Below are 57,348 nucleotides of genomic sequence, written 5' to 3' on the forward strand. Positions count from 1 at the left end.
CATTCAGTGGTAATAATGGATGGCGCAGGATGGCATACCGATGATATTGCTAACCCATTTGATAATGTCAGTATTATCAAATTGCCGCCATACTCACCAGAGCTTAACCCTATAGAGCAAGTGTGGAGTTGGTTAAGGCAACACTATCTAGCAAACCAAAACTTCATTGATTATAACGATATTGTTTCGAAGGTCTGTAGCGCTTGGAATGGATTTCTTGAGTGCAAAGATCGCGTCACAAAAGTGTGTACAAGAGATTGGATTGACCTGATCAGTTAATTTTCCGGATTGGTATGAGTCTTATTATTCGTCTCAGAGTTTGTAGAGGCGCTTTACGTTGATCACGAGCTCTGATATTCCGACACTTATTATTAAGCTCTGCTCTCTCTAGCAGCGCTTGATTACGTAAGTTTATACTTGTGGCTATTGGTTCGTTGATTAACTTTTCCTGAGCGTCTTGAGAGCTCTATCTCCTACTAATTTGAACTGGCTGATAAAGATGCCTCGTTTCTAATAACAAGGTTTTGTTCGTCGGTAACTCTTGCTATCTCCCTCTACTTAATAGATTAATCTACAGGCAGTTACGTGAACTCCCCGGTTATAACGGTTTATAGTTGGAACGTTGATGGCTATTTAATTGTTAATTCAACGTGACTTTAAGTGGGCATCTGTCTGCGGGTAAATATCTTTAAGCGCCTACTCTCAAGCTGATCTCCATTTGTTCTTGAACTTCAAGGTATCACTTTTCTCTATGACTCCTCTCGAACCTCTTATAAGGACTTGTTTATAAGAATGGTAAAACTACGTACAGACACAACTAAAGTCGTTCTCCGTGTGTTTGAGAAGCCCAGTTGAGCAATTTCATGGTTAGTTGGTATTGGGCAGGTAAGTGTTTGATGAGCTTGGTTTATAGCTATTGTAGAAGTTATCTAGGGTTAAATAGCAGATACAAAAAAGCCGATGCTAGACATCGGCTTAGTTTGAGTCGCTTAGAGTTAAGCGGGTTGAACTAGAGCGAGCGCTTTACGAGAAACCTCGTGAGCTGCTTTCGTTAAGTTTTGCTTCTCTAGTGCGTCAGATAGGTATCCGTAATCTGAAACATTTGAGCGAAGTGCTAGGGCTTTTTCGAAGTGGCTTTGTGCTTCCGCCCACTTCTGCTCTCTTAAGTAGAACTGAGCCAGCGCGCTGTGTGCTTCGGCATTACCACTGTCTTTACTAATTGCACGTTCTAGCATGACCACTACTGGGTGGTGATCGGATAAGTTCAGCTCTGGAAGCAACATGTAGAGTTCATTTGACCCACTCTTTGCAATGTTCTCTTTGATCACAGTGAAGGCTTCTGAGTCAGCTTTGCGAGCGATAAGTTGCTTCACAAAGCAGGATACAAGGTGCGAACTTTGTTTCTGTTTTCTTGAAAGCTTGTTCCAATGGCTGATTAAACCTTCGCTACCTTGCTGTTGTGCCACATCATGAAGTAGCCCACATTGTGCTTTCTGTTCTAATTCACGTTGCTCATCAGCTGTTAGAAGTTTGTTCTTAACTAATTTAGGAGTTAACTCTAGCAATGGCTGCCATAACTTCAGTTGCAAGTAAGTGGCTTTTAACAGGCCAAGTACAGCAGTGTTATTAGGGTATGTGCCTTTTAGGGTCGAAAGTGTATCGAATGCAGCTTCGTAGTTTGACTCGCTGATTTGCTGTTTAGCTTTAGTTAGCTCAACCGCTAGTAGAGAGTCGTCCTGTTGGCTAGCAAGCTCGATGTACTTATCTCGCTCACTTGTATTACCTTGTTCGTGTGCCGCTTGAGAAGCGACTAAATAACAAAGTAGAGGCATGTCGTGATGGTTAGCCCAACGAGTTACTTTCTTCTCAGCGCCTTTCCAGTCACCTTCAAGTAGCTTGATAATGCCTTCATTGGTATAACGACGAGAACGTTTCAGCTTACGAACACTGAACCAGTTCCAAGTTGTCGAGCTTGCGTACATAAGCTTTTTAAATAGGTACTCTAAGCCGAATAGAGCCGCTAGAAGAGCAATGACAAAGATAACCAGTGTTGTCACGCTCATCTCAATAGTCTTATTCGCAATTGAGATCAGAACGTAGCCTTGTTGACCAGAGAACTGAGTACCAACAATTAACCCAGCACCTAGAACGAGAAAAAGAAAAATCCAACGAATCATTATTTTTCCTCCGTGGTCATAACGGTGACTTCACGACGTAGGCGCTCACGTATCACATCTGACAACTCATTTTGAGATTCAAGCTTTACAGGGTATTTCACAGAGATGTTCTGTTCACTTAGCTGTTTAATCGCTTTCTCAAATTCAATCACTGAGTTGTTATCTTGGTTTAGATAAGCTTTCGACCACTCGCTAGCGGTATTAAGAGCTGCGCTATAGAGTTCACCTTGTTCTTTGTAGACGGCGCGAATCGCGGTTTCTAATTTACCTTTGATGTTTTCACGCAGGTAGAAGTGTTGTTCAGGAGAGAGTAGAGGGATAACTTCGCCATCACGACTACGGAAGGTAATGAAGTTTTCTGAGAAGTCTTTCATCGACGTCATCAGGTTGTTCTGCCAATCATTAATATCTTGCGATACCGCTTTTTTCTCAACAACCGCAGCTTCCGGAAGAATCGCATTGGCAAGCGGCAGTGTATCGACTTGCTGTTGCAAGCTTGTGATACGCAGAACTAAGCCGTCACGGTCGATCAGAGGAATAGTGCGAAGCTTGGTAATGTCATTGGTCATTGATTGACGCAGTGACACTAAGCTCGGGTCATTCAGTGCGGCGATACGTTGATCGGCGCTTTCCATTAGTTTGGTTGCACTAACGGCATCATGCTCGAGGAACAGTTTACGTCCTGCTAGTTTCACAAGGTAATCAGCTTCAGCAAGCAACCAGTCATTCGGGCGGCGACCTTTCACGTCAGCCACTGCTAACTGCAGGCTTTGAATGCTCTTCTGCTGTTGAGATTGCACGACCTGAGTTTTCTCCACCGCGTGTGAGGCTTCTTGGATAGTCTCTTGCTTGATGGTTTGTAGGTCTTTATTTACCGCAGATTGGGTATTTTGAAGTTGTGCTTGAAGAGCGGCTATTTGAGCCGAGTATTCAGCGCTCTTTTGCTGCATTTGAAATGCGATACCGCCACTGAAGATAATTGAAATAGCGATCGCAATAGCGCCTAGTTTGACACCGCGCTTACCTTGCTTTTCTGCTTTCTCTATTTGCTCTTTATGCTCAGCTTGAGGCTGCTCATTTTTAGCGGTATTTGAAGCAGAGGCATCAAGCTTCTGTTCAGGTTGTTTTGTCTCTGTAGAGTCAGCTTTTTCGTTTTCAACAACTACTGGCTGAGTATCTTGTTTCTTTTCAGGTTCAATATGCTCATTATTTTTTTTGCTTGTCATGCTTATTTCCTGTTTCTAGCTAGGGCCGGAGAGCAGCCAGTAATATTTGGTTCGTAGCACTGTGAGTATTGGTCACATTCGAGAAGCCGAGTTGTTGTGCTCGTTCTACAATGCGCTGGCTTGGGACAAATAGATGTCTTGTTGAAAGCCAAGCCAAATACTCATCAGGGGTAATTGAGCAGAGATACTCCAATTGTTCCTGACTAGTGATGACAACTTTGGACGTTTTTTTGTTTATCCATGTTTGATAGGTATTGTGGTCGCTAATAGGAATATATTCTCTACGGTAGGTCTCACAATAAGAGACTTGTGCACCTCGATTGAGTAGAGAATCCCTAATGAGCTCACGCCCACCATTGCCACGTAGTATCAAAATGGACTTATTTTCTACGCCATTAAGTTCAGTAAGTTTAAGAAGATGTTCACTATCACTAACTTGAGGATAGTTTACTTTTTGTTTACAGACTTTGCTTAAAACGTGCGCAGTTTTTTGACCAACGCCAAGATAAAGCGGCGAAGTAGGCCAAATGGATGAGGTTTTTGAAAGGATGCTTTGGGCAGCCGCCACGGCGTGGTGACTGACTGCAATAATGATATCGCTGTTATTAAGCTGGGTGCTTAAATCCGCAGAGTTGGGATTATCCACGATACGAATCAGCGGATGATGGATTGCTTGAACCCCTTCATCCGCTAGTTGTTGGCAAAGCGATTGTCCCTCTGAACCGGGACGAGTCACCAACACTGTCATGATTATTCTTGGTCAACGTAGAGCTTGGTTAAGATTTCTCTCGCGCCATCATCCAGCAATTGATTTGCCAGAGTCACGCCAAGTGCTTCTGCATCTTTGCGAGGGCCAGAGATCTCACCACGAACCATCTTAGAACCGTCCGGTTCACCAACTAATGCACGTAGCCAGATGTTTTCGCCATCTAATAATGAGTAGCTGCCGATAGGAACCTGACAGCCACCTTCTAGGGTAAGGTTCATTGCACGTTCGCACAGTACACGATCAGCCGTGTCTTTATGATTCAGTGGTTCAAGGAGTTTAATCAGACGCTCGTCATCAAGGCGACACTCAATACCAACAGCGCCTTGGCCAACAGCAGGGAGAGACTGCTCTGGTTCGATGAAGCTACGAATACGCTCTTCTAGCTCTAGACGTTTAAGACCTGCAGCAGCCAGTACGATCGCATCGTATTGACCATCATCGAGTTTACCTAGACGAGTACCAACGTTGCCGCGCAGCTCTTTGATGAACAGATCTGGGCGGTATTCTAACAGTTGGCATTGGCGACGCAGACTGCACGTACCCACGACAGCACCTTGTGGGAGTTCGTCGATGTTGTTGTAAGTGTTTGATACGAAAGCGTCACGCGGATCTTCGCGCTCACAAATTGTTACCAGACCTAGACCTTCAGGGAAGTCGACAGGTACATCTTTCATTGAGTGAACCGCTAGGTCAGCACGACCTTCTAGCATGGCTACTTCAAGTTCTTTAACGAACAGTCCTTTACCACCCACTTTAGCAAGCGGAGTGTCTAGGATGATGTCACCTTTGGTCACCATAGTTACCAACTCAACCTCTAAACCAGGGTGAGCAGCTTGCAGTGCATCCCTTACAAAGTATGCCTGCCAAAGGGCAAGAGGGCTTTTTCTGGTCGCGATACGGATTGGTGCTGAATTTGTCATGGTGTTTCCGATATAGGTTCTGTAATAGCCTAATCCTACCATTATGAGGCGAGAATTCTTACTGTTTGATCATTCCATACTTTGATAGCTGAGAGATTTTCATGAGTTCACCAAAATAGTGTGATTAGTATCTCATTTGAAACATGGGCTATTATTAGAAATAGTCAATAAAGAGGACACTACGGCGCCGTGAGTTTAACTTTCTGTCATCAAGGAATTGACCAGTATGACGGGTTCCTTTGCTTTACCATTAAGGGTAAAAGTGTTAAATTGATCACGTTTTGTTGCTCCTTTCGTTCAGTAACTAAACAGAACTGCACTTAACCTCAAACCAAGGACTTACCTTGCAGGCTTACACTCAAACTTTGATTCAACGATTAGACAATCTAAATCAGCAGCGCATTGATCGTGCGTTGGCGTTGATGAATGTGCAAGGCCAGCGAGTATTCAACCTTATTCCCGCACTGCTTCACTTCAATCACCCGATGATGCCTGGTTATTATGACCAACAAGTTCCTTTTGGAATTCGTAGCTTCACGCTTAATGAATTCCAAAAGCAATTTGTCTCTGATACCGAATTAACGCTGGGTGGCAAACTCACCGAGACGGATGAACCAGCAATCCTTGGCTTGTACACCATGGGTAGTACTTCTTCTATTGGTCAAAGCACTTCAAGTGATCTTGATATCTGGGTGTGTGTTTCCCCGGATATGGATGGCGCCTCTCGCGATAGCCTAACCAACAAGTGTCTCTTGATTACCGATTGGGCTGAAACCTTGGGAGTAGAAGCGAACTTCTTCTTGATGGATGAAGAGCGTTTCCGTTCGAACCATTCAGAAGAGATGACCGGCGATAACTGTGGTTCTTCACAGCACTTATTATTGCTTGATGAGTTTTATCGCTCTGCGGTTCGTTTGGCTGGTCAGCGTTTGTTGTGGCAAATCATTCCGCCAGAAATGGAAGAGTGTTACGACGAGTATGTTCAAGGTTTGTGTCAGGATGGCTATCTTGATTGCTCGCAGTGGATCGATTTCGGCAAGCTGAATCGCATTCCCGCTGAAGAGTACTTTGGTTCAAACCTGTGGCAGCTCTATAAGAGTATCGACTCACCGTATAAATCGGTTTTGAAGGCGATCCTGTTAGAAGCCTATTCATGGGAATACCCAAACACCCAACTGCTGAGTATTGATACCAAGCGTCGCTTCTTCGCGGATGAACCGGATCTGTATGGCATGGATAGTTACTATCTGATGCTTGAGAAGGTAACGCGCTACCTAGAGCGTATTAACGACCATACTCGATTGGACTTGGTGAGGCGCTGTTTTTATCTTAAGACCCACGAGAAGTTGTCACGAGATGCGGGCATTGGCTCCGTTGCGTGGCGTCGTGAAGCCTTAACCGAGATGACTAAATCTTGGAATTGGGGACATGAAACCATTGCTGAGCTCGATAACCGCCGTAACTGGAAGGTTGAGCAGGTTAAAGTGGTGCACCATGCACTGCTTGATGCCTTGATGCTGAGCTATCGTAATCTGATTCAATTTGCGCGTCGTAACGACATCACTTCGGCAATCAGCCCACAAGATATCAGCATCTTGGCACGTAAGCTTTACGCTGCATTTGAGGTATTGCCAGGTAAAGTGACACTGCTGAACCCACAAATCTCTCCGGATCTGCATGAACCCGACTTGAGCTTCATCGAAGTTCGTCAGGGTCAGTCGAATAAAGCAGGTTGGTACTTGTATAAGCAGCCACTGGTTGCACACCGCATTCTTGGTCAGCCTTCTCTAGAGCACCATGAGTACTTGAGTAAGTTGGTAGCATGGTCGTTTTTTAATGGCTTGATTACCGAGTCGACACGTTTGCACTCTGTGGTACGTGACGCTCACATCGATATCGATAAGTTCTATCAAATGGTGAGCGACCTGCGTAATACGTTTTCTTTGCGTAAGCGTCGCCCAAGTATGCAAGCACTGGCGAGCCCGTGTGAGATAAGCCAGCTAGCGATGTTCATCAACTTTGAAAATGACCCGACGTCTGAATTAAGTGGTCGTGCATTAAAAGTGGACCTCAAGAACGCCGATATCTTCAGCTTTGGTGAGGAAGGTAAGAGCTTAGTCGGCAGTGTCGACTTAGTTTATCGTAACTCTTGGCATGAAGTACGTACGCTGCATTTCCAAGGTGATACGGCAATGCTGGATGCGCTGAAGACGGTGCTTGGCAAAATGCACCAAGATGCTTTACCGCCAGAATCGGTTGATGTGTTCTGTTACAGCAAAAACCTGCGTGGTGTGATGCGTAACATGGTGTATCAACTGCTTGCTGAGTGTATCGATTTACGATTGAAACCGATTGAACCCGAGAAGCGCCGCCGCTTTAAGGCTATTCGTTTAGCTAATAAGATGTTTGGTCTGTTCTTCGAACGTCGTGGTGTGTCGGTACAGATGTTGGAAAACTCGGTCGATTTCTACCGTAGCATCTCAACCAATAAGCTCAAAGGCTCACCTTTACTGATGCTCGATAAAGAGCAAGAGTATCAGCTACCAGAAGTGGTGGATGGTTTTGCGAGTGAGGGCTTGATTCAGTTCTTTTTCGAAGATACCGACAAAGGCTTCAATATTTATGTATTGGACGAGTCGAACCAAGTTGAGGTCTACCACCAGTACAGCGGTGAAAAAGATGAGATGATCGCGAGCGTGAATTCTTTCTACACATCGGTAAAAGATGAGTCGAAGATGTCGTCTAAGTTGATTAACTTTAACCTACCTCAGTACTACCAAATCGTTCATCCTGAAGAAGGCAATTCTTACGTTGTGCCTTATCGTAACGATGCAACTTTAGCTTCTCGGAGCTCAAAGATAGTCAACATCTAGTCTTACTAAGCCCGATTGATATTGAAAAAGGAGTGATTGATTCACTCCTTTTTAGTTTTGCTTACAAATGATTAGACCCAATCGATCGCTTCACCTGCGTGCTTCACGCATTCTTCTTTAACCATCTCAAACAGCTCCATGCCCGTCTTTGAACATGTCCACTTGTCGTCAACTAGCTTGAAGTGAAAGCCACCAGATTTAGACGCTAACCAGATTTCTTTCATTGGTTCTTGGCGGTTAATGATGATTTGGCTGCGGTTCTCAAACTCCAGCGTCATCACGTTACCAGTCACTTCGTAATCAATATCTGCCTCTGATTCATCGATAGCTTCTTCGATGTTTTGCATCTGTATATCGACCAGCTGATGAAATTCAGTCTCGTTCATCCTTTCTATCCTATTGCTTTTCCTGAGTGTGGTGCGATTATAGGGGGCATTGAGTTAATAATCACGATATGCAAAATGAAAAAATTAATTGCTGCTCTATTTATGATGTCCGTTATTGGACTTTCTGGTTGTGGTCAAACGGGTCCTTTGTACGATCCTGATGAAGTTCAGCAAACCGAACAATCACAATAAGTGAAAACACGCAGAAATCGTTATTTATAAGGGATAAGAACTTTGGATTACTTCAACTATCAGGAAGATGGCCAGCTTTGGGCTGAGGACGTCGCACTTTCACAACTAGCAGAGCAATATGGTACACCGCTGTATGTATATTCTCGTGCAACATTAGAACGCCACTGGAATGCGTTTGATTCATCGGTTGGTGAGCATCCGCACTTGGTGTGTTATGCCGTTAAAGCTAACTCAAACCTTGGCGTGTTGAATACTTTGGCTCGTTTGGGCTCTGGCTTCGATATCGTTTCTGGCGGTGAGCTAGAGCGTGTGGTTGCTGCCGGTGGCGATCCAGCAAAAGTTGTATTCTCTGGTGTCGGTAAAACAGCCGCTGAAATGAAGCGTGCGCTTGAGTTGAACATTAAGTGTTTCAACGTAGAGTCTGAACCAGAACTAGAGCGACTGAATAAAGTAGCTGGTGAGCTTGGTGTTAAAGCGCCGATTTCACTGCGTATCAACCCAGACGTTGATGCGAACACTCACCCTTATATCTCTACTGGTCTGCGTGATAACAAGTTTGGTATCGCTTTCGACCGTGCTCCTGCTGTCTATGAGTTTGCAAAAACACTCGATAACTTGTCTATCCATGGTATTGATTGCCACATTGGTTCTCAGTTAACGGATATCGAACCTTTCATCGATGCAACCGATCGCCTACTTGCGCTGATCGACCAGCTACGTGCTAACGGTATCAACATCAAACACCTTGATGTCGGTGGCGGCTTGGGTGTGGTTTATCGTGATGAATTACCACCACAGCCTTCTGACTACGCGAAAGCTTTATTGGCTCGCTTAGACAATCATTCTGATCTAGAGCTGATTTTCGAGCCTGGAAGAGCGATTGCTGCTAACGCTGGTGTATTATTAACGAAAGTCGAGTTCCTCAAGCCAACAGAGCACAAGAACTTTGCCATCATCGATGCAGCAATGAACGATCTAATGCGCCCAGCACTTTACCAAGCTTGGCAGGATATTGTTCCTGTGAGCCCTCGTCAGGGTGAAACTGTGACTTACGATTTGGTTGGCCCAATCTGTGAGACAGGCGATTTCCTAGGTAAAGATCGTGACCTTGTTCTTGAAGAAGGTGATCTGCTAGCAGTTCGTTCAGCGGGTGCTTATGGCTTCGCGATGTCATCTAACTACAACACTCGTTCGCGTGCGGCTGAAGTGATGGTGGATGGCGATAAAACTCACTTGGTTCGTCAGCGTGAAGAGCTTACGAGTCTGTGGGAACTTGAAAACATTCTTCCGGAGTAATTTTAAGCGTTATGCACTTCCACTTTTCTAAAATGCATGGTTTGGGCAATGATTTCATGGTCGTGGACTGCATTACTCAAAATATTTTCTTTTCTCCAGATTTGATCCGTCGTTTGGCGGATCGTCACACTGGTGTGGGCTTTGATCAGCTACTTGTGGTTGAGGCTCCCTATGATCCAGAAACTGATTTCCATTACCGCATATTCAATGCGGATGGCAGTGAAGTGGAGCAGTGTGGCAATGGTGCACGTTGTTTTGCACGATTCGTTCGCATGAAAGGCTTAACGAATAAGTACAGCATCAACGTGAGTACCAAGAAAGGTAAAATGGTTCTCAAGATTGAAGAGAATGACCTGATCACGGTGAACATGGGCATTCCTGAGTTCGAACCCGGCAAGATTCCATTCAAGGCCAAGCAGCCAGAGAAGACGTATATCCTAAGAACGGATGTACACACCTTATTCTGTGGTGCGGTAAGCATGGGTAACCCACATGTGGTTACCGTGGTTGATGACGTCGACACGGCTGATGTGGACACCTTAGGCCCACTACTTGAATCACATGAACGTTTCCCTGAGCGTGTTAATGCTGGCTTTATGCAGGTCGTTAACCGTGAAGAAGTTCGTCTACGTGTTTACGAACGCGGCGCGGGTGAAACTCAGGCATGTGGCAGCGGAGCGTGTGGCGCAGTTGCAGTGGGTGTCACTCAAGGCTTACTGGCTGAGAATGTGAAGGTTCGTCTACCAGGCGGTGACTTACACATTAGCTGGCAAGGCCCGGGTAAACCTCTGTTTATGACCGGCCCTGCAACGCATGTGTTTGATGGTCAACTTTCTTGCTAATAACGACCCAAAACAAATATATTCATAAAAATAAAGGATAGGTTTTGTCTTACGTTGAAGCCGACGCACTCACCGCAGAAGTGGTCGCGGAATATTTACGTGATAACCCAGATTTTTTCCAAGACCGAAAAGATTTGGTTGATCGCCTTGCTATCAATAACGTTGAGCAGGGCGCTGTTTCTCTGGTTGAGGTTCAGCTTAAACGCCAACGTCATCGAATCGAAGAGCTTGAAGAAGAGATCACTGGCTTGATGTCGTTGGCAGCAAATAACGATAAAACCTTCTATGAGTTTATGGATCTGCAAGCGCAAGTGCTGAAATGCAGTGACTTCATGCAGGTGATAAAAGCCGTTGAACAAAAAGCGTTAGATCTTGGGCTTAAGGCTCATGTTCGTATTCTTTCGCAATCTGGCTTTTATCAGTTGAGTGCTGAGGGTTACTCTAAGTTTTCGCTTAACCATTTCAATGGCAAAGATGCTTATCTTGGACGCTTGAGAAAAGCCGACAGACACGATTTGTTTGGTGATTATCCAGTTCCAGAGCTAGGCTCTTATGTAGTACTACCGCTTGCTAAGCAGTCTCCATTGGGTTTGCTCGCCTTTTCTAGTGAAGATGGCGGACATTTCCAACCCCATATGGATACGCTCTTTTTACGCCATTTAGCACTTGTTGTCGCTCATTTGGCGGACACCTTACCTTGGCAGATAAATAATGAGCCTAGAGCCCAAAATACCTCTTCCTAACAGCCTTCAAAAGCCACTTTCTCGCTTCTATGAATATCTCCGAAGCGAGAAGGGACTCAGCCTACACACCCAACGTAATTACAAACAACAACTTGAAACCATGGCCGGTCATTTAGTCACTCTAGGGCTAAAGGATTGGGGTCAAGTCGATGCGGCGTGGGTCAGACAACTGGCCAGTAAAGGCATGCGTGAGGGAATGAAAGCGAGCAGCATTGCAACGCGCTTATCGTCACTGCGCAGCTTCTTTGATTTCCTTGTGTTGCGTGGCGAAATGACCGCCAATCCAGCCAAAGGTGTCTCTGCACCTCGCAAACAACGCCCTTTGCCTAAAAACCTCGATGTTGATGAAGTGGGTCAACTGCTTGATGTGAATGAGGACGATCCATTGTCGATTCGTGATCGAGCGATGATGGAGGTGATGTATGGTGCTGGATTACGACTGGCAGAACTGGTCGGCATCAATCTGAAAGATGTGTTGGGTCGACAAGGCGAAATCCGAGTGATTGGTAAAGGCGACAAAGAACGCAAAGCGCCTTTTTCTGGTTTAGCTAAAGAGTGGGTCGATAAATGGCTCAAAGTTCGTGGTGAATTGGCTTCACCGGGTGAAACCGCGCTGTTTGTCTCTAAGCTCGGGACTCGTATCTCTCATCGCAGTGTGCAAAAGCGCATGGAAGAGTGGGGTAAGAAGCAATCCGTCGCGAGTCATATTAGCCCGCATAAACTGCGTCACTCCTTTGCAACTCACGTGCTTGAATCGAGCCAGAATCTTCGTGCTGTCCAAGAGTTGTTGGGGCATGAAAACATCTCGACAACCCAAATTTATACTCACTTGGACTTCCAACACTTAGCTCAAGCGTACGATGAGGCTCACCCTCGAGCGCGTAAGAAGAATAAAGATTAGATTAAAGGTTTTACTATGCGAATTTATCGAGGGTTGAAGCCCATCAAAGCCATGACCTTTGACTTGGATGACACCCTGTATGACAACTGGCCTGTGATCATGAAGGTAGAAAAAGAGATGGCGCAGTGGCTTTACCAAAAGCACCCAGTGTCGGCTTCTTTATCGCTTGAAGAGTGGCAGGGCATTAAGCAGCAAGTCGCCTCTGAAAACCCAGCTTTAAAGCATGATGTTACCGTTTGGCGTGAAACACAGATTAAGAGTGGCTTACTGCAGTTGGGCTACTCTCAGCAGCAAGCTGAACAGGCGGCTCGTGAGGGGATAGAACATGCTTTGTGGTTGCGCAATCAAGTCGATGTTCCTCAAGAAACGCATCGAGTGATGGCAGAACTTAGCCAACGCATTCCTTTGGTTGCGATTACCAATGGCAATGTCGATCCACATAAAATTGGCTTAGGGCAGTATTTTCAACGAATTCTTAAAGCTGGCCCAAACGGTAGAGCAAAACCCTACCCAGATATGTTTGATAAAGCGCAGCAATACTTAGGTGTTGATGCCATCAACATTCTTCATGTCGGCGATCATCTTAGAACGGATGTTTACGGAGCTAAGCAAAATGGCTTCCAAGCATGCTGGTTTAATGACATTGGTTCCAATTTATACCTCTCTTCGAAGGCGAGTGTGCTGCCTGATGTTGAAATAGAGCAACTTAGCGATCTTATGCGACTAATTTAAAGACTTCTGTAAGCTTATTGTGTCGCATTTATGATATTGAATTGTTACATTAGTCGCAATTAAATGCCTGTTTAGGCTAGGATAATTGGCGACTACTTTTTATCGATTCATTTCAGTCATAGCAGTGGTTGCGGGTTCTTCACTTCACTCTATTTCGATCAAGGGTTGGCATGCAAACATTTACATTTCTCGCAAATACTGAGGAGCTATTTAAATCTCAATTTGATCAGCGAGAGTGGTGTGACAGCAAACAATATCTTATTCAACTTTTCTCTGCCCAATCTTCTGATGTGGCTCGTCGAATCGCGAGTGTTGCTCTCAATCGCCTAAGCAATGCCACCCTAATTGGCCAGAGTGCTCGTCATGTTATCTGTGATAATTGCCTTGAAAGTGCATGCACCTTAGTCATCATCAGTGAGTTCAACGAAACCCATCTAACCTCGGCAGTCCAGCCTTTTACGGGGAATCCAAATCAAGATAGCCAAGACTTAGCTTTGCAACTGCACCTTACCGAAGGCACCAAAACGGTCATCAGTTTGTGCGATCAGGTCGAAGGGCGTGATTACCCTATCTATAGCGCTTTTGAAAACCTGCCTTACGCATTGCCGATTGCTGGTGGACTGTGCCATGAGAATGAATTTGGCCGTTGGGTTATGTATAACGAGCAAACCTACCAGCATGCCTGTGTTGCTGTGGCTCTGACTAACCCAAGATTGAAGGTTTGGTCGGATGCGTACTCTGAGTGGAACCCGATTGGGATGAAACTGCGAGTCACACATGCGGTCGGAAATCGCTTATACGCGTTGAATGACAAGCCGGCGATTGAAGTATTCAAACATTACCTTGCGGATGGCAAAGACCTTCCTTTTAGCCAACTGATGAGCTTTCCACTTTATCGAGAACTTGGCAGAAAGAAGGGTATTTCAACACCTCTACGCATTAATGATGATGGCAGTATCGAGTTTGATAGCCCTTGGCATGTCGGTGAAGAGGCGCAGTTTTGTTATAACCACCCCTCTTTGAGCGCTGAAAAGGTGCGTCACGGTGCCGAGATGCTAGCCATGCATCAGCCTGAGTCGGTGATCATTTATAACTGTGTATCTCGACTTGAGTTTATCGACAGTAAACTTGAGCTTAAGCCATTTGAAGGGATAGTGAATACATGTGGTGCCTACTGCATGGGTGAGCTATACCGCAATGAAGACCGCCAAGAGATACTGCACCACAGCCTGACTTATATCGCTATGCGCGAGTCTGACGAGGTTAAAGAGTTTCGTTGTGAAGATTTTCAGTGTGGCTCAACAGTGTCGCCATTGCTTAACTTGGTCAGAAATGCAGTCGCTGATCTTGACAGTATGAATACCCAGATGGAGAAAAAACTCCATCAACAAGCGCGTCGCTTAACCGAGAGCTATCGCATTGACTCACGCACTGGCTTACCGAACCGTATTGTACTGAAGGAGCGCCTCAATACGATTCTATTTAGTGAACACTTACTCACGTTAAAGCTCACGAATTTCCATCAAGTTAACGAAAAATACGGCTATCAGGTGGGTGACCAGTTACTGCTTGACCTGTCTAATCACTTTATTGAGCGATTGCAGCTTCGTGTCGTGAAGGAGCCTCGCGTGAAGGTTGAGCTGTTCAGTATTGGGGTCGGAGAGTGGGCGATTATCTTTAACGCCAGTGTTGGTAGTACAAAAATAAAAGAAGGTTTCGTTGAGTTTGCCGATGACATCGAACACATAAATTTTGAGCCGTATGGTTTGGCTGATATTGATTACCTGTCAGTTTCTCTGTGTGGCGGCTTTGCTAGTCGTTGTGATTTCTTAACCGACAGCGGTGACGAGATCTTATTGAAAGCGATCGAAGCTCGACGTTATGGGGTGCGGAACAATACCCACATCACCAATGCCAAAGACATTCAGGTGAGCGAAGAGGACCGCAAAGAGCAGCTCGGTTGGTTGAGCTGTGTGAGCCGTGCGATTTTAGATCAGAACATCATTACCTACTCTCAGCCGATTGTGGAATCGGGCACTCACGAAATGATTGGCCAAGAGTGTTTAGTCAGAATCATGGAGTCGGACGGTACTATTGTGGCACCAGGAAAGTTCTTACCTATCATTGCCGACACGCACCTCTACACACGCCTTAGTCGACATATGATTAAGAGCACTATCGGTTATATGGCGGATAAACAGAGTTCGTTCTCTATCAATCTATCCCCACAAGATTTGTTGAGTGACAAGACGCTTGAGGTACTCGAGGCTGCGATCAGTGGTATGAACGATCCCACTCGACTTGGCTTAGAGGTTTTGGAATCTGAGCAAATCAAGGATTATGGCCGCATGATAGAGGTGTGTGATCACTTCCGTGCACTCGGGGCGAGAATCATTGTTGATGATTTTGGCTCTGGTTACTCCAATATTGATGAGATCATTAAGCTTGAGCCACAGATTATTAAGCTCGACGGTAGCTTGATTCGTAATATCGACAAAGACCAAAAACAAAGAAATATCGCTTCTCAGTTGGTTCGCTTATGCCAAGTGTTCAATGCTAAGACGGTTGCTGAATTTGTCCATAACCAACAGGTTTGTGAGATAGCAGAACAAATGGGTGTCGATTATCTGCAGGGTTATTACTTTGGTGAGCCTAAGCGATTGTTTTAGTTATTAAAACTCATGGATTATCATGCCGGCTGGTTTCGAAAATGCTCAATCACCATTGATGTCTGCTTTGTAGTGGAATAAGTGATGTCTAACTAACGTCACATTATTTATAAGACGATTGTAAGTATTCCGTGCAAGCCTTATCTATAATAAGCACAATAATAAATCATTAACCTAGCGATTAATGTGAATATGCAGTCGACTTCTCTCCTGATACAAGACATTGAGCAAACCCAACGTGAATTGGAAAAGATAGATTTTCATCAACACGAAAACCTACTAATTCAGGTGTTTTCGTCTTTCGAGAAAGGTTCTGTTGCGGCTGCCTGCCAAGTGATTCAATCGACTTTCCCCAATGCCAAACTGATTGGTTGCAGTGCTAACCACTACATCAGCCAAGGCGTCATCCTGCACCAAGGTCTTTATCTGATTGTTACCCGCTTTGACGCGACGTCTTACTCTTGTGGTGTTGTCGAATATAGCGAGCAACCATTGGTCGATAGCCACGCTATGTGGCAACAGCTTGAGTGCAATGATAATACTCAAAGCATCATCTGTTTCGCAGACCGCTTGCAGATAAATAACCGAGTTCTATTTTCAGCGTTTGAGCAGTCGAGATATTTATTACCTATCTGTGGCGGTGCATCGACCATCACAGATAATGGACGATGGGTGATGCTCAACGGTATTTGCTATGAAAATGCCTATGTGATGTTGGCGCTGCACAGTGCAGAGCTATCCATCACTAAAGGTTATTTCACTGAATGGAACCCTATTGGCCGGACTTTCAGAGTGACAGGAGCCCAAGATAACTGGTTGGTTGAATTGGATGGTATACCTGTTCGTGAGCTCTACAATCGTTACCTCGCTGATGGCCTTGAATTGCCTTTTGAGCAACTGCATAATTTTCCTTTGATGGTTGGTGATCCGAAAGAGCAAAGGATTCACTTACCGCTCAAGGTGACGGAATATGGAGAGATAGAGTTCAGTGGCCAATTCCAAGTGGGTGATGAGGTCCGGTTTTGTTATGACCATCCCTCATTGACCCTGGAGCAGGTCCGACTGGGGGTTCAACAGCTTGCCTCTCATAAGCCGGAACAGTTTTTTATCTATAACTGTATCTCTCGCATCGACTTTATTGATGGCAACCAAGAGGTTGAGGTTTTCCAGAAGCTGGCCGACAGCTATGGCGTGTACTGCATGGGAGAACTCTATCAAGAGAATGACCAACAGCGAATCTTGCACCATAGCCTTACTTACCTCGCATTAAGAGAAGGCGAGGGTAAGGTAGTATTGCCATTAGATACACAACCCGCGACCAATATATCCCCTCTGTTTTCATTGATCCGAAATGCACTGCTTGATGTCGATGACATGAACAACAGCATGGCGAGTAAGATTCAGCAACAAGCCACCGCGTTAACTGCGAGCTACCGAATTGATCACCGTACTGGCTTGCCTAATCGAAGTGTATTGCGTGAGAAGCTGTCGAAGATGAGCAGTGATAGCCACTTGTTAGCTTTGAAGGTCACGACCTTTGGTCAGATCAATGAAAAGTACGGCTATCGAGTGGGTGACAAGCTTCTGCATGACTTGAGTGAGTATTTTCAAAAGGCGCTGTGGCAGTTCTTTGATGAGGGATGTCAGCTCTACAGTATCGGTATTGGTGAGTGGGCAGTGGTGTTCGATAGCTGGGCGAGCCAAGAACATATTCATCAGCGATTCTCGGAATTTGCCGATCAAACCGAGCATGTGAATTTTGAGCCTACCGGTTTACCCGATATTGATTACTTGTCGGTGTCTATCTGTGCGGGTATCGCCAGCCGTCGAGATTTCCCGACTACCTCTATTGATGACTTATTGTTGAAGGCGATTGATGCGAGGCGCAGCGCTGTCAGCCAGAACAAGCACCTAGTGAGCGCCAAGGCACTCATTCAATTGGAGAAGCATCGCCAAGAGCAACTTGGTTGGCTGTCGTGCGTGAGTCGCGCGGTGCTTAATCAGAATATTGTGGCGTGCTCTCAGCCCATAGTTTCAGCACACAGTCATCAGGTAGAGAGCTACGAGTGTTTGGTTCGAATTGAAGAGGACGGTCAGTTAATTGCACCGGGTAAGTTCTTGCCAATCATTGAAGGAACCCATCTCTATACACGCCTCAGTCGTCAGATGATAACGCGCACCTTCGATTTTATGAGTCAGCGAACCGATTCGTTCTCAATTAATTTAGCGCCACAAGATTTCAGCAATGAGAAAACCATTCTTCACCTTGAACAAGCGATCAAGAAAATCAGTCACCCACAGCGTATTGGCTTGGAGGTGTTAGAAACGGAACAAATTCAGGATTACGGTCGCTTGATTGAGGTGTGTAATCACTTCCGCGATCTTGGTGTGAATATTATTGTTGATGACTTTGGTTCGGGCTATTCGAACATTGATGAGATATTGAAGCTAGAACCACAGGTGATCAAGCTTGATGGCAGTTTGATTCGCAATATTGATAAAGATAAAAAGCAGCGCAAGATCGCTCAGCAGTTGGTGAGCTTATGCCAGATTCTGAATGCTAAGACGGTGGCGGAGTTCGTTCATAATGAGCAGGTGTGCCGTATTGCTGAAGACATGGGGGTCGATTACTTGCAAGGGTATTACTTTGGTCAACCTCAGCGTTTGTTTTGATGGAGCGAGCGTTTCACGTGAAACACTGGTTGGCTCAATAACGAAAATACGATGTAAAAAGGGTGAGCTTATGGCTCACCCTTTTTGTTTTTAGTGTCTGTCTCGTCCCGAAATGTGTTTTTACCTTCCCGCGCGCCTGCTTGGTCTATTTGAGGGCGTGGCCACACTTGTCGGCGTGGAACACTTTTAGATAATGCTGGTAGTAGTCATCAATGAGCTTGGCAGATTCACTTTCACCTAAAGATTTGAGTAACTCAATACCCACTTCACAAGTACACAAGTGGCCACTGTCTTGGTTGCGGCGCAAGGTGTATGAAGATTCGCTGGTAATATCGAGGTGAACTTGCGGAACGGCTTGTAACCACGAGCTCTTGTTAAGCATCTTCTTCGCTTCTTGCCATGTGCCATCCAAGATGATGAATAGCGGCTTACGGCTCTGGGCTTGGGTCATTACAGCTTGCTGGCACTCGACACTTTGATCACTTGGGAATAAAAGAAACGGTTGTCGTGTTTCATCGTCAAGCAGTGCGATGAGCTCCGCTGGTGGTGTTTTCCTTTGCCATACAATGGACTGACACTGATCAAGGGATTGCTGAAGCAGCTTCCCTGTATTGGTATCGCGTGACAGTTCATTCTCATGAGTGAGCAGTACAAGATCGATTTGGCTTGCGACACTAGGTATCAGGTGACAAATACATTGGTGAGTGAAGCTACAACCATGGCAAGCTTGTTGGTTACTCATGTTTACAACTTAACTCCACTTTGTGCGGGTGAGATACCATCAGCAAACAAAACCACGTCGCTGATATCAGCATCATCTGCAACTGGAGCGACACTTGGGTTTAGCGGGTAGCTGACACCAGAGTATGAAAGTGTGTGTTTCGCCGGTGTTGCACCGCCGCCACTGACATTGAAGATCAGATCCTGCCAGCCGTGGTTTTGCGATTTACCTAAGCGTATGTCGCCCTTAACCAGTGTCACTCGGCTATTGAAGCGCCAGTTATCTTGATGGTTTTCGAAAATTAGCAGTGTACAGCCACCAGAACCACACCAATCGAGTTGGGCGAACAGCTCTTCTTTACCGTCGCCGTTGAGGTCGTAGGTTAACCAGCGGTATTTAGTGTCGTCAGGTGAGCTGTTGTTGATCTTAAAGTATTCGCGGATCGCTTGGTCGACTTTTGGATCAAGTTGATCGCTGGAGTTCACCTGCTTTGCGGTTAGATCAACGTTAGTGGTGGTGTTTACTTGTGCTTGCGCACTCTTAGCTTCGAATAGCACCAGACCGCCATTGGCAATCGGATACACCACGTTGCCCACTTTCTCTTTTTCAGCGATTAGCTTGCCATTATCGAGTGTGAAGATGCGCTCGGAGATCAAATATTGTTGCTGGTGGCGAGTCATAACCACTTGTACCTGATTTTGGTTCAGTTGCTGCCAGAAGCCTTGTTCAACAATAGAAGGGTCTCCATTGCTGTATGAATAAGTCGTGATAGCACTGTGGTCATTGTTGAGTTCAAGGTTGATAGAGAACCCTGAGTTTTGCGTTGAGCTAGCGAAGTAGAGTCCGCTCCAGTCCAGCGTTGGATCTTGGTTAGAGACCGTCGCACAGCCATTGTAGTTACTGTCATTGAGGTTAAGCTTGGCATGCCATCCATAGATAGAATCGCTCATGCCGTCGCTACAGCTCTCTTTCGTAAGGTTGAGTTTGCCTTGTGCAGCTTTACCTTCTAATTGGTAGTCACGGCTGCTCGATGTGGTGCGGCTTGATTCAATATCGAGGGTCTGTGGCTGTTCGCCCATCTTGGTGTATTTCAGCTGGTCTTTATCGAAGGTTGCTGACCAGAAGGGTTCATTACCAAATACTCGTGTTGAGCGCAGCGGTTGGACGCAGCGATCTGGGTTCTCTGCGGTTAGGATGTTCACTTGGTCAACCACGAAACGCGCTGTGAAATCTGCGTTATAACCCGTTTGGCTCGGCACGGTTAGGTGACCAATCAGCTCGCCATATAAGGCTTGGTAAGGTCTCGTTGAGAGCCCTTGTGCTTCTAACGCTAACTCTGGAGATAAGTCTAACCAGTATTGTTGTTGGCTACCGCAAGGAGTGAAGGTTCGGCTTTCATGGCCAACCACCACCTGACCACGCATGATGAAGGTTTGCGGTTGAATGCTCAGTGGCTCATCCAAGTTTGCTGGGGGCTGTTCAGGTTGTTGCGGCGTATCAGGTGCCGTAACACAGCCTTGTAGAGCGAACGCGACTAGCCATGTCACTGGGTTTTTCATTACCTTCATGTTATATCTTCCTCGGAGCAACCGTTAATTGGATTTATTATGGCATATTGGTTATTTAAAACAGAACCCGACACCTTCTCTATTCAGACTCTTAGAGTACAAAAAACCTCTTGTTGGGAGGGTGTACGCAACTATCAGGCTCGAAACATGATGCGTGATGACGTCAAGCTTGGCGATCTGGTGATGATATACCACTCATCATGTAAAAAAGTTGGCGTAGCGGGGATCGCTAAAGTAACCAGAGAAGCCTACCCAGACCACTTTCAGTTCGACCCTGAGAGTGATTACTACGATCCTAAGTCTTCACCCGATAACCCACGCTGGATCATGGTGGATGTCGAGTTTGTGCGAGTGACTGAGCGCTTGATTCCTTTGGTTACGCTTAAAGCCATGCCTGAACTCTCCGAAATGCCCTTGGTGAAACGCGGTAATCGCTTATCGATCATGCCGGTTACCGAACAAGAGTGGCAGGCAATCTTAAGCAAAGAAGTGTTAGGTTCTCGATAGCGTTAGAGAGAGCTTTTTACGTAAGGTTCAAAAAAGGCAGCCAGTTGGCTGCCTTTTTATTTATTCAGATCTGTTCAACGAGCGAGATTAGAGCAGATGCTTTTCTAGGTAGTGAGCAACGGCATCGTCTGCGTTACTGCCAATCACTTCATTGTCAGGTAGTGCTTTCATCACTTTCTCATGTGATGTACCCATGATTAGACCTTTACCCGCCATAGCCAGCATTTCAGCGTCGTTCATGCCATCACCAAAGGCAACACAGTTATCCAGAGTCAGGTTTAGTGATTTTGCAACAGCGTCTAGAGCGTGGCCTTTAGAGACTTCAGCTGCCATCACTTCCAGACACCAAGGTGTAGAGAAGGCGATGTTCAGTTTGTCGCCAAAAGCATCTCTTAGCTTTTGTTCAAACGTGACGAGATATTCGTGGTCTTGTTCTGGATGTGTGAAGAAGACTTTCGCGATGCCTTCGCTTGGTGCGTTTTCAGCTTCAAAGCGCTTGTAGCTAAAGCCAGACTCACTGTGGAATTTAGCCAACATTTCATCTTCACGGTCTAGTAACCAATCTTCATTCTGGTACATGTGAATAAAGAGGTTTGGATCTTGGCGCACAATATCAATAACTGGCTGAACGAGTTCCTGAGGTACGTTCTGGCTATACATCAGTTGATCGTTTTGGTCATGCACGCGTGCACCGTTTGAAGTGATCATGTACGCCGGAATACCTGCTATCTGACGAATACCCGCCACATCGACGTGATGGCGACCCGTTGCGAAGATGAAGGTATAACCTTGGTCGTGTAATTTCTTAAGCGTTAGCTTGGTAAAGTCGCTTAGCTGATGGTTGGGAGCCAAAAGCGTACCATCTAAATCAGAAGCAACAATTTTCACGGAATCTTTTAGTGCAGGAATACTCATTTAACCCTCATTGCAAAATGCTTAACCAATATTGACGCTAGCCAGCGCTAGAATCGTTTTAACTACAATATCTCTAGGTAGAAATTGTATGCCAAATTCATGCAAGAAAAGAGGGCAAAGCTCACTTACTTCTCTTCCTCTTTAGCGCTTATTTTCTTGGTAGGTTGCTTAGCCTATTAGCTCTAGGCGAAAAACTGATTGATCGCATCCAGTGTTTGATTGCGATATTCATCCTGCTCAAACAACACCTCATGCCTAGAACCCTCAATCAACTTAAACTGACAATCAGAGTTGGTTTTCTTCAGCTTAGAGATGAACTTTACTTGAGCACTGTTACTGACAATCTTTTCATCCCCAGCTTGAATCAATAGCAGAGGGATCTTGATTTGACGAGTTTGTTGAATTGCTTGCTTGGCGGCCATTAACCCTTGCCACACCCAACGCGTGCTTGGTCCACCCACCTGCAAAGATGGAGACTCGTCATATAAGCGGCGGAACCACTGATAGCGAACCTTACTGTGGCTCAGTAAGTTGTTTTCAAAAGGCTTCGAATAATATGCTTGCTGGCCCGGCGCGTAAGTTGGCTTGGCATAAAAAGCGGTAAGCACTTGTCCAACGATCATCGCGATAGGTTTCAGGTACCACTCGGTATTGATACCAAACATCGGAGCGCACAGAGTCACCTTATCAAACGGGTGGTCTGGATGGGTTTGTAGGTAGCGAGTGGCTATGGTGCTGCCCATTGAGTGTGCGAGCAGGTAGCGATTGGAATACTTACTGAGATCAAAACTGGCAATGACGTCAGACATGTCAGATTCATAATCATCAAACTCATGAATGTGACCAATGTCAGAGTCTGTTACCATACGTTCAGACTGGCCTTGACCTTGGTGGTCAAATGAATAAACGTCATAGCCTTGTTGATAAAAATCATAAAAGATTTCTTGGTATTTTTGGCAGCATTCGATACGGCCATTTGAAATCACAATAGCTTTGCTGTGCTTTTCTGAGGTGAGGCTGCACCAGTACAGTTTCTTTTTACCAGACGATGTTAAAAACCCCTCTTTTCTTTGTTGCCAAAGAGCGTTGATCGGGTGTTTAATCGCATGATCGAACTGAGGTTCTTGAGTGTAAGGGAAGGTGGCTTCGCTGTGGTTTTCCATGGGAAATTACCTGAACTGATGCGTGTGAGAGCTTTATTGCTACTAATGTTGTTAGATTAAAGAACTAGTAAGGAAATGCAAATGGATACTCATGTTTGGCTTGCTTATGTTGTCACAGCGATTTTGTTTAGCTTGGCTCCGGGCTCGGGTACCGTTAACTCAATCAGTAATGGGCTTAGCTATGGCACTAAAAAGTCACTCGCATCAATTGTTGGCTTACAGCTTGGTCTTGCGTTTCACATTATGCTGGTGGGCGCGGGTATCGGTGCACTCGTTGCTAAGTCTGCGTTGGCGTTCACCATCATTAAGTGGGTCGGCGTGGTGTACTTACTTTGGTTAGGTATTCAAAAGTGGCGTGATAGCTCGAGCCTAGTAGCATCTGAAGAAAGCTCTACTCTGTCGAGTGGCAAACTGCTGAGAAACGCTGTGCTTATCAACCTAACTAACCCGAAATCAATCGTGTTTTTGGTGGCTTTGTTTCCTCAGTTTATTGACCCTACACAACCTCAAGCACCTCAGTTATTAGTGCTAGGTGTGACGACAGTATTCATTGATAGCGTTGTTATGTTGGGTTACACCTCATTAGCGTCACAAATGGGACGTTTTATTCGCTCTGATCGCATAATGGGTAAGATAAATAAAATATTTGGTGGTATGTTCATGGGCTGCGGTGCTTTGCTAGCTGCCGCGAAAGCTTAGATTAAGCGACTGAGTTATAGTTAAACCAATCAGAGTTATCAAGAAATGACCGCTACATACGTTGCTCGACAACCTATCTTAAATCGCAAGAGGAATACACTCGGCTATGAGTTGTTATTTCGCGATGGAGAAAAGAATGCGTACCCAGCGCATATTGAGTCTAATCGAGCAACGTATCGTCTGATTGTTGAGAACTTCTTGTCTGTTGGTCTTAACCCTTCTATTCCATCTTCACGCTGCTTTATCAACTTCCCTTATCAAAGTTTGATTCGTCGACTGCCCTTAAGTTTGCCGAAAGATAAGGTGGTGGTAGAGATTCTGGAAACCTGTAAACCAACAGATGAATTGTTGGAAGCGGTTAAAGACCTTTACCAAGCGGGTTACATGATTGCCCTAGATGATTTTACTTCGACCCCAGAATGGGAACGTTTCCTTAAATACACGCATATCGTAAAGCTCGATATTATGCAGATGGGTTTGGATGAAGCGTGTGATTTGGTTAGGGCGCATCAAGGGAAAAAGTTTAGCTTTTTGGCGGAGCGCGTTGAGACCGAACAAGAATTCCAGCAAGCCAAAGAGGCTGGCTTTAAGTTTTTCCAAGGTTACTTTTTCAATAAACCGGAAATCATCAAGAGTAAATACATTAGCCCTGAGCAAGTGATTGCTATGGAGCTGTTTCAAGAAGTGTGTAAGCCCGATGTGGACTTTCAACGGGTGGAGAGCATTGTCGCGAAAGATGTGGCGCTCTCATATAAGCTGCTGCGTTTTGTGAATACTATGTCGCCGCGCCTTGAAGTTACCATCTCTTCTTTTCGTCAGGCTTTGGTATATCTAGGTCAAGAGAAACTGAAAATGTTTGTCTCGTTAGCCGTCGCCTCTTATGTGTCCGATAAAAAGCCTAAAGAGCTGTATGGCTTATCGCTTCAGCGAGCTCAGTTCTGCCAACGTATGTCTCGTTATCAGGCATTTGAAGGGCATGCCGAGCAAGCCTTTATGATTGGTTTGTTCTCGTTGCTTGATGCGCTGCTCGACTTGTCGTTAGAGAATTTAGTTGAGCAACTGCCTTTGTGTAAAAGTATCAAGGTGGCTCTGCTACGTAGAGAAGGGCCATATGGAACCTTGCTGGCCCTTGAAGAGAGCTTTGAACATGCCGATTGGCAGCAGATGGATGAGCACTGTGCTCATTTAGGATTGAGTGTGGAACAGGTTAAAACTGAGCTCACCGAAGCTCGACGCTGGAGTCATAACGTAACCAATCAGCTCTGATTTATCTTCGTTAAACTTTTATGACAATTATAACGCACGCCTTGACGTGCGTTTTTTTATATCTAATATATATGCATATCCATATATGAGTATGTATTTATGCTTCCTCACCAATTTTTTAAATTACTGTCCGATGAAACGCGAGTGCGTTGCTTAATGTTGATAGTTCGCAATGAGTGCTTATCGGTTGGTGAGTTGACTCAGGCATTGCAAGAAAGTCAGCCAAAGGTTTCACGCCATCTTGCGCAGTTGCGTTCAAATGGCATTTTGACTGATGTTCGCCAGGGGCAGTGGGTGTTTTACCGCCTGTCACAAGATTTACCAGGTTGGATGCTAAAGTTAATTGACGACCTTATCGCATCGAACTGTTTGAAAACTGAATACCAGCAAGATATTGAGCGCTTAGAGTCGATGAACTCACGCCCAGTATGTTGCGTTTAAATACATTAAAACTTAATGCCGAAATAGTTGGAGTTGCAGCTAGGCGACAAGTGAACTTATCCCTATGGGCATAGTGGCTCTATGTGATTAGGGAGGCTGGCGATCCGGTAAGTGAACGTAGTCAACAACGCTGCGGCTTCAAATATGAAGGCAATTAACTGAGAGAACAGAAAATGACAGTCAAAGTAGGTATTAATGGTTTTGGTCGTATCGGCCGTCTAGCACTTCGCGCAGCATTCGATTGGGATGAGCTAGAATTTGTTCAAATTAACGATGTTGCTGGCGACACAACAACACTGGCCCACCTTCTAGAATTTGATTCAGTTCAAGGTCGCTTTCACCACGAAGTAACTGCAGAAGGCGATGAGATGATCATTAATGGCCAGCGCATCAAGACCACACAAGAGCGCGACATCGATGCGATCGACTGGTCTGGTTGTGATGTGGTTATCGAAGCGACAGGTGTTCACCGTAAGACCTCTTTCCTAAACAAATACCTAGAGCAGGGCGTGAAACGTGTTGTGGTATCGGCGCCAGTGAAAGAAGAAGGCATCGCAAACATCGTTGTTGGTGTGAATGACAATATCTTCGACCCTGCGGTACACAAAATCGTAACGGCAGCGTCTTGTACAACGAACTGTATCGCGCCAGTGGTTAAGGTGATCAACGAGAAGCTTGGTATCGAGAACGCAGCCTTCACCACTATTCACGATTTAACTAACACGCAAACTATTCTTGATGCGCCGCACAAAGACTTACGCCGCGCACGTGCATGTGGCATGAGTCTTATCCCAACAACGACGGGCAGCGCCAAAGCGATTGTTGAGATCTTCCCTGAGCTAGAAAACCGCATCAACGGCCACGCAGTTCGTGTACCGCTAGCGAACGCTTCTCTGACAGACATCATCTTCGAAGTGAAGCAAGACACCACGGCAGAAGAAGTTAACGCGATGCTGAAAGAAGCGTCTCAGAATGAACTAAAAGGTATTCTTGGCTTTGAAGAGCGTCCACTGGTTTCTATCGATTACAAAGGCGACCAACGCTCAACAATCGTGGATGCACTATCAACGATGTTGGTCGGTAAGCGCATGGTTAAGATCTACGCTTGGTACGACAATGAGATGGGTTACGCAACACGTACCGCTGAGCTTGTTCGTACCGTTGGCCTTGCTTAATAAGAATCTGGAGAAGATATAATGATACATCCAACATGGCAACTAGACCTAGAGCAAGGTGCGCTAGTGCTTACTCCGTGCCCAGGCACAAAAGAAGCAACGCTTGATGCATCACTGGCTCAGCTAAAAGAGCAAGGCGTTGAAGCTATCGTGACAGCACTTGATGACCATGAGCTTGCAAGCAAAGACGTGGCGGCACTTGGTGAAAAAACACGTGCGTTAGGTATGCAATGGTTCCAGATCGAAATTGAAGACGACTGTGCACCGGGTGCTGGTTTTGCTGCGAAGTGGCAAGCAGCTAGCCCTGAGCTACATAACATCGTCGATAACGGCGGCAAGGTTGCAATGCATTGTATGGGCGGCTCTGGTCGCACTGGTTTGTTCGCAGCTCACCTACTGTTAGAAAAAGGCTGGGATTTGAGCAAGGTAGTTCAAGAGGTGCAGGCACTGCGTCCAGGTGCCTTCACTAAACCTATCCAGGTTGAATACATTAATGGCGTAGCGAATAGCTAATAGTCATCAGTGTTAGACAGGGAGCTTTTGGTATCTGGAGTGTTGAACTTATCATGATCCAAAAGCTCTTTTTGTTTAGATTGCAGAGATTGCGTTATGTTTTCAAATCTAAGTAAGAGCGTTCGCCAATACATGTTGGTGACTTTTAACTACTGGAACTTCACCATTACTGATGGTGCACTTCGCATGTTGGTGGTTCTGTATTTTTACGACCTTGGCTACAGTTCGTTAGAAATCGCCTCACTGTTCCTTTTCTATGAATTCTTTGGTGTGGTGACTAACCTAATCGGTGGCTGGTTAGGGGCGCGTCTTGGCCTCAATAAGACCATGAACATTGGGTTAGGCATGCAAGTCGTCGCCTTGGGTATGCTCGCGGTGCCAACGGCAATGCTGACCATTCCTTGGGTCATGGCGGCGCAAGCCTTGTCTGGTATCGCTAAAGACCTCAATAAGATGAGTGCCAAGAGCTCAATTAAGACTCTGGTTCCTGATGAACAACAAGGCGCGCTTTATAAGTGGATTGCGATTCTGACCGGATCTAAGAATGCGCTTAAAGGGGCAGGCTTCTTTATTGGTGGTTTACTGCTTTCAACGATTGGCTTCCAATACGCCGTGCTCGCGATGGCAGCCGTGTTGGCATTGGTCTTCGTTGGCAGTGTGTTGAGCTTAGAAGCGGACATGGGCAAAGCGAAAACCAAGCCTAAGTTCAAACAGATCTTCTCTAAGTCTGAATCCATCAACATCCTATCCGCAGCACGTATGTTCCTGTTTGGCGCTCGTGATGTGTGGTTTGTGATTGCTTTGCCGATTTACCTAGGCAGTGTGTTTGGTTGGGATCACTCATGGGTTGGCGGTTTCTTAGCTGCTTGGACTATCGCTTATGGCTTTGTACAGGGCATAGCGCCGAAGATTACTGGTAAAGCTCAAGGTAAGGTGCCAGATGGCCATGCCGCGCTGTTATGGGCTGGTGCGCTGGCTATAGTGACCGCTGCTATCGCTTATGCGGTACAGATTGGCTGGCAACCCGAGTTAGTTATTATCGGTGGCTTGATGGTGTTTGGTGTCATCTTTGCGGTGAACTCATCACTTCACTCATATTTGATTGTGAGTTATGCGAAAGGCGATGGCGTTTCTCTTGATGTCGGTTTCTACTACATGGCAAACGCGATGGGCCGTTTGATTGGCACGATATTGTCGGGCTTGGTATTCCAAATGGCAGGTTTGTCTGCGTGTCTGTGGGTTTCCTTCGCATTCTTGGCGATAACGACGGTGATCTCTCTGCGTTTACCGAAAGTGCCGCAAATTTCAGCGGCATAAGCTTCAGCCACATGAGCCTCATTTGTGAGAGCTCAAGTCGCAGAAGCTAGAGTCGTATGAGCTAAATTCGCGATAAGTATCTCCTTTAACACTAAGCTGACTTGGTATTTATTCCGGTCAGCTTTTTTATTGCTATAGTAGAATGATTGAATATTAATCAGGCATTTACATGAAGCAGCGAATTCTCTTTTTTGATTTAGCACGATGTGTCGCGGCCGTAGCGGTTATCGCGATTCATGTTTTGGCGCCTTATCGCAATGAGTTGGGCACTATTCCTTTTGGTGAATGGCTTACTGCCATTACGGTAAACGGTTTCAGCCGCTGGGCAGTACCTGTGTTCATTTTGATTACTGGCGCACTGATGCTCAGTGATCAGCGCCCGTTTGACGCCAAATACTACCTCAAGCGTCGTTTGGGCAAGGTACTGATACCTTTCATTGTCTGGTCGCTTTTCTATACCTATCTGTCGGGCTGGTCGGCAATGGGCTTTGATGCCGACGTCAGTTGGGACGTGTTGCTTAATAGCTACCATCATTACACCTATTACCACCTTGGTTTCTTCTATTACTTCATCCCACTCTATTTTGTGATTCCGTTCTTGCAGATCATGGTTAGAAAGTACGGTGATAGATCGGTCTATGCCTTTACGGCGGTATGGTTGTTCACAACATTGCTGTTCTTACTGAAAATCGATGGCCCTTGGAGTCACGAATTGTGGTTGTACACCGGTTACTTACCATTGGGTTACTTGCTGTATAAGATTGTGCCACTTAACAAGATGACCGTTGGCGTGAGTGTGTTACTGGGTGGGCTAGCGTTACTAACCACGGTTTACATGGTGGTTGATGCAAGCTTGGTAGCAGAAGAGTACACGGTAGGGCGCTGGCTATCTTACAAAACGTTGAATACCGTATTAGCCGCGAGCATGGTGTTCATGGTATGCCGTTACTATGGTGAAGGCCTGTCTGAGAAGAGTAACCAAGTGGTTGGCTTTATCAGTAAGCACAGCTTAGGTATTTACCTGCTGCACCCGATTTTCTTGTGGCCGATGAAAGAGTTTGGTTGGTACCAAGGACATCCGGCATGGTTTATTCCATTATGGATTGTGATCAGCGGAGCTGGCGCATTATGGATGAGCTGGTTGGTGTCTAAGTCAGAGAAAACGCGTTGGTTATTGCCTTAGCGGTGATTGCTAAGGCTTTCTGATGGATTGCTTAGGGACGACAGTTGAAGCGGCTGACGTTTAGCGCTTCAACGCAAAGTGTAAGAACTTATCGCCTTGGTAGGTTAAGGTTCCTTTGTCGCCAGGGTTAAGGGCGTGGAAATAGTGGATGCCGACTTGGAATTCTCGCTTCGGACCAACCACACCACGTTGAACATAAATCCAATACTCTTGGTCTTCTTGACCTGGTTCTGCATCAGGAAGGTCGATGGATTGTTTATCTAATACCGTGACGTTCACTTTCTTTTCTGGTGCGTTCTCGCCTTGCATGTGTTTTCGATAGAAACCAATAAATACCCAAGCCGCTAGAGCAGCGAGAGCAAAGATGGCAAAAAAGAGTGAATTAGGCATATAACCTCCATGTAGTCGTGATGGTTATTCTAGTCTTTCAGGCAATAGGGATATGTGTTTAAAGCCGTTATTCGTGAACTGTTGTAAGCCAAGCTGATTATTTTTCGGCAGACATCACATTTAATGGTCAGTTTGGGATAAAGCATTGTTATTTATTGTCTCTTTCTCTCGTAAATAACAGTGATTTTGTATAAGAATAGGGAAATGCTCGACTAGAATTATAGTGTGGAGTGGGAGGGCTAAGATGACCGATATTGAAAAAGTGGTGACAAGAACTCGCAATATAGAGAAATTATTGAGGCTTCAATATCATGCCGAAGGCGAAGGATTGCATGAGCTTGTAACAAGCTGTGAAGAAAGGCTACCGCACGATATGGTGAGCAAGCTGCGCTATATCGCAACGTGTCGTAATAAGGTAGTCAATGAACATGAGGCTAAGTTGGAAGACCAACATAAGTTCATCATGATGTGTAACGACTGTGAGAAGGAGCTGACTCCACGTAGTGGTCGTTTTATCTGGCGAGTTGCGATCTTACTGATGATGGCAATGACTTTAGCTGCCGCAGGTTTCTATTATGCGAACTGGGATGTGCTAACACTGCATCTGTTTTCGAAGTGAAAAAATTGAACAAAAAAAGGGACGCTCATGGCGTCCCTTTTTTTATCTGTAACTTGCTTAGTACATCATCGGTAGTGTCATTAGACCTACAACTACCGCGATCATTACAAGTCCTTGTCTTTGCGAAGATGAAATCATAACACTACTCCTAAATTTGGTTGTCTCTCGCTATGTTTTAAAGAATAGCACTACTTATGGCCTTAGATCAAGAATTACTTTCGAAAGCTTTAAAAGTAGTAGAAAACTATGAGTTTTTGGCTTGTTTGGTAGTGTTTAACTGTGTTTTATGGTGTGTTCTTAATTTGTTCGTTGTGATTTATGTTTGTTCTGATTTGATTTAACTTGTTGTTTTGTAATGGTTGTTTTGTGTAATTTATATTGTTAAAGGTTGTTAAACTGTATTAATAGAGGTTGGTGGTGGCTAGGTTGGTTTTGGTTGGTTTTTTAAGTTTTCGGCTTGGTTTTTGTGGCGATTTTTACCGGAGGCTTGAAATAACCTGACAAAACTGGGCATTAAAAAAGAAAACTGGCTACTTTACAAGTCTAGGCTTGGTTGGCGTTTTTATTTTCCTATTAATCTTGAGTTTGTTTATTTAAGTTATTGTTATTATTTACTTTAAATGTGGTTATTTTAATTTTTTAAGTGTGGTATTTGACGGAATTAGGCCGGTTTTGGTGGGGTCGATAGGTTAGAATTGGCCAAAATTCAAGTATGGCGACTCTAATGCCAGTTTGAATGGGTTTTATGATGATTCGTTCTAGTTTTAAACGAATGGCCATTGTCATGGTGGTAATTGTTACGACTTCAATCTAAAGAGACTCTTTTTAGTGGAAGCGTAATCAAGATCCAATTTTGAGGGGCTGAGGCTTTACATCAACACTCGTGTGCCTAGACTGGCGACGATTTAAAGCAATAGGGCAAGTGGTATGTGGAGTTGGTTAGCGGTTTCCTTATCTGGTATCGGAGCAATAGCAGGAACGAAACATGGACATATCGGTCAGGCCTTATCGTATAAGGTATTTACCTTTGTATTATTAGCGACAATTGCTTTAACTCAGTCGGTTGTGGCTGACTTTACCTATTGGATAGTTGCGGGGTTGGCTATCTCTGCGATCGCAGATGTGCTTCATACTCTCACTCAAAAACGCCCTCTGCATTTTGTCTGCTTCTTATTGGCTCAACTCTGTTACAGCAAAGCTTTTTGGTTACAGCTATCAGGTGAAATGGTTTGGTGGTTGTTCGCGCTGTTATTGGCAGCTTGCGTTGTTGCTTTCTTTTTACTGCTGCCACGCTTAGACAAACTCGTTTTTCCCGTGGTCATCATGGGCATTGTGCTTATTCAGTTAGCATGGGCTTCTGGTGAGGTTTGGCTGCTGGATCCTCAGTTATCACACGCGGTCGGTTTTGCTGGCTGTAGCGTGCTGCTCCTTTCGGCCTTAGCTTATGCGCTAAACAGTTACCGCAGCCCAATCAAGGGCGCTTACTTTTGGGTAACGGGCAGTTACTTTCTCGCACACGCATTCATCGTCGCATCGATTACTATTTAGGGTAGAGCTCTCTCAAGCCTGAGCTACATCAAAACGGCGTTGCTAAAACTCGGTACTCTACGTGTAATTCATTAAACATGAGATTGAGTTATGACGACTGAAATTCACGCACACAACGTTTTAAACCTGCTTAGTGAAAAGCCACTGACTCGCGAAGAGCTAACATTAGCGCTTGCTCAAACCTATGGCGAAGAAGCTCGCTTCTATACTTGTAAGCTCAATGGTCTGGATTTAGATAGCCTGTTGAAGTTTTTCTTGAAGATGGAAAAGGTTGTCGTTGTCGATGATAAGCTTTGCACTAACCGCGAACGTGTGTGTAATCACTAATTCTTAGTGGCTTGTTTTATTCGTGAATAAAGAGTGGGTGCATGTTTCGGCTCCACTCTTTTCATTACCTTTCAATCTGCTTTCGCTAATTTGCCTTCTTATAGCATCCCCTTTTAAAAGCATCAGTTAACCCGCTTATCACTGCGTTCGAAAATCAATGTTGAGGCTGCTATACTCCGCGCACTTACGCTTTTCGAGACAAACTTATGGAAATCTTATCTGCAGCAACCATGCTGTTTCTTATCATGGACCCGCTTGGCAACTTGCCAATCGTGCTCTCTATCCTTAAGCATATTGACCCGAAGCGTCGCCGTATTGTTCTGATTCGTGAGCTGATGTTCGCACTGGTTATCTTGCTGCTGTTCTTATTTGCGGGTCAAAGCATCATGAACTTCCTGCACGTACAGCCTGAAACCTTGAGTATTTCTGGCGGTATCATTCTATTTATCATCGCGATTAAGATGATTTTCCCAAGCGCAGGCAGCATTACTGGCCTTGCGGCGGGTGAAGAGCCGTTTATTGTGCCGATGGCGATTCCTATGATTGCAGGTCCGTCAGTGATTGCTGCACTGATTCTGCTGTCGACCCAGCATCCAGACAACATGTTAGAGCTTTCAGCGGCTGTGATGCTGGCTTGGGGCGCTACCTTCTTCATTCTGATGTTTAATGGCTTCTTCCTACGAGTACTAGGTGAGAGAGGGCTTAAAGCCATCGAGCGCTTGATGGGCTTGTTACTTGTGATGCTATCGACTCAAATGTTCTTGGATGGCGTGAAGGGCTACATGGGCTAGTGTTGCTACCATTACTCAATAAAAAAACGCCGCTCTACTGAGCGGCGTTTTTGTATCTGTTTCTTCGGTTTTTATTTCGATTACATCATGTGCTTACGACGGATATCGAGTAGGGCAAAGACTCCGAAAATCAATATTGACCACTTCTCCCAACGTGACATCTCGATCTTGTCGCCGAAAGCACCGATGAAAATCAGCATCTGCAGGCCGTGCATGAAGAACAAGAATGCTGTCATGATATAAAGCGCAATCGCAGCATTACCCGGGAACGGGTAGAAAATATTTACGATCAAGATAAACCAAACAAAGGCGATGGCTGCTTTTGCTAGTGGAAGCAAGAACTTCATTCAATAACTCCTATTCTTCAGTAATTCGATTGAACAGTCGGTAGCTTGACTGTCCGGTGGTCTTATCGCGATGCAATTCCCAGTTCTCTGGCATAGCTTCGAGTTTCAGTTCTTTCTCTGTCTCGACGTAAATGATGGCATTGTCTGCAAGCCAACCGTTACTCTCAAGCAGTTGTACTGTTTCTGCCAGTAAGCCTTTGCGAAATGGTGGATCAAGGAAAACCATATCGTAAGGAGTGCCTGGTTTCTTAAGGAAAGAGATAGCATCAGTATTCACGACATTAATGTTGTCTGCCTTGAGCTCTTTCGCGTTATCAGAAAGCTGTTTAGCCGCCTTTTGATTCATTTCGAGCAGTGTCACCATTTTGGCTTGGCGAGAAGCTGCTTCAAAACCTAGACCGCCAGAACCGGCAAATACATCCAAGCAAGTTGAATGTGGGATATCTTGAGCCACCCAGTTAAAGAGTGTTTCTTTTACTCGGTCAATGGTTGGACGTAATCCTTCTAAATCATGAACAGGCAGCTTTCTACCTCTCCATGAGCCACTAATAATTCGAACAAAGCCTCCGGATGGCTTTTTTTGTGATGTGTTTTGCTGGCGACGTCTTACCATAGATTTTTTGACCGCTAATAAAGTGATACTATACCGAGCCCAATTTAAGTGGGTTCGTGTATTAAATAAATTTGCAATGACAAAGTGTATCAAGCTAAAAGCAAACTTATCACTGCTTTGTCATTTTTCTTTACTATTCGTTTGTACAAGCTTGTATTGTATAACAATAGCAAAGAGTCGACGTGTATTAAGTCAATACAGCTAATTAGTAGATCTAGGAAACTCCTCTGATGACGGAAAAAAAGAAGCGCGGATTATTATCGTGGCTTGGTTTTGGTGAAGAAGAACAAAGCCCAAAAACTCAGAATGAAGCGAACGTAGAAAGCGTTGAAGATCAAACTGAAGTTGAATCACAAGTTGAGGCTGAACAGGTCGCGCCTGAAGCTGAACAAGTTAAGCCAACTGAATCTGAGCAAGCGCTTGAAGAAGCTCAACAAGAGCAGCAACCTGTCGCAGCAGAAGCAGAAGCAGAAGCAGAAGCAGAAGCAGAGGCAGAAGCAGAGGCAGAAGCAGAAGCAGAAGCAGAACAGGAAGAAGTGGCAGTTCCTCAAGCTAAGGTTGAAGAAGTACAAGAGAAGCCGACAGAAAGCTTCTTTGCTCGTCTTAAGCGCAGCCTAAGCCGCACTAAAGCAAACATCGGTGCTGGTTTCTTTGGTCTGTTCAAAGGCAAGCAAATCGATGAAGACCTGTTTGAAGAGCTAGAAGAGCAACTTCTGATTGCTGACGTGGGTATGAATACCACGGTTAAAATCATTGAAAACCTGACAGAAAAAGCATCTCGCAATGACCTAAAAGACGGTGAAGCGCTTTATGGTCTGCTCAAAGAAGAGATGGCAGACATCTTAAGCCAAGTGGAACAGCCACTGGTTGTTGATACCACTAAAACACCTTACGTTATCTTAATGGTGGGTGTGAACGGTGTAGGTAAGACAACTACGATCGGTAAGCTGGCGAAACAATTCCAAAATGAAGGCAAGAAAGTGATGCTAGCAGCGGGTGATACCTTCCGTGCTGCAGCCGTTGAACAGCTTCAGGTTTGGGGTCAGCGTAACGATGTGCCAGTTATCGCTCAACACACTGGTGCGGACAGTGCGTCTGTTATCTACGATGCGATTGAAGCAGCGAAGGCTCGTGGTGTTGATGTTGTGATTGCTGATACAGCCGGTCGTTTGCAGAACAAGAGCAACCTGATGGAAGAGCTACGCAAGATCGTTCGTGTAATGAAGAAGATTGATGACTCTGCGCCACACGAAATCATGCTAACGCTCGATGCAGGTACAGGTCAGAACGCTATCAGCCAAGCGAAGTTGTTCAGTGAAGTGGCTCCAGTTACGGGTATTACACTGACTAAGCTAGATGGTACGGCGAAAGGTGGTGTAATTTTCTCAATTGCTGACCAGTTCCAGATTCCAATCCGCTACATTGGTGTGGGTGAAGGTATTGATGACCTGCGTCCATTTGAATCTAAAGACTTCATTGAAGCACTATTTAGCCGCGAAGAGTAACGCGAGTAGCAAAGTGGTTTATCCTTAATCTGCTACCGTTTTTAAATTTGATATTAGTGATCGTAAGAGGAATTTTCGGTGATCAAATTTCAGCAAGTGAGTAAAGCCTACCGAGGTGGAAGACAAGCGCTCCAAAAAGTGGACTTTCACCTGAAACGTGGAGAGATGGCTTTTTTGGGTGGGCACTCTGGGGCTGGTAAAAGTACCTTGCTGAAGTTGATCTGCGCGATAGAGCGTCCAACTGATGGACGTGTCTGGTTCAACGATCACGATATCACTCGTATCCCAGCCAAAGACATTCCTTTCTTACGCCGTAATATTGGGATTGTTTTTCAAGACCATCGCCTGCTGATGGACCGTTCGATTTTCGATAACGTCGCTCTGCCTATGCGTATTGAATCTATTTCTGAAAACGAAATAAAACGCCGAGTCAGTGCTGCGTTGGATAAAACCGGTTTATTAGATAAAGCCCGTTGTTTGCCAAGCCAACTTTCTGGTGGTGAACAACAACGCGTGGGTATTGCTCGCGCCGTGGTTAACCGTCCAACTCTGCTTTTAGCCGATGAGCCTACCGGTAATCTAGACCCTGAATTATCTAACCGTGTGTTGCGATTATTTGAAGAATTCAACCGCGCAGGTGTGACGATCATCCTAGCGACGCACGATATCGGGTTAGTGAACACTCGCCCTCAGTACCGCCATCTTGAATTAAACCAAGGATTTTTGAGTGAGGTTGAAGACTATGGCCGCGAATAAGCGCATCAAAAAACCTCAATCTAATCGAGCAGCAAGCCGCGCTTCAAGCGACGGCTTCTTTGTTGTTCACTGGAAACAAGCCAAGTCATCGTTCTCGCAAATGTGGCAGCGTCCGTTAGGCAACTTGCTGACCCTTGCGGTGATCTCTATGGCGTTGGCGATGCCTGCTTGTTTGTACCTATTGGGTAAAAATGTGGGTGAAGTAGCGCAAGATGTCACTAGCCCGTCACAAATAAGTGCTTATGTAGAGGATGGTATTCCTGAGCCACGAGTAATGGTGCTTAAGGATGAAATCGAAAGTTGGGATCAAGTTGAGCTGGTGGAGTACATTTCTCCGCAGCAAGGGCTTGCAGACCTCAGCCAGTATTCTGGTTTTGAAGACGCCCTAACCATTCTCGACGATTATTCACTGCCAGGTGTGCTGGTGATTACGCCAAGCGTACACAGCGATCCCTTAATTAAAGAGCTGGCAGGCACAGTTAAACAACAAGAATTAGTGACCGATGTTCGCCTAGACGAAGATTGGTTAGCGCGATTAGATGCGATCAAAGCATTAGCGGCTGTCATCGTGATTACCTTAACGGTATTGATGCTGGGCGCGGTATTTCTGATCATCGGCAATACACTACGATTTAATGTGTTGGCGCATAAAGAAGAGATTCAAACCATGAAGCTGATTGGTGCGACCGACAGCTACATTCTTCGACCATACCTTTATGCTGGGATGTGGTTTGGCGTTTTAGGTTCGATTAGCGCTTGGGTAATGACGGCATTGATTACCGTATTGCTGAACAGCGCGGTGGATGACTTGGCTCAGCTATACGACAGCCACTTCCGTTTAATTGGCCTGAGTTGGGATGAATCTTTACTGCTTTTGATCGTCGGAACTCTGCTTGGTAGTGTGGCTGCAAAGCTTTCTGCACAGCGTCACCTAAAAGAAATTGAACCAGTTTAGGTGAATAGAGTCATATTTAGACGAAAAATAGGCACTTCTTAACCAGTTTTTGCCTTGTATAGACGAATTGATTATGCATAATTACTTCCCCCTCCTTGAAACCTGTTCATTTTAGGTTCAAGATTGTAGGGTTTTAATAGATGTATTACTCCAGATCAGAGATTGATGAGGAACCGAATGGCAAACCAAGCGTATCAAATGGCTTTAGTCACACAAGATAGTTTAGATAGCTATATCCGCTCAGCGAACAGCTACCCTATGCTGACTCCTGAAGAGGAACGTGGACTTGCAGAGCGATTACATTACAAAGGTGAGATCGACGCTGCGAAAGGCTTGATCCTTTCCCACCTAAGATTCGTGGTGCACGTTGCAAGAGGCTACTCTGGCTACGGGCTACCAATGGCTGATCTCGTCCAAGAAGGTAACATCGGCTTGATGAAGGCTGTTAAGCGCTTCAATCCAGAAGTTGGTGTTCGTCTCGTCTCGTTTGCTGTTCACTGGATCAAAGCTGAAATCCATGAATACGTTCTACGTAACTGGCGTATCGTTAAAATTGCGACCACTAAGGCACAGCGTAAACTGTTCTTTAACCTTCGTAAGTCTAAAAAGCGTTTGGGTTGGTTCAATAACGGTGAAGTTGAGACGGTTGCTCGTGAACTGGGTGTTGAGCCTTCAGAAGTTCGTGAGATGGAATCTCGCTTAGCAGCACAAGATGCGACGTTTGAAGCGCCTATGGACGATGACGATGGCGGTTCTGCTTACACTGCTCCAGTTTACTACCTAGAAGACAAGGCGTCAGACGTTGCTGAGACGGTTGAAGCGGCTAACTGGGAGTCACACACCAATAATCGCCTAGGGCTAGCACTAGCAAGCTTAGACGAGCGTAGCCAACACATTGTTCGCTCACGTTGGTTAGACGACAACAAGGCAACCCTGCAAGACTTAGCGGATACCTACAGTATCTCAGCTGAGCGTGTTCGCCAGTTAGAAAAGAATGCGATGAAGAAATTGAAACAAGCCGTTGGTGATTTCTATTAGCTTCTACTTTCTAGTAGAGCTAACAAATAGCTGAATTTTGAAAAGGCCGAGATCGAGAGATCTCGGCCTTTTTGTTTTGGATCGATTTCTCAACTTTTGCGATCGAAATTTGCAAAATGATTTTGTGGATAACTCTGTGAGAAGTTTATTCGTCAGCTATCTAAAAGCAGTGTGTAGTAAGGCTTTGACGGGGTTTTTCGAGTGGGGATATGTTTCAGTTAACCCACAGTTAGATCAGGATCATTACTACATGTTGTGGATCTATTTTTGAAAAGACACTTTATTCACGCAATTCACAGATTTATCCACAAATGGTGTAAAAGTGATCGCTGGTGGATAACCTTATTAAGTGGATGTGAATGTTAGCCTTGGGATAGGTTACAATGGCAGCAAAGTAAATCAGTATAAAAAGAGAAAGTCATGGACCAGTTTAAACATATCGATGTTAAAGGCGCTCAAGCCCTCATCGAACAAGGCGAAGCTCGACTTGTCGATATACGTGACCCGCAGTCTTTTGCGGTTGCCCACCCAAAAACAGCCTACCACCTGACTAACGATACGATGGTGTCATTCATGGATGAGGTTGAGTTCGAACAACCTATCTTAGTGATGTGCTACCACGGCATCAGTAGCCAAGGTGCGGCACAATATTTAGTGAACCAAGGCTTTGAAGAGGTATATAGTGTTGATGGTGGTTTCGAAGCTTGGCATCGTGCTGAACTTCCAGTGATCGCAGGTTAATGACTTTCATCACCTGAACCGCCTCAAGCATCCCTCATAGAATGAATAGGAAGTAACAATGATTAGATTGATGGTGTTAGACAATCCACGTCTTGCTCAAGCATTTATTGATTATATGGCCTCTCGTCAGATCCCTATTCAGATGTCTCCAGAGGGAGAAGGGCGTTTTGCTCTTTGGCTTCTTGATGGCCAATTTCAGGTTGAAACCGAAGCTGAGCTGAATCGTTTTCTGGCTGAGCCCAATCATAAGCGCTATCAAGCTGCATCTTGGGACATGGCAGAGACCAGAAAGAGCAACTTCCATTACCACACGCCAAGCTTCATGGGCATGATCAAAGCCAAAGCAGGCCCTGTGACACTAAGCCTGATGTTGGTGTGTGTGGTGATTTTTGCGCTGCAACAGATCGGTTTTGGCCAAGCTATTTTCAATGCCCTACATTTCCCAGCGGTGGATGGACAGCAATGGCAGCTGTGGCGTTGGTTGAGTCATGCCGTTCTACATTTCTCTGTTATGCACATCGCATTTAATATTTTGTGGTGGTGGCAGCTAGGTGGAGACATTGAGAAGAAACTTGGCAGCCTCAAGCTACTTCAGATCTTTGCTGTCTCTTCTGCGCTTTCAGGTGCTGGGCAGTATTGGGTTGAAGGGGCGAACTTCGGTGGTTTGTCTGGTGTTGTGTATGCCTTGGTTGGTTACTTATGGGTGGTTGGTGCGAAGGCGCCACAACTTGGTTTAGGTATCCCAAGACAGATTGTCGGCTTTATGTTGGTGTGGTTGGTGCTTGGGTACATGCAGCCATTTATGGCTATCGCCAATACGGCGCATTTAGCTGGTCTAGCCGCTGGTGTGATTATTGGCTTTATCGATGCGATGAAAGCACCAAGCTCGGCAAGAAGCTAATTCATATCTTCTAATGAGTAGCCAAACGATAGAGACAAAAAAAGCGGCCAGATGAGCCGCTTTTTTATTGGGATTCGTTTTACATCATTACTGATAAAGGTATTTGGTAAACAGTAAGTCAGCAATCAGGGTTTTACCTGTCTCTGGAAGCAAAATCTTGTTGAGGTGTTCAACTAAGGATTTTCTTAAGTCTTCACGGCCAGATAGAGATTTAATGGTTTCTTCGTTTTGTTTGCCAAGCAATTCAATCACCGCATCGCGAATCAGTGGTTGGTGATGCTCAATAGCGGCCAAGTCGCTACTATTTGCCACCATGATGTCGAGGCGAACCTGAATGTAGCCCAGTTTTTTACCTTTAGTGTAAAAATTGGTGGTCAGGTCTGGCTCTAGCGTGAAGTAGGCGAGTTTAGCTGCCGACTCCTCTTCCGCGAAACTTGATGCTGAAAAGAGTAGGGTAATCGCAAGAAATATTTGGGCTACATAACGTTTGTGCATATTTGTGACTTTTCTTTAGTTTATTCGCGATATTCGAAACGCATTAGTCTTGTTACAATGAGCGGTCTAAATCTAAATACGTTTACAATTCGAAGAACGCTTTAATTTTGTTCGAAAGTTGAAGCTTTATTGTACGTGTAAAGTCACCTATTGAATACTAGTATGAATCAGCCAATATCGCTGTATCTTAATTCGTTAATGAATGTAGATTGGCAAAGTACAGAAACATTTGATTTTCCTAATGAAACCACCAAAGAGTGGCTGATGGAGCAAGGTTCTCTTTCCCGCAAGTTGGGGAAGTGCTGTCAGCACCTGTCTGTTGAGTTGCTTCATAATCAAGTTGTAGAACGCTCAATGCTGCAACAAGACGAGGAACATCTTTTATCATCGTTTGATTGCTTACTGCGTAAAGTGATTTTAAAGGGTGATGACGAACCGTGGGTGTTAGGTCGAACCTTGATTCCCCGAGTCACATTAGAAGATCATCAGCACTCAGACCTTTCTCAACAAGGTAATGTCCCGCTTGGATTGACCGTTTTTAGTGCTGAGAACGTGGAGCGAGATGCGCTGCAAGTTGGTTGGGTTATCGCAGGCGATGAGCGATTACTCGCGCGTCGTTCTCGATTATGGATGAACCATAAACCGATGCTTGTGGCAGAACTGTTTTTACCAACATCACCCATTTACTCTAAGGAGAGTGTGTAAATGCTTGCCACCAAAGCGAAGGCGTATTGGCAATTAACGCGAATGAATCGCCCGATTGGTACCCTATTACTCCTTTGGCCGACCTTGTGGTCACTGATTATCGCCGCACAAGGTATGCCTGATTTTGATGTCTTGGTTGTTTTTGTACTCGGCGTGGTGTTGATGCGTTCAGCTGGCTGTGTGATCAATGACTTTGCGGACCGTAAAGTAGATGGTCATGTTAAACGTACCAAGCAGCGTCCACTGCCGTCTGGTTTGGTTTCCAGTAAGGAAGCGATTCTGCTCTTTTTAGTGCTAGCCGTAGTTTCATTCTTGCTGGTACTCACCATGAATCCACTGACCATTAAGCTCTCATTTATTGGTGTGGGTCTGGCGTTCATTTACCCTTTCATGAAGCGTTTTACGCATCTTCCACAGTTGTTTCTTGGCTTAGCGTTTAGTTGGGCGATACCAATGGCTTGGGCGGCACAAACCAATGAACTGCCAAGCATTGTGTGGTTTGTCTTCGTGATTAACGCGTTGTGGACGATTGCTTACGACACGCAATATGCGATGGTTGACCGAGATGATGACTTGAAGATTGGTATTAAATCGACGGCTATTTTATTTGGTCGCTTCGATAAACTGATTGTTGGCTCTTTGCAACTCGTCACCCTAGCGATGCTGATTGCGTTAGGCATGCATTACCAACTAGGAGATACCTTCTATTGGGCACTGTTGGTAGCGGGAAGCTTATTTGTGTATCAACAACACCTGATGCGCCACCGTGATCGAGACCTATGCTTCCAAGCCTTTCTAAACAACAACTATGTTGGAATGGCAGTGACAGCGGGCTTGTTCATTACCTTCTGGTAAGCATCCGCTTTTCGAGTTAACGAACGCTAAAGAAAAAGGCACCCATTGGGTGCCTTTTTTGATCGTGTTCGGTCTCGCTATTCAAGAGATTCTAAGCTGATGATTACTCCGCTTGGTGGATACTCTCTTGAATCGTCAAACGTACTTCAGGGTAAAGCATTGAGTAGAGAAGCTTAGCGAATTGCTGAGTCTTGTCTAAATCACAGTTACCATCGTTATCCAGATATTGCTGTTGTTTCAGAGTTGCGAACATCGACGCAAACACGCCTTTATCGAAGAACTCTGGTGCATTGATGCCTTGCAGACGACCAAGTCGCTGTGCAATGTCTTGGCTCTTCTGTTCAAGATCGGATTTATCCAGATCAGGGTTCTCTGCTAACAGGTTCAAAGCAATAGAGTAGCGTTGTAGCGTTTCTGAAATCGTACGACCTAACAGCATCAGTGCTTGGCTGTTTGATTGGTTGATGGTGACTTCATTATCAGAAACCACAAGCATACCTTGGTTAACCAGCTCTTCAATGATGTTAGAAACCACGCCTTCAAGCTTGTCTTCGTCGTAGCTTAGGAACAGCTCTTTCTTCAAGAACGGGTAGATAGCAGCAACGTTCTCTTGGATCGCGTCAATTGATAAACCGCGTTGACGAATAGTCATCTGTGCAATTAACGATGGCAGAGCAAACAAGTGAATGATGTTGTTTCGGTAGTAGGTCATCAGAATTGACTGGTGACGGTCTAGCGAAATGATGTCGCCCATTGAGTCTGATTCAATCAAGAACTTGTTCAGTGATTCAGCATGTTTTACTAAATCTTCAGCGCTGTCTTTTGGCACAGTGAACGTTGCCGAATATGGAACATTCTTAAGCAGAGACAGGTAGCAATTAATCTGAGAAACCAAAGAGTCACGAGACAATGCGCGCTGTCTTGAAGCCAATAGTGCCGTTGCACAAAGGGTCAGGGCATTGGTCGCTGCCGCATCGTTAATGTGCGTCATCATTTTGGTCGCCAAGTCATTAACCACCGGGTTCATCCATTGTGGTTTGCTAGTGCCCATTGGGTCGATGTCTTTGGTCCACTCAGGTGAGTGTTCATTCAGGTATTGGTTCAGTTGAATTGGCTCACCGAAGTTCACGTAGCCTTTACCAAAGTTACGCAGCTTACGAATGGTACGAATCACTAAGCTCGCGTTTTCTTTCTCTTTACGCTTACCACGAAGTTCTTTTGCGTAAGTCGCCACTTCCATCACGTGCTCGTAGCCGATGTACACAGGAACCAAAGTCACCGGGCGATTCATGCCGCGCAGCATCGCTTGAATAGTCATCGCCAACATGCCGGTCTTCGCTTGCAATAAACGACCTGTACGAGAACGACCACCTTCACTGAAGTACTCTACTGAGTAACCTTTAGCGAACAACTCCGCTAGGTATTCACGGAAAATCGTCGAGTACAGCTTGTTGCCTTTGAAGCTACGACGAATAAAGAACGCACCACCATGACGGAAAATAGGACCGGCAGGGAAGAAGTTCAGGTTGATACCCGCAGCGATGTGCGGAGGCACCATGCCTTCGTGGTAAAGCACATAAGAAAGCAGTAAGTAGTCCATGTGGCTACGGTGACAAGGCACGTAAACAATCTCGTGACCATCTTGAGCCAACTTACGAACCGTTGAAGCGTTGCTGATATGCAGGCCTTGGTACAACTTATTCCACAGCCAACCAAGAATCTTTTCACCACGCTTGATCAGCGAGTAAGAGAAGTTCGCAGCAATCTCGTCCATGATGTCTTGAGCTTCTTTGCTCGCTTTCTCGATCGAGATGTTCTTTGCTTGTGCTTCGTCTTCAATCGCTTTTTTGATCGCTTCTGATTTTAACAGGCGATCAAACAGAGCTTGGCGGCTTGGCAGGTTAGGGCCTGATGCTGCAAGCTTTTGGCGAGAGAAGTGAATACGTGCCACGCGCGCCAGTTTGTGCGCGATGGTGCTGTCGGTGCCGTGTGAGTTGGCCATGTAACGCAGAGAAACCACAGGACTAAAGCGAACCAAGCAGTCACGACCGGCTAGCAATACCGCTTTTGATTTCTCTAAGCCGTTCATTGCCTGTAGGTAAGGCTTCTGGTTATTCTCTTTACCAGGTTTGCGCCCCCACAAAACGGTAGCAGGGATAACTTGAACATCGAGTTCAGAGTCGTCGGCGTGCAGTGAAAGCAATTCAGAGAACACTTCAATTGAAGAGCTTGGTACATAATCATCGTCTTGCAGCAGAGTTTTGCGAGAAGAGATGAAAACGTAGCGTTGCAGTGATTTGCCGTTGATTTCAAGCTTGCTCAACGGATCAGGTAGGCCTAATTCAAGTGCATGTTTTTGCAATGTAAGAATGTCGACACTTGAGCGAAACGGTAAGGCGTATACAATCGGTTTGCTCAAATCAATGTTCAAATCCTCAACAGGGTTTGAAGGAATTGATGTGCCCTTTACCAATACGGATAAAGGTAGCTTCATTAATGAACGTGAAAAAGATTGTCCAGAAGACATATAGGTTCACTGCCTCAATAGTTATTTCAATGTGCTGAAGCGTATCTCTATTTCTCTGATAAAAAGGATAAATCCTATGAGTGAAATAGGGATAAGCCTAGGCGTAAATTTAATCGATGCAAGAATACCAGAAACTGGTCTAACCTTTTAATGGAAATAGTCATATTGCCGTTAAGTTTGTGGAAAATCATTCATCGACTGATTGAGTATAGGGTTAAAAATGACCAAAAAATCAAACACCGGATTCAAACGCATCATCAAAGCAGCAGGCTTTTCATGGCAAGGCATTACGAGTTCGTTTAAAAATGAGGCTGCATTTCGACAGGAAGTGTTCATGGCGGTCGTGCTTATTCCGTTGGCATTTTACCTAGATGTAAGCCAAGTTGAACGAATCTTAATGATCTCATCGGTGGTATTGGTGATGGTTGTCGAGCTAATCAATACCGCGATTGAAGCGGTTGTCGACCGAATCGGCAGTGAACATCATGAGCTTTCTGGGATGGCTAAAGATGTCGGTTCGGCAGCAGTTTTCATCTGTTTGGCACTCGCAGGTTATGTGTGGCTAGAGATCCTGTTTTTGTAATTTGCTAAAAATGAACTAAAAACAACCAATTGCTTTGCTTTTGTTCAGTTACTGGATATACTCACAGTCAACTGTATAAAAAGACAGGTGAATCATGAAGCCGTTAACGCCCCGCCAGCAACAAGTCTTTGACCTTATCAAAGGTAAGATCGAAGATTCCGGTATGCCACCGACACGTGCAGAAATCGCGCGTGAACTAGGCTTCCGTTCTGCTAATGCTGCAGAAGAACATTTGAAAGCTCTTGCTCGTAAAGAAGCGATTGAGATTATCCCGGGTGCGTCTCGCGGTATTCGTATTTTGCTTGAAGATGCAGCAAACGAAGAGCAAGGTTTACCATTAATCGGTCAGGTTGCCGCTGGTGAGCCTATCTTGGCTCAAGAGCATGTAGAAATGCATTACCAAGTTGATCCAGGCATGTTTAAACCACAAGCTGACTTCTTACTTCGTGTAAATGGCGAAAGTATGAAAGACATCGGTATTATGGATGGTGATTTATTAGCTGTTCATAAAACACAAGATGTACGCGATGGTCAGGTTGTAGTGGCTCGTGTCGATGATGATGTAACGGTAAAACGCCTAGAACGTAAAGGTTCAACGGTTCTGTTACATGCTGAAAATGAAGAGTTTTCTCCAATCCATGTCGATCTAGAATCTCAACACTTGTCTATTGAAGGGCTTGCGGTTGGTATTATTCGCAACACCGACTGGATGTAGTCAGTACAAATAGCTTATTGATATTTATTCTCAATAACTTGTCATTGTAATTGATATTCATTATCATCTTCTTTGTCGAGATACAAGGAAGATGATGATGCCAAACCCAACCAAACCTCAAATGAAGCCGCTTACTCGTAAGCCGCGCTCCTCTGTTCAAAAGGCTTCTTCTGAACAAGGGTCTGTACATCAAGAATTCCAAGTTCCGACCAACCTCGTTCAACATCTTTGGTTTCGTAGTCGTGAAAGCCTAGCCGATGATGGTCTCGTTTATGACCCCATCGCAGCTCAAGCCTGCAAGCGTTGCCAGCTCGCACCTGAATGTCTTACTGGCGAGCTAGACCAACAACAACTTCTCTACGCAACACTGACTCAACTTTGTGACTCTCAAGTTCAGCAATTTCTATCTCACAACCCAGATGCTTGGATCATCAATGTTGGAGCAGGGCTCGATACCCGCTTCTACCGTTTAGATAATGGACGCTGCCATTGGGTTGAGCTAGATGTCACGGAAAACCTTGTGTGGCGCCAACGTCTGTTCCACAAAAATGAACGCTATCGTTTGGAGTGTGGTTCTGTCGATGGCCTGACTTGGTTGGATGAACTCAATATTCCAGAACAAGCCTCGGTGATGGTGGTGTGTGAACATGCTCTGCTGGATTGCAATGAACAGCAGACGGCGAACTTCATTCAGTCTTTGAGTCGCTACTTTACTCATGCACATGCGTGTTTAGTCTTAGCTGGAGATAAAAGCTCAAGTACGTTGGGGCAAAAACTTGGTTCAGGAAAGTATGCGCATGGCCTATCTTCTCCAATAGACAGTGTTCTCAATTGGTTGCCATGGGCACAATGGGTAAAAGCGTTTTCTCCACTAGACCAAAAATGCAACCGTTGGAAATTGTGGCAGCGACTTCTTTGTAAGATCTCTCAGGTCAAAAAGCGTTTAACGCCGCAGTTAGTGCTCGTTAAGTGGTAATCCTAGGTGTTTTGTATTTCGAGTAACTGAGTACATAGCCGGTATAAGTAAAATTCCACAACATAGTGAAAGCCCACCCACTAGGTTAAACTATCGCCTCTAATCTAAGAGGTGATCGTGAAGTTATTTAATCCCCAAACTATTTTTCAAACGCTATCCAATCAGGCGATGCATAAAAAAGTGCTGTTGCTCGCGATCCCGATGGTTCTCTCTAATATTACTGTTCCACTGTTGGGCTTAGTCGATGCGGCGGTTATCGGTCACCTAGAGCACTCTTGGTATTTAGGTGGTGTGGCGCTGGGCGGCACAATGATCAGCGTGACCTTTTGGTTGCTTGGTTTCCTGCGTATGTCGACAACAGGGCTAGCTGCACAATCTTATGGTGCGAATGATGGCAAGCAACTAGGCTTAGTTTTTGTGCAAGGCGTGACCATGGCCTTAGGGTTTGCTGGTGTCTTTTTACTTTTACACAGTTTAGTCGCCGATTTAGTTTTCTCATTGAGTAGCGCCAGTGATCAAGTTAAGCACTATGGTCAGCAATATTTCTCAATCCGCGCTTGGAGTGCACCTGCCGCGCTGACTAACTTTGTGATTCTAGGTTGGCTGCTCGGGACTCAAAACGCCAAAGCGCCAATGTGGATGGTGATCATCACCAATATCACCAATATCGTTTTGGATATCGTTTTTGTTATCGGCTTAGGGTGGCAAGTGGAAGGTGCTGCATTGGCATCTGTAATGGCTGATTATGCCGGTCTAACATTTGGCCTAATTTGTGTTTACCGAATCTGGGCGAAGAAGCAGTTACCATCGCCATGGGATCTGCTTAAGAAAACCAGCCAAGGTTTGAGTCGTTTCGTGAAATTGAATCGCGATATCTTTCTTCGTTCATTATGCCTACAAGCGACTTTCACTTTCATGACCTTCCAAGGTGCAAGCTTTGGCGATGATGTTGTTGCGGCCAATGCCGTGTTGATGAGTTTCTTGATGATCATCTCTTATGGGATGGATGGCTTTGCCTACGCAATGGAAGCGATGGTCGGTAAGGCGATAGGCGCGAAAGACAAAGATGAGCTGAACCAGTCATTGATTGGAACTTTCTTCTGGAGCTTCAATATTTGTTTGGTACTGACCATAGTGTTCGCACTCGTTGGCTCGAGCTTAATCAATATGATCACCACAATCCCAGACGTGAAGAGTCAAGCCGAGGTGTATTTACCGTGGTTAATCGCAATGCCATTGGTGTCTATGTGGTGCTTCTTGTTGGATGGTATTTTTGTTGGAGCAACTAAGGGCAAGGATATGCGCAATAGTATGTTTGTTGCGACCTGCAGTTTCTTCGCGATTTTCTATTTAGCATCAGGTTTAGAGAACCATGCACTGTGGTTAGCGATGCTGAGCTTTATGGCAATGCGCGGAATTGGTCTTGGTGTGTTGTTTGTTTCTCAGTGGAAGAAAGGGGAGTTTCTCGCTTAGCTCGAGGGCTCTGTTTGTGGAGAGTAAATGAGGCTGTACAGGTAAAGGGGTATTTAGAACATCATGATCTAATTACTATCAATACCTTAACATTCAATATCTTAAATAAAAACAGCAAGCGCATGGCTTGCTGTTTTATGCATTTGGCCTATGGGTGGTCAAATACTCCTATTGGTTCTATATCTAGAATAAACGGTTAAGCCCGTTGAGTGCTGCAACACGATAAGCTTCCGCCATCGTTGGATAGTTAAAGGTCGTATTCACAAAGTACTCGATGGTATTTGCTTCACCTTTCTGCTCCATGATCGCTTGTCCGATATGGATGATTTCAGCGGCACGCTCACCAAACACGTGGATACCTAAAATCTCTTTGGTTTCGCGATGGAACAGGATCTTCAAGCTACCAATATCTTTACCCGCAATTTGAGCACGAGCTAGGTGTTTGAAAGAAGAACGTCCTACTTCATACGGTACTTTAGCTGCGGTAAGTTCTTGCTCGGTTTTACCAACAGAGCTGATCTCCGGAATGGTGTAGATGCCGGTTGGAATGTCTTCGATAAGGTGGCGTTCAGCTTCACCCTTCACAATTGCCTGAGCCACAAATCGACCTTGGTCATAAGCCGCGCTTGCTAGGCTAGGGTAGCCAATCACATCACCGACAGCGTAAACATGGTCAACATTGGTTTGGTAATTGGTATTTACTGAGACTTGCCCACGCGAGTCCGCTTCTAAGCCAACAGCACCAAGGTTCAGTTTATCGGTATTACCCGTTCGGCCATTGGCATACAGTAGGCAATCAGCGCGCATCTTTTTACCTGACTCTAGGTGAATGATCACGCCATCATCAGTGCCTTCAATTTTCTCAAAGGTTTCATCGTTGCGAATCACGACACCGCTGTTCCAGAAGTGATAAGAAAGTGCATCTGAGGTTTCATTGTCTAGGAATGACAACAGACGGTCACGAGTATTGATAAGATCGGTTTTTACACCCAAACCGCGGAAAATCGACGCGTATTCACAACCAATAACGCCAGCACCATAGATGATGATGTGTTGCGGGTCGTGTTTAAGAGAAAGAATCGAGTCACTGTCGTAGATACGTTCATGCAGGAAGTCGACGTTATCTGGTTGGTAAGGGCGAGAGCCTGTCGCGATAACAAATTTGTCTGCACTGTAATGTTCTTCAGTGCCATCGCTTTGCATTACCGAGACAGTGTTGGTATCGATAAAACGTGCAGTACCAAAGACCAACGTGCACTGGTTGCGGTCGTAGAAGCCTTGGCGTAATCGAGTCTGCTTGTCGATAACCGATTTGGCATGCCCCAAAATGTTAGAAAACGTTGAGTGTATGCTTTTGTTGTTCTGACAAAACAGCGGATTACTGTTGAATTCGATAATACGACTTACGGCATGACGCAGTGCTTTTGAAGGAATTGTTCCCCAGTGAGTACAACCACCACCAACGCTGCTCTCTTTCTCAATGATTGCAACGTTCAACCCGGCTTTGGTTAATCCCATCGCTGCCCCTTCTCCTCCGGGGCCACTACCAATTACGATTACATCAAAGTGGTTGGAGTGCGGCATAGATATCTTCCTTGTTATATTTGATTAACATTGCTTTAGCGAGATTTTAACCGATTCTGTTCTCGGGTACATGAAAAGGGCATCAGAGAGTCGGTGGGATCACGCAGTGTTATCGAAAAAATAATATTTGGTATGTCGTATGTCTCCAAATGACAGCGTGGATATTGAAATTTTTTCTTCGAACGTATTTACTTCGGTACGTGAACAAAGAGGTATGTTTAGTGTCTTATATAACCAGAGTGCCTTATATAAATAAGTGATTCGCGTTATATTGAATAGAGTATTAGACATGCCTGTTTAGGCTGTAAAAGAAGAAATTGATAAAGTATGAAACCAATGGGCATTCGCGCACAGCAAAAAGAAAAAACTCGTCGCAGCTTAATCGATGCAGCATTTAGCCAACTCAGCGCCGATCGTAGTTTTTCCAATCTAAGCTTGAGAGAAGTCGCTCGTGAGGCTGGAATAGCACCGACTTCCTTTTATCGTCACTTCAAAGACATGGATGAGCTTGGCTTAACCATGGTTGATGAAGGTGGCTTACTGCTGCGCCAGTTAATGCGTCAAGCTAGGCAACGCATAGTAAAAGAAGGCAGTGTGATTCGTACATCGGTTGAAACCTTTATGGAATTCATTGAAAGCAGCCCTAACGTATTCAGACTGTTATTGCGAGAGCGCTCAGGAACTTCATTTGAGTTTCGTGCAGCGGTAGCTCGTGAGATACAGCACTTCTCTGCTGAGTTAACCGAATATTTGATAACGACTGGCATGACACGAGACGAAGCTTTTACTCAAGCTGAAGCCTCCGTTATCTTGGTCTTCAACTCAGGGGCAGAAGCATTAGATTTAGATCGACGTCAGCGAGATGAACTGGCTGAACGCTTGATCATGCAATTGCGAATGATGGCCAAAGGGGCTTTTTGGTATCGTAAAGAACGTGAACGTAACCGATTAAAAGGCGGGATTGAATAATGTCGAATGAAAATAATACTGTAAACCGTGGTTCAGAAAGAAAGACACTCGTACTTGCTGTTATTGCCGGTGTGTGTGGTGATGCTCTGTTATCTTGGGTAACAATGAGCGAAGTGGGCTTCTCTATTTTCCCACTGATTGCTTTAGTCTTGGCTGTACAAGCACTTTACCAAGAGTACCTAACTAACCCAGTATCTGAAGATATTCCACTAGTAGGTTTGGCTTGTTTCTTTGTAGGTGCATTTGGCCACTCGGCTTTTGTGAAGGCACAACACCCTGATGCTGGCTCAAACTTCTTTGCGATTATTGTCGCGATGTTGCTTCTTGCATGGGTAGGTAAGAAACTCGGCTTTATCGGCAAAACTGCTTAAGCTGATTTAGAAATTAAAAAAACGAGCCAATGGGCTCGTTTTTTTGTATCTGCTGTTTGGCTTAGACCTGAAAGCGATACTTACGCTTTACGCTCTAGGAATACGCCAGCTTCCATGTGGTGCGTGTAAGGGAACTGGTCAAACAGAGCAAAACGAGTGATGTCGTGCGTTTCGCTTAGGATGTCTAGGTTCTCTTTCAATGTTTCAGGGTTACAAGAGATGTACATGATACGCTCGTAGCCTTGAACCATCTTACAAGTATCAACATCCATACCTGAACGCGGTGGATCAACAAAGATAGTGTTGCAGTTGTAGCTCTTAAGATCGATGTTCGCTTGCTGTAGACGACGGAACTCACGCTTGCCTTCCATTGCTACAGTAAAATCTTCTGCAGACATACGGATGATCTGAACATTTTCAATGTTGTTCGCAGCGATGTTGTATTGCGCAGATTCTACTGACGGTTTCGCCAGTTCAGTTGCCAGTACACGCTCGAAGTTTTGTGCTAGCGCTAATGAGAAGTTACCGTTACCACAGTAAAGCTCAAGTAAGTCGCCTTTGCTGTCTTGAGTACAATCGACAGCCCATTCCAACATTTTCTCTGCCACTTTGCCGTTGGGTTGAGTAAAGCTGTTCTCTACTTGTTGGTAGATGTAGCTATCACCATTCACATCTAGCTTTTCAATTACGTAGTCGCGGTCCAGTACGATTTTCATCTTACGCGCACGGCCAATCAGGTTTAGGTTAAAACCTTCATCGTTTAATTGCTGCTTAAGTGCTTTAGCATCTTGAATCCACTGTTCACCTAATTGACGGTGGTAAAGCAATGACACCAAAATTTCGCCGCTTAACGTAGAAAGGAAGTCTACTTGGAATAGCTTGTGGCGCAGAGAGTGGTTGTCCTTCATTGCATCTGTTAATAGAGGCATTAGGTCATTGATAAGACGGCTAGCTGCAGGGAACTGGTCTACGCGGTATTTTTCTTTAGTCTCTTGATTGAACATGACGTAATACATATCGTCACCTTCATGCCACACGCGGAACTCAGCACGCATGCGGTAGTGTTGTTCTGGAGATTCATACACTTCCAGTTCAGGCACATCATATTCTGAGAACATTTCTGTAAGACGCTCTGTCTTTTCTGCCAGTTGTTCTTGGTAGCGTTGCGGGTTTACATCTAAATTCGCCATGGTTATGCCTTTTGCTGTCGTGCTTTTAAATCAAGAGCGCAGATTTTATTCAATCACAGGCGCTTGTCCAGTGTTGAGCGCCATTCAATGTAAATCGACCATGAAAACTATAGCTTATAACTATCTTAGACTAGACAAATGATTCAGAGGTCAATACTATCTCCGGCAAGCTGGTGCCATTTAGATGTATAGATGGCTGAAGAGGGAATCTGGTGTGAATCCAGAACTGACGCGCAGCGGTAAAAGAGAACGAGTATTCATCAGACACTGCAAATAGCTTTTTGTGGGAAGTCGAATATCAGGTAACCATAAGGTTGTGCTCTTGAGTCCGAATACCTGCCAGCGGCTAAACCATGACATGTGGTTTGGTAGGAATTTACGCGATTTAGGATCACAACATGAACAAATCCCTTTTAGCGGTTGCTGTAGCATCGCTGCTTTCACCTATCTCCAATTTACACGCCCAACAAGCATCTGCCGACGAAACCATGGTGGTTACGGCTAACCGTTTTGAGCAAAGCACGGAAAGTGTTGTCGCTCAAGTTGAAGTAGTAACACGCCAAGATATCGATCGAATTAAAGCTAAGTCTCTAACAGATGTGTTTAGACGATTGACGGGTATTCAGGTTTCACAAAATGGAGGCCGAGGACAGCAAGCTTCGATCTTTGTTCGTGGTGCTAACTCTGATCAAGTGCTTGTTCTCATTGATGGTATTCGTTTTGCGCGAGCTGCAAAGGGTGGTGTCGATTTTAGCCAGTTACCAATTACATTCGTTGACCGAGTGGAATACGTTCGAGGAGCTCGTGCCGCTATGTATGGCTCAGAAGCTATCGGCGGTGTTATCAACATTATTACTGTTGCAAACTCTGACAATGAAAAAACGGCAGTTAGTGCAGGTTTAGGAAGCTTAGATTACCAAGAGCTGAGCTTTGTTAGTGGTACTAAGGTCGGTGAAAATGGTCACTTGAACGTATCTGTTGGTTACGATTCCGATGAGGGATACAACGTTCATCCATTACCAGGTGTTAATGATGGTGATCGCCATGGTTTTGAATCACGCAATGCTCTAATTGGTTATGTTCATAATTTTGATCAGCAATGGAGTGGCTTCGCGAATTTCCGTATGTTTGAAACCATTTCTCAGTACGATGGTTCATTTGGTACAGACCATTCTTACAAAGAAGCTGAAGTTCAAAATTCGACCTTTGCTACTGGTGTTAAATATAGTGGCAGTGAACTTAAGTCTGATTTCTTAGTTAACTATCAGAATCAAGATAACTGGAACTACGAACAGTCTTTAGGCAAGAACTCAGCGTCAGCAACATCTGATGAGCTTGAACAGCTAAATGTTCAATGGGTGAATTCATACAAACTAACGTCGTCACTGACTCTTAGTGGTGGTGTAGATTGGCGTGATGAGGCTTATATTGTTAAGCCTTCGAATACTGAATACGACAGAACGAATGTTGCGTACTTCGCTGCATTAAACGCAGATGCGGATAAAGTGTTCGGAGAACTGAGTCTTCGTGTTGATGACAATGAGCAGTTTGGTACAGAAACTACTTACAACACAGGGTTAGGCTATCGTTATGCTGAGTGGCTTGTTGTAAAAGCAGCTTATGGCACATCCTTCAAAGCACCTAACTTGTATCAACTATATAGCTACTACGGTAATGCACAGTTAGAAGCTGAAAAGGCAGATTCATTTGAACTGACTTTTGGTGGCTTAATCAAGGATGTTGATTGGTCGATTACTGGCTATGACACGAACGTCGAAGACTTAATTGATTACAACTACGCGACAAGTAAGTACTACAATACCGATGGCGAAAGCCAATTACGTGGTGTGGAAATGGTCGTTGGATTTGATACTAGCTTCATTAACCACCAAGTGAGCACTAATTTCCAAGACCCAGAAGATCAATCTGGTGAGCAACTGATACGCCGAGCTAAGAAGATTTACAAGTATAATGCAGTGGCTAGTTTCGATGATGTTGATGTTTCATTAGGTTTCCAATATGTAGGTGAGAGACCGGACTTCTCTGAAGATCTCGCAGCGTATAGCTTGTTTGATGTTTCAGTGAACTACTATGCGAATGAAAACCTTACTTTAAATGGTCGAGTGGATAACTTAACTGACGAAGAGTACGAGACTGCTGGTGGATACCCATCACCAGAGCGTACATATTACGTGAATGCTACTTACCAATTCTAATTATCACCTAAACCGCCTTCGGGCGGTTTTTTCTTATTGGGTATATCAATGAAAAAGAAAGTCGTCATAAGTTGGTCGTCAGGCAAAGACTCTACATTAACCCTAGAACGTCTACTTGAAAGCACCGAGTATGAAGTTGTTGCTCTCTATACTACGTATGTTGGTGATGAGGTTCCTTTCCAAGTCACGTCAATCGAGGTTGTCGGAATGCAGGCAACATTGTTCGGCTTGCCATTAATAACGATTGAGCTGCCGGAAGTCTTCCCAAGTAACGAGATCTATCAAAGTACGATTGTTACGGCGCTTAAAGGATCGGGTTTATCTATTGATGCCGTGGCATTCGGCGATATGTTTTGCAATGGTATTGCTGACTACCGAAGAAGTTATATAGAACCTGCGGGCTGGGAGTGTGTATTTCCTCTACTGGGAGAGAGTAGCCAAACTCTGGCTCAAGAAATCATAAATAGAGGAATCGAAACCTTTCTCGTCACAGTTGATAGCGATGCATTAGACATGAGCTATTGCGGGAAAGAATACACGCCTGAACTAATAGACAGTTTGCCAAGTCACGTCGACCCATGTGGAGAAGATGGTGAGTTCCATACCTTAGTCACGTCAGCGCCATGCTTTAAAGGTAAGCTTAAGATAGAGCTAGAAAATGTAGAGCAGGGTGAGCGCTTTGGGCATCAACGCTACCGAGCTTGCATTATGTAGAGTGATGATTGGCGAAAACTAGGTGAAGGGGTATCATTGCTGCGGAACTTATTACAGGTAATGGTTGTGTCGGAAAGCATACAAAAAAACATATTGGTCTTTGATTCTGGAGTTGGCGGTCTGTCTGTATATAAAGAGATAAGCCAGTTACTACCCAATCACAACTATATCTATGTATTCGATAACGAGGCTTACCCTTATGGTGAGCTCGATCAGCAAGTCCTCATTCAGCGAGTCCAAAGTATCGTCGCCAGTTTTGTGGCGAGTCACGCTATTGATATCGTGGTGATAGCTTGTAATACGGCCAGTACGATAGTCCTGCCGACACTTCGCGCTAATAACCTTATCCCTATTGTCGGCGTAGTCCCGGCAATCAAACCTGCTTCGTTACTGGCTAATAAAGCGGTTGGCCTTATTGCGACTCCCGCGACGATTACTCGTGAATACACACACGAGCTCATCAAAAACTTCTCGAGTAATAAAAGAGTAGAGCTGTTGGGTTCTACTCGGCTGGTGGATATGGCCGAAGATAAACTCAGAGGCGAGGAGATTAGCCTTGAAGAGTTACAGCAAATCCTTCAGCCGATGATCAACACAATTGATGTGGCTGTATTAGGATGTACTCATTTCCCATTGATCAAATCAGAGATTCAACAAGTACTAGGTGAAAGTGTAGTGCTGATAGATTCTGGTAAAGCGATAGCTAAGCGGGTTCAAGATTTGTTGGGTTTGGAAAGCGTTAATAAAGAAGGGGGAGTACGTGAAGTTTTTTGTAGTGCACTTCCTAAAAAAGAAAGTGCACTAAATAGTATGTTAAAGCAGTTAGGGTTTAGCTCAGTTCAGATTCGTCCGCTTCAGGATGTTTAGGATCATTTGCAACACGTACTTTTAAAGTGCGTTGCATGTAATCTTTATCGTTAAGTGCAGAGATTGCATGATTCACATCATTACTTGCCATAACAACAAATCCAAAGCCTCTTCTTTTACCAGTACGTTTGTCTTTCATTAAACGTACTGCAAATACTTCACCATGCTCTGAGAATAATTCACGTACATGTGATTCGTTCGCTTTGTATGGAAGGTTACCCACATAAAGTGTTTTGGTTGAAGCCTTAGGTTCTGAATCTGATTTTGAGTCGGTGCTTGAAAAGTTAACAACAAAAGCGGAAGCCAAGACACCAAGGATAAAGGTAATTGCAGGCGATATATCTACCTGAGAGAAAACAATGCCGCCTAATACAGCCAGTGCGACAATTAACAACATCGATTTTTTTGAGTTCATATCGGAATACTACATATTAATAAACGAAATAGACGCATCTACCATTAACAAAATAGACACATGAATCTTACGTTCATGGCTTCCATTTTTCCAATGTATTGCTGTGATACGTCTCAAATGTTTAGTTTTTATTCGAAAAATGCGGATCTGGTGGCTTTTTAGGCGAACAAAACTTTTATTTCAAAAAGCCCTTGTGCTCCATCTCAATCTCTCTATAATGCCGCCTCACCGACACGGAGTGAGACGAAAGTCACACAGCGAAATCGGTAGAGAAAAAGAGTTTGAAAATAACCCT

At 44.9% G+C, this 57,348-nt stretch carries 56 protein-coding genes and 1 riboswitch; of the genes, 39 read left to right on the plus strand and 17 right to left on the minus strand.

Features of this window, described 5'->3' with window-relative positions; translation table 11 throughout:
* Positions 1-279, plus strand: a 279-nt coding sequence (locus AB4493_RS17525) for a transposase (protein ID WP_372155521.1), incomplete at its 5' end; no start/stop codon positions are given.
* A gap of 716 nt (positions 280-995) precedes the next feature.
* Here the strand turns inward: AB4493_RS17525 and AB4493_RS17530 are convergent.
* Genes AB4493_RS17530 through hemC form a run of 4 tightly spaced genes read right to left on the minus strand, consistent with a single transcriptional unit; the run spans position 996 to position 5,092 of the window.
* Complete coding sequence (locus AB4493_RS17530) at positions 996-2,177, minus strand: heme biosynthesis protein HemY (RefSeq protein WP_017061005.1); 1,182 nt, start codon at positions 2,175-2,177, stop codon at positions 996-998.
* A complete protein-coding gene (locus tag AB4493_RS17535; protein ID WP_017061006.1) occupies positions 2,177-3,403 on the minus strand; it encodes a uroporphyrinogen-III C-methyltransferase in 1,227 nt (408 codons plus the stop codon). The genes AB4493_RS17530 and AB4493_RS17535 overlap by 1 nt, the downstream gene beginning before the upstream one ends.
* Positions 3,404-3,422: 19 nt before the next feature.
* Positions 3,423-4,151: a uroporphyrinogen-III synthase gene (locus AB4493_RS17540; protein WP_017061007.1), complete on the minus strand. Its 729-nt coding sequence runs from the start codon at positions 4,149-4,151 to the stop codon at positions 3,423-3,425.
* A gap of 2 nt (positions 4,152-4,153) precedes the next feature.
* A complete protein-coding gene (hemC, locus tag AB4493_RS17545) occupies positions 4,154-5,092 on the minus strand; it encodes a hydroxymethylbilane synthase (RefSeq protein ID WP_372155522.1) in 939 nt (312 codons plus the stop codon).
* Between the two features lie 344 nt (positions 5,093-5,436).
* On the opposite strand from hemC, the gene AB4493_RS17550 reads away from it, so the two are divergent.
* Positions 5,437-7,965, plus strand: coding sequence for a class I adenylate cyclase (locus AB4493_RS17550; protein ID WP_017066755.1), 2,529 nt, complete (start codon positions 5,437-5,439; stop codon positions 7,963-7,965).
* A gap of 71 nt (positions 7,966-8,036) precedes the next feature.
* Here the strand turns inward: AB4493_RS17550 and cyaY are convergent, their stop codons facing one another.
* Positions 8,037-8,351 (minus strand): iron donor protein CyaY, encoded by a 315-nt coding sequence (gene cyaY, locus AB4493_RS17555; protein WP_017061010.1) that lies wholly within the window; start codon positions 8,349-8,351, stop codon positions 8,037-8,039.
* A 75-nt stretch (positions 8,352-8,426) separates the two neighbouring features.
* On the opposite strand from cyaY, the gene lptM reads away from it, so the two are divergent.
* From lptM to AB4493_RS17595, 8 genes are all read left to right on the plus strand, one after another.
* Positions 8,427-8,543 carry an LPS translocon maturation chaperone LptM gene (gene lptM / locus AB4493_RS22245; protein WP_017063757.1) on the plus strand — a complete coding sequence of 39 codons (117 nt, stop codon included), beginning with the start codon at positions 8,427-8,429 and terminating at the stop codon, positions 8,541-8,543.
* 42 nt (positions 8,544-8,585) lie between these two features.
* The gene (lysA, locus tag AB4493_RS17565) at positions 8,586-9,839 is read left to right on the plus strand and encodes a diaminopimelate decarboxylase (RefSeq protein WP_017066756.1); all 1,254 of its coding nucleotides are present in this window, start codon (positions 8,586-8,588) and stop codon (positions 9,837-9,839) included.
* Between the two features lie 11 nt (positions 9,840-9,850).
* Positions 9,851-10,681, plus strand: coding sequence for a diaminopimelate epimerase (dapF, locus tag AB4493_RS17570; RefSeq protein WP_372155523.1), 831 nt, complete (start codon positions 9,851-9,853; stop codon positions 10,679-10,681).
* Between the two features lie 44 nt (positions 10,682-10,725).
* Positions 10,726-11,424 carry a DUF484 family protein gene (locus tag AB4493_RS17575; RefSeq protein ID WP_017061014.1) on the plus strand — a complete coding sequence of 233 codons (699 nt, stop codon included), beginning with the start codon at positions 10,726-10,728 and terminating at the stop codon, positions 11,422-11,424.
* Positions 11,393-12,325, plus strand: coding sequence for a tyrosine recombinase XerC (gene xerC, locus AB4493_RS17580; protein ID WP_136974431.1), 933 nt, complete (start codon positions 11,393-11,395; stop codon positions 12,323-12,325). Before AB4493_RS17575 ends, xerC begins: the two co-directional genes overlap by 32 nt.
* A 15-nt stretch (positions 12,326-12,340) precedes the next feature.
* Complete coding sequence (gene yigB, locus AB4493_RS17585) at positions 12,341-13,057, plus strand: 5-amino-6-(5-phospho-D-ribitylamino)uracil phosphatase YigB (protein WP_017096074.1); 717 nt, start codon at positions 12,341-12,343, stop codon at positions 13,055-13,057.
* Between the two features lie 170 nt (positions 13,058-13,227).
* On the plus strand, positions 13,228-15,726 hold the full coding sequence (locus tag AB4493_RS17590; RefSeq protein WP_372155524.1) for an EAL domain-containing protein: 2,499 nt from the start codon (positions 13,228-13,230) through the stop codon (positions 15,724-15,726).
* A 192-nt stretch (positions 15,727-15,918) separates the two neighbouring features.
* Positions 15,919-18,399, plus strand: a complete 2,481-nt coding sequence (locus AB4493_RS17595; protein ID WP_372155525.1) for an EAL domain-containing protein — start codon at positions 15,919-15,921, stop codon at positions 18,397-18,399.
* A gap of 145 nt (positions 18,400-18,544) precedes the next feature.
* Here AB4493_RS17595 and AB4493_RS17600 read toward each other — a convergent pair whose 3' ends face one another.
* Positions 18,545-19,141, minus strand: coding sequence for a tRNA-uridine aminocarboxypropyltransferase (locus tag AB4493_RS17600; protein WP_017061019.1), 597 nt, complete (start codon positions 19,139-19,141; stop codon positions 18,545-18,547).
* 2 nt (positions 19,142-19,143) lie between these two features.
* Positions 19,144-20,688 carry a COG3650 family protein gene (locus AB4493_RS17605; protein WP_017061020.1) on the minus strand — a complete coding sequence of 515 codons (1,545 nt, stop codon included), beginning with the start codon at positions 20,686-20,688 and terminating at the stop codon, positions 19,144-19,146.
* A 39-nt stretch (positions 20,689-20,727) separates the two neighbouring features.
* Here AB4493_RS17605 and AB4493_RS17610 point away from each other — a divergent pair, with 39 nt between their 5' ends.
* Complete coding sequence (locus AB4493_RS17610) at positions 20,728-21,195, plus strand: EVE domain-containing protein (protein ID WP_017061021.1); 468 nt, start codon at positions 20,728-20,730, stop codon at positions 21,193-21,195.
* An 87-nt stretch (positions 21,196-21,282) separates the two neighbouring features.
* Here the strand turns inward: AB4493_RS17610 and AB4493_RS17615 are convergent, their stop codons facing one another.
* Together AB4493_RS17615 and AB4493_RS17620 are read right to left on the minus strand one after the other, a co-directional pair.
* A complete protein-coding gene (locus AB4493_RS17615; protein WP_017061022.1) occupies positions 21,283-22,110 on the minus strand; it encodes a Cof-type HAD-IIB family hydrolase in 828 nt (275 codons plus the stop codon).
* 182 nt (positions 22,111-22,292) lie between these two features.
* A complete protein-coding gene (locus AB4493_RS17620) occupies positions 22,293-23,273 on the minus strand; it encodes an alpha/beta fold hydrolase (protein WP_017061023.1) in 981 nt (326 codons plus the stop codon).
* A gap of 81 nt (positions 23,274-23,354) precedes the next feature.
* On the opposite strand from AB4493_RS17620, the gene rhtB reads away from it, so the two are divergent.
* From rhtB to AB4493_RS17655, 7 genes are all read left to right on the plus strand, one after another.
* Positions 23,355-23,972 (plus strand): homoserine/homoserine lactone efflux protein, encoded by a 618-nt coding sequence (gene rhtB, locus AB4493_RS17625; protein WP_017061024.1) that lies wholly within the window; start codon positions 23,355-23,357, stop codon positions 23,970-23,972.
* 45 nt (positions 23,973-24,017) lie between these two features.
* Positions 24,018-25,238, plus strand: coding sequence for an EAL and HDOD domain-containing protein (locus AB4493_RS17630; protein WP_372155526.1), 1,221 nt, complete (start codon positions 24,018-24,020; stop codon positions 25,236-25,238).
* Positions 25,239-25,337: 99 nt separating this feature from the next.
* The gene (locus AB4493_RS17635) at positions 25,338-25,679 is read left to right on the plus strand and encodes a metalloregulator ArsR/SmtB family transcription factor (protein WP_004736602.1); all 342 of its coding nucleotides are present in this window, start codon (positions 25,338-25,340) and stop codon (positions 25,677-25,679) included.
* Positions 25,680-25,852: 173 nt separating this feature from the next.
* Positions 25,853-26,854, plus strand: coding sequence for an ArsJ-associated glyceraldehyde-3-phosphate dehydrogenase (locus AB4493_RS17640; RefSeq protein WP_017061027.1), 1,002 nt, complete (start codon positions 25,853-25,855; stop codon positions 26,852-26,854).
* A gap of 21 nt (positions 26,855-26,875) precedes the next feature.
* Positions 26,876-27,367: a cyclin-dependent kinase inhibitor 3 family protein gene (locus AB4493_RS17645; protein ID WP_017061028.1), complete on the plus strand. Its 492-nt coding sequence runs from the start codon at positions 26,876-26,878 to the stop codon at positions 27,365-27,367.
* 96 nt (positions 27,368-27,463) lie between these two features.
* Positions 27,464-28,684: an organoarsenical effux MFS transporter ArsJ gene (gene arsJ, locus AB4493_RS17650; protein ID WP_029235838.1), complete on the plus strand. Its 1,221-nt coding sequence runs from the start codon at positions 27,464-27,466 to the stop codon at positions 28,682-28,684.
* Positions 28,685-28,853: 169 nt separating this feature from the next.
* Entirely contained in the window at positions 28,854-29,867 is a 1,014-nt protein-coding gene (locus AB4493_RS17655; RefSeq protein ID WP_372155527.1) for an acyltransferase, read from the plus strand.
* A 60-nt stretch (positions 29,868-29,927) separates the two neighbouring features.
* Here AB4493_RS17655 and AB4493_RS17660 read toward each other — a convergent pair whose 3' ends face one another.
* Positions 29,928-30,257 carry a DUF2500 domain-containing protein gene (locus AB4493_RS17660; RefSeq protein ID WP_372155528.1) on the minus strand — a complete coding sequence of 110 codons (330 nt, stop codon included), beginning with the start codon at positions 30,255-30,257 and terminating at the stop codon, positions 29,928-29,930.
* 244 nt (positions 30,258-30,501) lie between these two features.
* Here AB4493_RS17660 and AB4493_RS17665 point away from each other — a divergent pair, with 244 nt between their 5' ends.
* The 4 genes from AB4493_RS17665 to AB4493_RS17680 all read left to right on the plus strand — a co-directional run bounded on the left by AB4493_RS17665 (position 30,502) and on the right by AB4493_RS17680 (position 33,542).
* On the plus strand, positions 30,502-30,876 hold the full coding sequence (locus AB4493_RS17665; RefSeq protein WP_004736595.1) for a hypothetical protein: 375 nt from the start codon (positions 30,502-30,504) through the stop codon (positions 30,874-30,876).
* A gap of 927 nt (positions 30,877-31,803) precedes the next feature.
* Positions 31,804-32,424 (plus strand): lysoplasmalogenase, encoded by a 621-nt coding sequence (locus AB4493_RS17670; RefSeq protein WP_017061033.1) that lies wholly within the window; start codon positions 31,804-31,806, stop codon positions 32,422-32,424.
* Between the two features lie 90 nt (positions 32,425-32,514).
* Complete coding sequence (locus AB4493_RS17675) at positions 32,515-32,751, plus strand: YecH family metal-binding protein (RefSeq protein WP_372155529.1); 237 nt, start codon at positions 32,515-32,517, stop codon at positions 32,749-32,751.
* A gap of 206 nt (positions 32,752-32,957) precedes the next feature.
* Entirely contained in the window at positions 32,958-33,542 is a 585-nt protein-coding gene (locus AB4493_RS17680) for a YhgN family NAAT transporter (protein WP_017061035.1), read from the plus strand.
* A gap of 80 nt (positions 33,543-33,622) precedes the next feature.
* On the opposite strand, the gene AB4493_RS17685 is transcribed toward AB4493_RS17680, so the two are convergent.
* Both AB4493_RS17685 and rsmD read right to left on the minus strand, forming a co-directional pair.
* The gene (locus AB4493_RS17685) at positions 33,623-33,889 is read right to left on the minus strand and encodes a DUF1145 domain-containing protein (RefSeq protein WP_016784000.1); all 267 of its coding nucleotides are present in this window, start codon (positions 33,887-33,889) and stop codon (positions 33,623-33,625) included.
* 10 nt (positions 33,890-33,899) lie between these two features.
* Positions 33,900-34,502, minus strand: coding sequence for a 16S rRNA (guanine(966)-N(2))-methyltransferase RsmD (gene rsmD, locus AB4493_RS17690; protein ID WP_017061036.1), 603 nt, complete (start codon positions 34,500-34,502; stop codon positions 33,900-33,902).
* A gap of 230 nt (positions 34,503-34,732) precedes the next feature.
* Between rsmD and ftsY the strand changes: the two genes are divergently transcribed.
* The 6 genes from ftsY to glpG all read left to right on the plus strand — a co-directional run bounded on the left by ftsY (position 34,733) and on the right by glpG (position 40,398).
* On the plus strand, positions 34,733-36,007 hold the full coding sequence (gene ftsY / locus AB4493_RS17695; protein WP_136981721.1) for a signal recognition particle-docking protein FtsY: 1,275 nt from the start codon (positions 34,733-34,735) through the stop codon (positions 36,005-36,007).
* A 78-nt stretch (positions 36,008-36,085) separates the two neighbouring features.
* Positions 36,086-36,763 carry a cell division ATP-binding protein FtsE gene (gene ftsE / locus AB4493_RS17700; protein ID WP_004736585.1) on the plus strand — a complete coding sequence of 226 codons (678 nt, stop codon included), beginning with the start codon at positions 36,086-36,088 and terminating at the stop codon, positions 36,761-36,763.
* Positions 36,750-37,718 (plus strand): permease-like cell division protein FtsX, encoded by a 969-nt coding sequence (ftsX, locus tag AB4493_RS17705; protein ID WP_372155530.1) that lies wholly within the window; start codon positions 36,750-36,752, stop codon positions 37,716-37,718. The genes ftsE and ftsX overlap by 14 nt, the downstream gene beginning before the upstream one ends.
* Positions 37,719-37,895: 177 nt before the next feature.
* Complete coding sequence (rpoH, locus tag AB4493_RS17710) at positions 37,896-38,756, plus strand: RNA polymerase sigma factor RpoH (RefSeq protein ID WP_372155531.1); 861 nt, start codon at positions 37,896-37,898, stop codon at positions 38,754-38,756.
* Positions 38,757-39,176: 420 nt separating this feature from the next.
* A complete protein-coding gene (glpE, locus tag AB4493_RS17715; protein ID WP_017061039.1) occupies positions 39,177-39,497 on the plus strand; it encodes a thiosulfate sulfurtransferase GlpE in 321 nt (106 codons plus the stop codon).
* A gap of 58 nt (positions 39,498-39,555) precedes the next feature.
* On the plus strand, positions 39,556-40,398 hold the full coding sequence (gene glpG, locus AB4493_RS17720) for a rhomboid family intramembrane serine protease GlpG (RefSeq protein ID WP_017063770.1): 843 nt from the start codon (positions 39,556-39,558) through the stop codon (positions 40,396-40,398).
* Between the two features lie 87 nt (positions 40,399-40,485).
* Here the strand turns inward: glpG and AB4493_RS17725 are convergent, their stop codons facing one another.
* Complete coding sequence (locus tag AB4493_RS17725; RefSeq protein WP_017063771.1) at positions 40,486-40,893, minus strand: flagellar basal body-associated protein FliL; 408 nt, start codon at positions 40,891-40,893, stop codon at positions 40,486-40,488.
* Between the two features lie 162 nt (positions 40,894-41,055).
* Between AB4493_RS17725 and AB4493_RS17730 the strand changes: the two genes are divergently transcribed.
* Entirely contained in the window at positions 41,056-41,598 is a 543-nt protein-coding gene (locus tag AB4493_RS17730; protein WP_164091128.1) for a chorismate lyase, read from the plus strand.
* Positions 41,599-42,453, plus strand: a complete 855-nt coding sequence (ubiA, locus tag AB4493_RS17735; RefSeq protein ID WP_017061043.1) for a 4-hydroxybenzoate octaprenyltransferase — start codon at positions 41,599-41,601, stop codon at positions 42,451-42,453. It begins immediately after the preceding gene.
* Between the two features lie 103 nt (positions 42,454-42,556).
* On the opposite strand, the gene plsB is transcribed toward ubiA, so the two are convergent.
* Positions 42,557-44,980 (minus strand): glycerol-3-phosphate 1-O-acyltransferase PlsB, encoded by a 2,424-nt coding sequence (gene plsB, locus AB4493_RS17740; protein WP_017071790.1) that lies wholly within the window; start codon positions 44,978-44,980, stop codon positions 42,557-42,559.
* Between the two features lie 220 nt (positions 44,981-45,200).
* On the opposite strand from plsB, the gene AB4493_RS17745 reads away from it, so the two are divergent.
* From AB4493_RS17745 to dinF, 4 genes are all read left to right on the plus strand, one after another.
* Positions 45,201-45,563 carry a diacylglycerol kinase gene (locus AB4493_RS17745; protein ID WP_017061045.1) on the plus strand — a complete coding sequence of 121 codons (363 nt, stop codon included), beginning with the start codon at positions 45,201-45,203 and terminating at the stop codon, positions 45,561-45,563.
* A gap of 94 nt (positions 45,564-45,657) precedes the next feature.
* Positions 45,658-46,278, plus strand: a complete 621-nt coding sequence (lexA, locus tag AB4493_RS17750) for a transcriptional repressor LexA (protein ID WP_019820514.1) — start codon at positions 45,658-45,660, stop codon at positions 46,276-46,278.
* Between the two features lie 97 nt (positions 46,279-46,375).
* Positions 46,376-47,254: a class I SAM-dependent methyltransferase gene (locus AB4493_RS17755; protein WP_372155532.1), complete on the plus strand. Its 879-nt coding sequence runs from the start codon at positions 46,376-46,378 to the stop codon at positions 47,252-47,254.
* A gap of 117 nt (positions 47,255-47,371) precedes the next feature.
* Positions 47,372-48,727 carry an MATE family efflux transporter DinF gene (gene dinF, locus AB4493_RS17760; RefSeq protein WP_017061047.1) on the plus strand — a complete coding sequence of 452 codons (1,356 nt, stop codon included), beginning with the start codon at positions 47,372-47,374 and terminating at the stop codon, positions 48,725-48,727.
* A 183-nt stretch (positions 48,728-48,910) separates the two neighbouring features.
* Here dinF and sthA read toward each other — a convergent pair whose 3' ends face one another.
* A complete protein-coding gene (gene sthA, locus AB4493_RS17765; RefSeq protein WP_017061048.1) occupies positions 48,911-50,311 on the minus strand; it encodes a Si-specific NAD(P)(+) transhydrogenase in 1,401 nt (466 codons plus the stop codon).
* Positions 50,312-50,638: 327 nt separating this feature from the next.
* On the opposite strand from sthA, the gene fabR reads away from it, so the two are divergent.
* Positions 50,639-51,280 carry an HTH-type transcriptional repressor FabR gene (fabR, locus tag AB4493_RS17770; RefSeq protein WP_010438693.1) on the plus strand — a complete coding sequence of 214 codons (642 nt, stop codon included), beginning with the start codon at positions 50,639-50,641 and terminating at the stop codon, positions 51,278-51,280.
* A complete protein-coding gene (locus AB4493_RS17775) occupies positions 51,280-51,651 on the plus strand; it encodes a YijD family membrane protein (protein ID WP_017061049.1) in 372 nt (123 codons plus the stop codon). The genes fabR and AB4493_RS17775 overlap by 1 nt, the downstream gene beginning before the upstream one ends.
* Before the next feature lie 80 nt (positions 51,652-51,731).
* Here the strand turns inward: AB4493_RS17775 and trmA are convergent, their stop codons facing one another.
* A complete protein-coding gene (gene trmA / locus AB4493_RS17780; RefSeq protein WP_017061050.1) occupies positions 51,732-52,841 on the minus strand; it encodes a tRNA (uridine(54)-C5)-methyltransferase TrmA in 1,110 nt (369 codons plus the stop codon).
* 154 nt (positions 52,842-52,995) lie between these two features.
* Positions 52,996-53,200: riboswitch (cobalamin riboswitch) on the plus strand.
* 39 nt (positions 53,201-53,239) lie between these two features.
* On the opposite strand from trmA, the gene btuB reads away from it, so the two are divergent.
* The 3 genes from btuB to murI are packed head-to-tail and all read left to right on the plus strand — an operon-like array spanning position 53,240 to position 56,638.
* Positions 53,240-55,057 (plus strand): TonB-dependent vitamin B12 receptor, encoded by a 1,818-nt coding sequence (gene btuB, locus AB4493_RS17785; RefSeq protein ID WP_372155533.1) that lies wholly within the window; start codon positions 53,240-53,242, stop codon positions 55,055-55,057.
* Positions 55,058-55,105: 48 nt separating this feature from the next.
* Positions 55,106-55,771 (plus strand): ATPase, encoded by a 666-nt coding sequence (locus AB4493_RS17790; protein WP_017061052.1) that lies wholly within the window; start codon positions 55,106-55,108, stop codon positions 55,769-55,771.
* Between the two features lie 60 nt (positions 55,772-55,831).
* Complete coding sequence (gene murI, locus AB4493_RS17795) at positions 55,832-56,638, plus strand: glutamate racemase (protein WP_017061053.1); 807 nt, start codon at positions 55,832-55,834, stop codon at positions 56,636-56,638.
* Here murI and AB4493_RS17800 read toward each other — a convergent pair.
* A complete protein-coding gene (locus AB4493_RS17800; protein WP_017061054.1) occupies positions 56,601-57,053 on the minus strand; it encodes an RNA-binding protein in 453 nt (150 codons plus the stop codon). The genes murI and AB4493_RS17800 overlap by 38 nt on opposite strands.
* Positions 57,054-57,348 lie beyond the last annotated feature (295 nt).

The organism is Vibrio sp. 10N.222.55.A1 (genome assembly GCF_041473835.1).
Classification (GTDB): domain Bacteria; phylum Pseudomonadota; class Gammaproteobacteria; order Enterobacterales; family Vibrionaceae; genus Vibrio; species Vibrio crassostreae_C.

What these genes read in the sequence shown, in the direction of transcription:
- AB4493_RS17530 (WP_017061005.1), bottom strand. Translation starts at nt 2,177, where the DNA reads ATGATTCGTTGGATTTTTCTTTTTCTCGTTCTAGGTGCTGGGTTAATT.
- AB4493_RS17535 (WP_017061006.1), bottom strand. Translation starts at nt 3,403, where the DNA reads ATGACAAGCAAAAAAAATAATGAGCATATTGAACCTGAAAAGAAACAA.
- AB4493_RS17540 (WP_017061007.1), bottom strand. Translation starts at nt 4,151, where the DNA reads ATGACAGTGTTGGTGACTCGTCCCGGTTCAGAGGGACAATCGCTTTGC.
- hemC (WP_372155522.1), bottom strand. Translation starts at nt 5,092, where the DNA reads ATGACAAATTCAGCACCAATCCGTATCGCGACCAGAAAAAGCCCTCTT.
- cyaY (WP_017061010.1), bottom strand. Translation starts at nt 8,351, where the DNA reads ATGAACGAGACTGAATTTCATCAGCTGGTCGATATACAGATGCAAAAC.
- lptM (WP_017063757.1), top strand. Translation starts at nt 8,427, where the DNA reads ATGAAAAAATTAATTGCTGCTCTATTTATGATGTCCGTTATTGGACTT.
- dapF (WP_372155523.1), top strand. Translation starts at nt 9,851, where the DNA reads ATGCACTTCCACTTTTCTAAAATGCATGGTTTGGGCAATGATTTCATG.
- xerC (WP_136974431.1), top strand. Translation starts at nt 11,393, where the DNA reads ATGAGCCTAGAGCCCAAAATACCTCTTCCTAACAGCCTTCAAAAGCCA.
- yigB (WP_017096074.1), top strand. Translation starts at nt 12,341, where the DNA reads ATGCGAATTTATCGAGGGTTGAAGCCCATCAAAGCCATGACCTTTGAC.
- AB4493_RS17590 (WP_372155524.1), top strand. Translation starts at nt 13,228, where the DNA reads ATGCAAACATTTACATTTCTCGCAAATACTGAGGAGCTATTTAAATCT.
- AB4493_RS17595 (WP_372155525.1), top strand. Translation starts at nt 15,919, where the DNA reads ATGCAGTCGACTTCTCTCCTGATACAAGACATTGAGCAAACCCAACGT.
- AB4493_RS17600 (WP_017061019.1), bottom strand. Translation starts at nt 19,141, where the DNA reads ATGAGTAACCAACAAGCTTGCCATGGTTGTAGCTTCACTCACCAATGT.
- AB4493_RS17605 (WP_017061020.1), bottom strand. Translation starts at nt 20,688, where the DNA reads ATGAAGGTAATGAAAAACCCAGTGACATGGCTAGTCGCGTTCGCTCTA.
- AB4493_RS17610 (WP_017061021.1), top strand. Translation starts at nt 20,728, where the DNA reads ATGGCATATTGGTTATTTAAAACAGAACCCGACACCTTCTCTATTCAG.
- AB4493_RS17615 (WP_017061022.1), bottom strand. Translation starts at nt 22,110, where the DNA reads ATGAGTATTCCTGCACTAAAAGATTCCGTGAAAATTGTTGCTTCTGAT.
- AB4493_RS17620 (WP_017061023.1), bottom strand. Translation starts at nt 23,273, where the DNA reads ATGGAAAACCACAGCGAAGCCACCTTCCCTTACACTCAAGAACCTCAG.
- rhtB (WP_017061024.1), top strand. Translation starts at nt 23,355, where the DNA reads ATGGATACTCATGTTTGGCTTGCTTATGTTGTCACAGCGATTTTGTTT.
- AB4493_RS17630 (WP_372155526.1), top strand. Translation starts at nt 24,018, where the DNA reads ATGACCGCTACATACGTTGCTCGACAACCTATCTTAAATCGCAAGAGG.
- AB4493_RS17635 (WP_004736602.1), top strand. Translation starts at nt 25,338, where the DNA reads ATGCTTCCTCACCAATTTTTTAAATTACTGTCCGATGAAACGCGAGTG.
- AB4493_RS17640 (WP_017061027.1), top strand. Translation starts at nt 25,853, where the DNA reads ATGACAGTCAAAGTAGGTATTAATGGTTTTGGTCGTATCGGCCGTCTA.
- AB4493_RS17645 (WP_017061028.1), top strand. Translation starts at nt 26,876, where the DNA reads ATGATACATCCAACATGGCAACTAGACCTAGAGCAAGGTGCGCTAGTG.
- arsJ (WP_029235838.1), top strand. Translation starts at nt 27,464, where the DNA reads ATGTTTTCAAATCTAAGTAAGAGCGTTCGCCAATACATGTTGGTGACT.
- AB4493_RS17655 (WP_372155527.1), top strand. Translation starts at nt 28,854, where the DNA reads ATGAAGCAGCGAATTCTCTTTTTTGATTTAGCACGATGTGTCGCGGCC.
- AB4493_RS17660 (WP_372155528.1), bottom strand. Translation starts at nt 30,257, where the DNA reads ATGCCTAATTCACTCTTTTTTGCCATCTTTGCTCTCGCTGCTCTAGCG.
- AB4493_RS17665 (WP_004736595.1), top strand. Translation starts at nt 30,502, where the DNA reads ATGACCGATATTGAAAAAGTGGTGACAAGAACTCGCAATATAGAGAAA.
- AB4493_RS17670 (WP_017061033.1), top strand. Translation starts at nt 31,804, where the DNA reads ATGTGGAGTTGGTTAGCGGTTTCCTTATCTGGTATCGGAGCAATAGCA.
- AB4493_RS17675 (WP_372155529.1), top strand. Translation starts at nt 32,515, where the DNA reads ATGACGACTGAAATTCACGCACACAACGTTTTAAACCTGCTTAGTGAA.
- AB4493_RS17680 (WP_017061035.1), top strand. Translation starts at nt 32,958, where the DNA reads ATGGAAATCTTATCTGCAGCAACCATGCTGTTTCTTATCATGGACCCG.
- AB4493_RS17685 (WP_016784000.1), bottom strand. Translation starts at nt 33,889, where the DNA reads ATGAAGTTCTTGCTTCCACTAGCAAAAGCAGCCATCGCCTTTGTTTGG.
- rsmD (WP_017061036.1), bottom strand. Translation starts at nt 34,502, where the DNA reads ATGGTAAGACGTCGCCAGCAAAACACATCACAAAAAAAGCCATCCGGA.
- ftsY (WP_136981721.1), top strand. Translation starts at nt 34,733, where the DNA reads ATGACGGAAAAAAAGAAGCGCGGATTATTATCGTGGCTTGGTTTTGGT.
- ftsX (WP_372155530.1), top strand. Translation starts at nt 36,750, where the DNA reads ATGGCCGCGAATAAGCGCATCAAAAAACCTCAATCTAATCGAGCAGCA.
- rpoH (WP_372155531.1), top strand. Translation starts at nt 37,896, where the DNA reads ATGGCAAACCAAGCGTATCAAATGGCTTTAGTCACACAAGATAGTTTA.
- glpE (WP_017061039.1), top strand. Translation starts at nt 39,177, where the DNA reads ATGGACCAGTTTAAACATATCGATGTTAAAGGCGCTCAAGCCCTCATC.
- glpG (WP_017063770.1), top strand. Translation starts at nt 39,556, where the DNA reads ATGATTAGATTGATGGTGTTAGACAATCCACGTCTTGCTCAAGCATTT.
- AB4493_RS17725 (WP_017063771.1), bottom strand. Translation starts at nt 40,893, where the DNA reads ATGCACAAACGTTATGTAGCCCAAATATTTCTTGCGATTACCCTACTC.
- AB4493_RS17730 (WP_164091128.1), top strand. Translation starts at nt 41,056, where the DNA reads ATGAATCAGCCAATATCGCTGTATCTTAATTCGTTAATGAATGTAGAT.
- ubiA (WP_017061043.1), top strand. Translation starts at nt 41,599, where the DNA reads ATGCTTGCCACCAAAGCGAAGGCGTATTGGCAATTAACGCGAATGAAT.
- plsB (WP_017071790.1), bottom strand. Translation starts at nt 44,980, where the DNA reads ATGTCTTCTGGACAATCTTTTTCACGTTCATTAATGAAGCTACCTTTA.
- AB4493_RS17745 (WP_017061045.1), top strand. Translation starts at nt 45,201, where the DNA reads ATGACCAAAAAATCAAACACCGGATTCAAACGCATCATCAAAGCAGCA.
- lexA (WP_019820514.1), top strand. Translation starts at nt 45,658, where the DNA reads ATGAAGCCGTTAACGCCCCGCCAGCAACAAGTCTTTGACCTTATCAAA.
- AB4493_RS17755 (WP_372155532.1), top strand. Translation starts at nt 46,376, where the DNA reads ATGCCAAACCCAACCAAACCTCAAATGAAGCCGCTTACTCGTAAGCCG.
- sthA (WP_017061048.1), bottom strand. Translation starts at nt 50,311, where the DNA reads ATGCCGCACTCCAACCACTTTGATGTAATCGTAATTGGTAGTGGCCCC.
- fabR (WP_010438693.1), top strand. Translation starts at nt 50,639, where the DNA reads ATGAAACCAATGGGCATTCGCGCACAGCAAAAAGAAAAAACTCGTCGC.
- AB4493_RS17775 (WP_017061049.1), top strand. Translation starts at nt 51,280, where the DNA reads ATGTCGAATGAAAATAATACTGTAAACCGTGGTTCAGAAAGAAAGACA.
- trmA (WP_017061050.1), bottom strand. Translation starts at nt 52,841, where the DNA reads ATGGCGAATTTAGATGTAAACCCGCAACGCTACCAAGAACAACTGGCA.
- btuB (WP_372155533.1), top strand. Translation starts at nt 53,240, where the DNA reads ATGAACAAATCCCTTTTAGCGGTTGCTGTAGCATCGCTGCTTTCACCT.
- AB4493_RS17790 (WP_017061052.1), top strand. Translation starts at nt 55,106, where the DNA reads ATGAAAAAGAAAGTCGTCATAAGTTGGTCGTCAGGCAAAGACTCTACA.
- murI (WP_017061053.1), top strand. Translation starts at nt 55,832, where the DNA reads ATGGTTGTGTCGGAAAGCATACAAAAAAACATATTGGTCTTTGATTCT.
- AB4493_RS17800 (WP_017061054.1), bottom strand. Translation starts at nt 57,053, where the DNA reads ATGAACTCAAAAAAATCGATGTTGTTAATTGTCGCACTGGCTGTATTA.